The sequence below is a fragment of the Listeria sp. LM90SB2 genome (assembly GCF_028867355.1).
GTDB classification, from domain to species: domain Bacteria; phylum Bacillota; class Bacilli; order Lactobacillales; family Listeriaceae; genus Listeria; species Listeria monocytogenes_B.
This window is the reverse complement of record NZ_CP046449.1, coordinates 2698358-2756028: the sequence shown is the minus strand read 5'-3', so window position 1 is coordinate 2756028 and position 57671 is coordinate 2698358. Positions and strand designations below refer to the sequence as shown.

59 protein-coding genes and 1 riboswitch (2 of these 60 running past the window's edge) are annotated in these 57671 nt (G+C 40.0%); of the genes, 43 read left to right on the top strand and 16 right to left on the bottom strand.

Features of this window, described 5'->3' with window-relative positions:
• Positions 1-147: the 5' portion of a hypothetical protein gene (locus GL301_RS13715; RefSeq protein WP_003722069.1), read on the bottom strand. Its footprint begins 9 nt before the window's first position; only the first 147 of its 156 coding nucleotides appear in the window; its start codon is at positions 145-147; its stop codon lies beyond the left edge, outside the window.
• 440 nt (positions 148-587) lie between these two features.
• Between GL301_RS13715 and GL301_RS13710 the strand changes: the two genes are divergently transcribed.
• The 8 genes from GL301_RS13710 (at position 588) to GL301_RS13675 (ending at position 6272) form a co-directional block, all read left to right on the top strand.
• Complete coding sequence (locus GL301_RS13710) at positions 588-1952, top strand: PTS sugar transporter subunit IIC (RefSeq protein WP_003730755.1); 1365 nt, start codon at positions 588-590, stop codon at positions 1950-1952.
• 134 nt (positions 1953-2086) lie between these two features.
• On the top strand, positions 2087-2308 hold the full coding sequence (locus tag GL301_RS13705) for a hypothetical protein (protein WP_003722067.1): 222 nt from the start codon (positions 2087-2089) through the stop codon (positions 2306-2308).
• A 2-nt stretch (positions 2309-2310) separates the two neighbouring features.
• Positions 2311-2493 carry a DUF3188 domain-containing protein gene (locus GL301_RS13700; protein WP_003727657.1) on the top strand — a complete coding sequence of 61 codons (183 nt, stop codon included), beginning with the start codon at positions 2311-2313 and terminating at the stop codon, positions 2491-2493.
• A gap of 17 nt (positions 2494-2510) precedes the next feature.
• The gene (locus GL301_RS13695) at positions 2511-2975 is read left to right on the top strand and encodes a DUF3284 domain-containing protein (protein WP_003722065.1); all 465 of its coding nucleotides are present in this window, start codon (positions 2511-2513) and stop codon (positions 2973-2975) included.
• A gap of 245 nt (positions 2976-3220) precedes the next feature.
• On the top strand, positions 3221-4960 hold the full coding sequence (gene dnaX / locus GL301_RS13690; RefSeq protein WP_010959078.1) for a DNA polymerase III subunit gamma/tau: 1740 nt from the start codon (positions 3221-3223) through the stop codon (positions 4958-4960).
• A 29-nt stretch (positions 4961-4989) separates the two neighbouring features.
• Positions 4990-5307 carry a YbaB/EbfC family nucleoid-associated protein gene (locus GL301_RS13685; RefSeq protein ID WP_003722063.1) on the top strand — a complete coding sequence of 106 codons (318 nt, stop codon included), beginning with the start codon at positions 4990-4992 and terminating at the stop codon, positions 5305-5307.
• Between the two features lie 108 nt (positions 5308-5415).
• The gene (gene recR, locus GL301_RS13680; protein WP_003722062.1) at positions 5416-6012 is read left to right on the top strand and encodes a recombination mediator RecR; all 597 of its coding nucleotides are present in this window, start codon (positions 5416-5418) and stop codon (positions 6010-6012) included.
• A gap of 14 nt (positions 6013-6026) precedes the next feature.
• Positions 6027-6272, top strand: coding sequence for a YaaL family protein (locus GL301_RS13675; RefSeq protein WP_003725002.1), 246 nt, complete (start codon positions 6027-6029; stop codon positions 6270-6272).
• Between the two features lie 45 nt (positions 6273-6317).
• Here the strand turns inward: GL301_RS13675 and GL301_RS13670 are convergent, their stop codons facing one another.
• A complete protein-coding gene (locus GL301_RS13670) occupies positions 6318-7160 on the bottom strand; it encodes an aldo/keto reductase (RefSeq protein ID WP_003730756.1) in 843 nt (280 codons plus the stop codon).
• A 116-nt stretch (positions 7161-7276) separates the two neighbouring features.
• On the opposite strand from GL301_RS13670, the gene GL301_RS13665 reads away from it, so the two are divergent.
• Complete coding sequence (locus tag GL301_RS13665; RefSeq protein ID WP_010959077.1) at positions 7277-7723, top strand: NUDIX hydrolase; 447 nt, start codon at positions 7277-7279, stop codon at positions 7721-7723.
• A gap of 26 nt (positions 7724-7749) precedes the next feature.
• Here the strand turns inward: GL301_RS13665 and GL301_RS13660 are convergent, their stop codons facing one another.
• From GL301_RS13660 to dhaK1, 5 genes are all read right to left on the bottom strand, one after another.
• Complete coding sequence (locus GL301_RS13660; protein WP_003724999.1) at positions 7750-8589, bottom strand: Cof-type HAD-IIB family hydrolase; 840 nt, start codon at positions 8587-8589, stop codon at positions 7750-7752.
• A gap of 118 nt (positions 8590-8707) precedes the next feature.
• Entirely contained in the window at positions 8708-9559 is an 852-nt protein-coding gene (locus GL301_RS13655; protein WP_003724998.1) for a MurR/RpiR family transcriptional regulator, read from the bottom strand.
• Positions 9560-9664: 105 nt separating this feature from the next.
• Entirely contained in the window at positions 9665-10039 is a 375-nt protein-coding gene (gene dhaM1, locus GL301_RS13650) for a dihydroxyacetone kinase phosphoryl donor subunit DhaM1 (protein ID WP_003724997.1), read from the bottom strand.
• A gap of 3 nt (positions 10040-10042) precedes the next feature.
• Positions 10043-10639, bottom strand: coding sequence for a dihydroxyacetone kinase ADP-binding subunit DhaL1 (gene dhaL1, locus GL301_RS13645; protein WP_012681469.1), 597 nt, complete (start codon positions 10637-10639; stop codon positions 10043-10045).
• Between the two features lie 21 nt (positions 10640-10660).
• On the bottom strand, positions 10661-11650 hold the full coding sequence (gene dhaK1, locus GL301_RS13640; RefSeq protein WP_003730759.1) for a dihydroxyacetone kinase subunit DhaK1: 990 nt from the start codon (positions 11648-11650) through the stop codon (positions 10661-10663).
• A 183-nt stretch (positions 11651-11833) separates the two neighbouring features.
• On the opposite strand from dhaK1, the gene GL301_RS13635 reads away from it, so the two are divergent.
• The 3 genes from GL301_RS13635 (at position 11834) to GL301_RS13625 (ending at position 14330) form a co-directional block, all read left to right on the top strand.
• The gene (locus GL301_RS13635) at positions 11834-13213 is read left to right on the top strand and encodes an aminotransferase class I/II-fold pyridoxal phosphate-dependent enzyme (protein ID WP_021496882.1); all 1380 of its coding nucleotides are present in this window, start codon (positions 11834-11836) and stop codon (positions 13211-13213) included.
• A 52-nt stretch (positions 13214-13265) separates the two neighbouring features.
• A complete protein-coding gene (gene tmk, locus GL301_RS13630) occupies positions 13266-13892 on the top strand; it encodes a dTMP kinase (protein ID WP_070298308.1) in 627 nt (208 codons plus the stop codon).
• 108 nt (positions 13893-14000) lie between these two features.
• The gene (locus GL301_RS13625) at positions 14001-14330 is read left to right on the top strand and encodes a cyclic-di-AMP receptor (protein WP_003722052.1); all 330 of its coding nucleotides are present in this window, start codon (positions 14001-14003) and stop codon (positions 14328-14330) included.
• Between the two features lie 230 nt (positions 14331-14560).
• Here the strand turns inward: GL301_RS13625 and GL301_RS13620 are convergent, their stop codons facing one another.
• Complete coding sequence (locus GL301_RS13620) at positions 14561-16336, bottom strand: 1,4-beta-N-acetylmuramoylhydrolase (RefSeq protein WP_003734235.1); 1776 nt, start codon at positions 16334-16336, stop codon at positions 14561-14563.
• A 161-nt stretch (positions 16337-16497) separates the two neighbouring features.
• Between GL301_RS13620 and GL301_RS13615 the strand changes: the two genes are divergently transcribed.
• The 4 genes from GL301_RS13615 (at position 16498) to GL301_RS13600 (ending at position 22419) form a co-directional block, all read left to right on the top strand.
• The gene (locus GL301_RS13615) at positions 16498-17064 is read left to right on the top strand and encodes a TetR/AcrR family transcriptional regulator (protein WP_070008129.1); all 567 of its coding nucleotides are present in this window, start codon (positions 16498-16500) and stop codon (positions 17062-17064) included.
• A 102-nt stretch (positions 17065-17166) separates the two neighbouring features.
• A riboswitch (M-box (ykoK) riboswitch) is annotated at positions 17167-17333 on the top strand.
• A 284-nt stretch (positions 17334-17617) separates the two neighbouring features.
• Positions 17618-20188, top strand: a complete 2571-nt coding sequence (gene mgtA, locus GL301_RS13610) for a magnesium-translocating P-type ATPase (RefSeq protein ID WP_061108484.1) — start codon at positions 17618-17620, stop codon at positions 20186-20188.
• Complete coding sequence (locus tag GL301_RS13605) at positions 20189-21319, top strand: FtsW/RodA/SpoVE family cell cycle protein (protein ID WP_003734237.1); 1131 nt, start codon at positions 20189-20191, stop codon at positions 21317-21319.
• Positions 21316-22419 (top strand): FtsW/RodA/SpoVE family cell cycle protein, encoded by a 1104-nt coding sequence (locus GL301_RS13600; protein ID WP_003734238.1) that lies wholly within the window; start codon positions 21316-21318, stop codon positions 22417-22419. The genes GL301_RS13605 and GL301_RS13600 overlap by 4 nt, the downstream gene beginning before the upstream one ends.
• A 442-nt stretch (positions 22420-22861) precedes the next feature.
• Here the strand turns inward: GL301_RS13600 and GL301_RS13595 are convergent, their stop codons facing one another.
• From GL301_RS13595 to GL301_RS13585, 3 genes are all read right to left on the bottom strand, one after another.
• Positions 22862-23164 carry a PTS sugar transporter subunit IIA gene (locus tag GL301_RS13595; RefSeq protein WP_003722042.1) on the bottom strand — a complete coding sequence of 101 codons (303 nt, stop codon included), beginning with the start codon at positions 23162-23164 and terminating at the stop codon, positions 22862-22864.
• A 36-nt stretch (positions 23165-23200) separates the two neighbouring features.
• Positions 23201-24508: a PTS sugar transporter subunit IIC gene (locus tag GL301_RS13590; RefSeq protein WP_003724990.1), complete on the bottom strand. Its 1308-nt coding sequence runs from the start codon at positions 24506-24508 to the stop codon at positions 23201-23203.
• Between the two features lie 135 nt (positions 24509-24643).
• On the bottom strand, positions 24644-24949 hold the full coding sequence (locus GL301_RS13585) for a PTS sugar transporter subunit IIB (protein WP_003722040.1): 306 nt from the start codon (positions 24947-24949) through the stop codon (positions 24644-24646).
• Between the two features lie 253 nt (positions 24950-25202).
• On the opposite strand from GL301_RS13585, the gene GL301_RS13580 reads away from it, so the two are divergent.
• Genes GL301_RS13580 through GL301_RS13550 form a run of 7 tightly spaced genes read left to right on the top strand, consistent with a single transcriptional unit; the run spans position 25203 to position 33869 of the window.
• Entirely contained in the window at positions 25203-25292 is a 90-nt protein-coding gene (locus GL301_RS13580; protein WP_015085182.1) for a potassium-transporting ATPase subunit F, read from the top strand.
• The gene (gene kdpA, locus GL301_RS13575) at positions 25289-26974 is read left to right on the top strand and encodes a potassium-transporting ATPase subunit KdpA (protein WP_003730765.1); all 1686 of its coding nucleotides are present in this window, start codon (positions 25289-25291) and stop codon (positions 26972-26974) included. Before GL301_RS13580 ends, kdpA begins: the two co-directional genes overlap by 4 nt.
• A gap of 11 nt (positions 26975-26985) precedes the next feature.
• The gene (kdpB, locus tag GL301_RS13570; RefSeq protein WP_003727672.1) at positions 26986-29031 is read left to right on the top strand and encodes a potassium-transporting ATPase subunit KdpB; all 2046 of its coding nucleotides are present in this window, start codon (positions 26986-26988) and stop codon (positions 29029-29031) included.
• Between the two features lie 14 nt (positions 29032-29045).
• Positions 29046-29618 carry a K(+)-transporting ATPase subunit C gene (gene kdpC, locus GL301_RS13565; protein WP_003724987.1) on the top strand — a complete coding sequence of 191 codons (573 nt, stop codon included), beginning with the start codon at positions 29046-29048 and terminating at the stop codon, positions 29616-29618.
• 15 nt (positions 29619-29633) lie between these two features.
• Positions 29634-32324: a sensor histidine kinase gene (locus GL301_RS13560; protein WP_003730767.1), complete on the top strand. Its 2691-nt coding sequence runs from the start codon at positions 29634-29636 to the stop codon at positions 32322-32324.
• Positions 32321-33016 carry a response regulator gene (locus GL301_RS13555; RefSeq protein WP_003724985.1) on the top strand — a complete coding sequence of 232 codons (696 nt, stop codon included), beginning with the start codon at positions 32321-32323 and terminating at the stop codon, positions 33014-33016. Before GL301_RS13560 ends, GL301_RS13555 begins: the two co-directional genes overlap by 4 nt.
• A 40-nt stretch (positions 33017-33056) precedes the next feature.
• Positions 33057-33869, top strand: a complete 813-nt coding sequence (locus tag GL301_RS13550) for an alpha/beta fold hydrolase (protein WP_003724984.1) — start codon at positions 33057-33059, stop codon at positions 33867-33869.
• A gap of 1 nt (position 33870) precedes the next feature.
• On the opposite strand, the gene GL301_RS13545 is transcribed toward GL301_RS13550, so the two are convergent.
• From GL301_RS13545 to GL301_RS13530, 4 genes are all read right to left on the bottom strand, one after another.
• On the bottom strand, positions 33871-35127 hold the full coding sequence (locus GL301_RS13545; RefSeq protein ID WP_003724983.1) for a Y-family DNA polymerase: 1257 nt from the start codon (positions 35125-35127) through the stop codon (positions 33871-33873).
• Positions 35128-35139: 12 nt separating this feature from the next.
• The gene (locus GL301_RS13540) at positions 35140-35481 is read right to left on the bottom strand and encodes a hypothetical protein (protein WP_003724982.1); all 342 of its coding nucleotides are present in this window, start codon (positions 35479-35481) and stop codon (positions 35140-35142) included.
• Between the two features lie 198 nt (positions 35482-35679).
• Positions 35680-36135 (bottom strand): ribose 5-phosphate isomerase B, encoded by a 456-nt coding sequence (gene rpiB / locus GL301_RS13535; protein WP_003724981.1) that lies wholly within the window; start codon positions 36133-36135, stop codon positions 35680-35682.
• Positions 36136-36180: 45 nt separating this feature from the next.
• The gene (locus GL301_RS13530) at positions 36181-36651 is read right to left on the bottom strand and encodes a universal stress protein (RefSeq protein ID WP_003724980.1); all 471 of its coding nucleotides are present in this window, start codon (positions 36649-36651) and stop codon (positions 36181-36183) included.
• Positions 36652-36766: 115 nt separating this feature from the next.
• Here GL301_RS13530 and GL301_RS13525 point away from each other — a divergent pair, with 115 nt between their 5' ends.
• The 14 genes from GL301_RS13525 to rpe all read left to right on the top strand — a co-directional run bounded on the left by GL301_RS13525 (position 36767) and on the right by rpe (position 49970).
• Positions 36767-37573 (top strand): helix-turn-helix domain-containing protein, encoded by an 807-nt coding sequence (locus GL301_RS13525; RefSeq protein ID WP_003724979.1) that lies wholly within the window; start codon positions 36767-36769, stop codon positions 37571-37573.
• A 45-nt stretch (positions 37574-37618) separates the two neighbouring features.
• Positions 37619-37987 carry a VOC family protein gene (locus tag GL301_RS13520; RefSeq protein WP_003724978.1) on the top strand — a complete coding sequence of 123 codons (369 nt, stop codon included), beginning with the start codon at positions 37619-37621 and terminating at the stop codon, positions 37985-37987.
• Complete coding sequence (locus GL301_RS13515) at positions 37984-38346, top strand: MmcQ/YjbR family DNA-binding protein (protein ID WP_003724977.1); 363 nt, start codon at positions 37984-37986, stop codon at positions 38344-38346. The genes GL301_RS13520 and GL301_RS13515 overlap by 4 nt, the downstream gene beginning before the upstream one ends.
• A gap of 73 nt (positions 38347-38419) precedes the next feature.
• Positions 38420-39232 carry a putative ABC transporter permease gene (locus tag GL301_RS13510; RefSeq protein ID WP_003724976.1) on the top strand — a complete coding sequence of 271 codons (813 nt, stop codon included), beginning with the start codon at positions 38420-38422 and terminating at the stop codon, positions 39230-39232.
• 369 nt (positions 39233-39601) lie between these two features.
• Complete coding sequence (locus GL301_RS13505) at positions 39602-41671, top strand: BglG family transcription antiterminator (RefSeq protein WP_003724975.1); 2070 nt, start codon at positions 39602-39604, stop codon at positions 41669-41671.
• Positions 41672-41704: 33 nt separating this feature from the next.
• The gene (locus GL301_RS13500) at positions 41705-42169 is read left to right on the top strand and encodes a PTS sugar transporter subunit IIA (protein ID WP_003724974.1); all 465 of its coding nucleotides are present in this window, start codon (positions 41705-41707) and stop codon (positions 42167-42169) included.
• A gap of 57 nt (positions 42170-42226) precedes the next feature.
• A complete protein-coding gene (locus GL301_RS13495) occupies positions 42227-42508 on the top strand; it encodes a PTS sugar transporter subunit IIB (protein ID WP_003722023.1) in 282 nt (93 codons plus the stop codon).
• Positions 42509-42568: 60 nt separating this feature from the next.
• Positions 42569-43840, top strand: coding sequence for a PTS galactitol transporter subunit IIC (locus GL301_RS13490; RefSeq protein WP_003722022.1), 1272 nt, complete (start codon positions 42569-42571; stop codon positions 43838-43840).
• Between the two features lie 36 nt (positions 43841-43876).
• A complete protein-coding gene (locus GL301_RS13485) occupies positions 43877-44929 on the top strand; it encodes a galactitol-1-phosphate 5-dehydrogenase (RefSeq protein WP_003772891.1) in 1053 nt (350 codons plus the stop codon).
• Between the two features lies 1 nt (position 44930).
• Positions 44931-45962, top strand: coding sequence for a zinc-binding dehydrogenase (locus GL301_RS13480; RefSeq protein ID WP_003727677.1), 1032 nt, complete (start codon positions 44931-44933; stop codon positions 45960-45962).
• Positions 45963-46156: 194 nt separating this feature from the next.
• A complete protein-coding gene (rpiB, locus tag GL301_RS13475; protein WP_003728561.1) occupies positions 46157-46597 on the top strand; it encodes a ribose 5-phosphate isomerase B in 441 nt (146 codons plus the stop codon).
• 8 nt (positions 46598-46605) lie between these two features.
• Positions 46606-47280: a ribulose-phosphate 3-epimerase gene (locus GL301_RS13470; RefSeq protein ID WP_003724971.1), complete on the top strand. Its 675-nt coding sequence runs from the start codon at positions 46606-46608 to the stop codon at positions 47278-47280.
• A 33-nt stretch (positions 47281-47313) separates the two neighbouring features.
• Positions 47314-49329, top strand: coding sequence for a transketolase (gene tkt, locus GL301_RS13465; protein ID WP_003727679.1), 2016 nt, complete (start codon positions 47314-47316; stop codon positions 49327-49329).
• Positions 49326-49970: a ribulose-phosphate 3-epimerase gene (gene rpe / locus GL301_RS13460; RefSeq protein WP_003724969.1), complete on the top strand. Its 645-nt coding sequence runs from the start codon at positions 49326-49328 to the stop codon at positions 49968-49970. The genes tkt and rpe overlap by 4 nt, the downstream gene beginning before the upstream one ends.
• Positions 49971-50024: 54 nt before the next feature.
• Here rpe and GL301_RS13455 read toward each other — a convergent pair whose 3' ends face one another.
• On the bottom strand, positions 50025-51494 hold the full coding sequence (locus tag GL301_RS13455) for a MucBP domain-containing protein (RefSeq protein ID WP_012681463.1): 1470 nt from the start codon (positions 51492-51494) through the stop codon (positions 50025-50027).
• Between the two features lie 160 nt (positions 51495-51654).
• Here GL301_RS13455 and GL301_RS13450 point away from each other — a divergent pair, with 160 nt between their 5' ends.
• From GL301_RS13450 to tuf, 6 genes are all read left to right on the top strand, one after another.
• Positions 51655-52134, top strand: a complete 480-nt coding sequence (locus tag GL301_RS13450; protein ID WP_012681462.1) for a GNAT family N-acetyltransferase — start codon at positions 51655-51657, stop codon at positions 52132-52134.
• Between the two features lie 14 nt (positions 52135-52148).
• On the top strand, positions 52149-53546 hold the full coding sequence (locus tag GL301_RS13445; protein ID WP_003727683.1) for a deoxyguanosinetriphosphate triphosphohydrolase: 1398 nt from the start codon (positions 52149-52151) through the stop codon (positions 53544-53546).
• A 192-nt stretch (positions 53547-53738) separates the two neighbouring features.
• Positions 53739-54152: a 30S ribosomal protein S12 gene (rpsL, locus tag GL301_RS13440; protein ID WP_003720973.1), complete on the top strand. Its 414-nt coding sequence runs from the start codon at positions 53739-53741 to the stop codon at positions 54150-54152.
• A gap of 30 nt (positions 54153-54182) precedes the next feature.
• Positions 54183-54653 carry a 30S ribosomal protein S7 gene (rpsG, locus tag GL301_RS13435; protein WP_003722012.1) on the top strand — a complete coding sequence of 157 codons (471 nt, stop codon included), beginning with the start codon at positions 54183-54185 and terminating at the stop codon, positions 54651-54653.
• 65 nt (positions 54654-54718) lie between these two features.
• A complete protein-coding gene (fusA, locus tag GL301_RS13430; RefSeq protein WP_274758814.1) occupies positions 54719-56806 on the top strand; it encodes an elongation factor G in 2088 nt (695 codons plus the stop codon).
• 108 nt (positions 56807-56914) lie between these two features.
• Positions 56915-57671, top strand: the 5' portion of a protein-coding gene (tuf, locus tag GL301_RS13425) for an elongation factor Tu (RefSeq protein WP_003723640.1). 431 nt of this gene lie beyond the right edge of the window; 757 of the gene's 1188 nt are visible here — the first part of the coding sequence; it begins with the start codon at positions 56915-56917; its stop codon lies beyond the right edge, outside the window.

Below are 57671 nucleotides of genomic sequence, written 5' to 3'. Positions count from 1 at the left end.
ATCTGTTTTCTTTTCAACATCTTGCTTTTTTTGTTCACTCGCATTTTTTGGTTCTTTTATATCATCAGGAAACACAATCGAAAAATGCTCTTTTTTCACAACTTTACTATTTTTCGACTCTTCCGGCATATCTCGTTTGACTGCCATATTTATCACCTCGAATTGTTGGTATTACTTAGCTTATGCTCATTATAACACAGAAAGAAGAATGGATAAATTAGTAAACTGTGTAATGTTAACGCTTACTTACACAGTTTTTTTCTGTATGTGTGTAATACAAGTTTAAAGGCAAGAAAGACAAGGCTTTCAAGAGATTAAAGGATGTTTTTTCCAAATTTAGTACTTGGCACGGAAATTGCAATAGATTAAGGTGAATCTAAATGTAAGCCTTATCATGAAGCGGAGAGGAGGGCTCCCAAAATTTCACGAGGTCATGCAAAGATTCCATCTGGTTTGTTTTAGTAATGGGGATTACTAGGACAAAGTAAACAGATATAGCTGATCAACTTAAAGGGAGTTTATACATAGAAATTATATTTTGTTTAAAAGATGAGTGTTAAATAAAAAGGTTTACGGGAGGATAAAATATGAATGGATTAACAGCATTTTTGGAAAAGTATTTTGTGCCAGTAGCAGCGAAAATTGGTTCACAAAAACATCTAGTTGCATTACGTGATGCTTTTATTTCAACAATGCCAATCACTATGGCTGGGTCAATTGCAGTACTTTTAAATGCGTTTTTTAGGGATTTTCCAACTGACTGGGGATGGACAGGATTTGTGGAAGCGATGCAACCACTTATCGGGATTAATGGATATGTATACAATGGGACATTAGCAATTGTTTCAATTATTTTTGCCTTTTCACTAGGGTATAATTTATCAAAAGCATATGAAGTGGATCGATTAGCTGGGGGGCTAGTTTCTCTTGCTGCTTTTGTTATGAACTTAACTGTTACTGTAAGTTTAGATGCAGTAAAAGCTGCGATTGCGGCTTCTAATGCAAATTTCGATGTAAATACGTTACCAAAAGAATTTGCTGGAATTTACGGATTCTTTAGCCTAAGCCAAGTAAATGGTACCGGCTTGTTTACCGCAATGATTTTCGGTTTTATATCAACTATTATTTATGCGAAATTAATGCGCAGAAATATTATTATCAAAATGCCAGATTCTGTTCCACCGGCTGTAAGTAAAGCTTTCGCGGCGATTATTCCTGCGTTAGTTGCACTTTATGTTGTTGGTATTATTGACTGGGCATTCTTCAAAATCACAAATATGGACGTTATTACTTGGATTTCCAAAACAATTCAAGAGCCGTTATTATCACTTTCGCAAGGGTACGGAGCTGTTTTACTAGTTACTTTCTTAGTACAACTACTATGGTTCTTCGGGATTCATGGTCCGAACGTACTTGCTCCGGTTCTAGAATCACTTTGGGGTACAGCACAACTACAAAACATTAGTGCGGCACAAGAAGGCGCTAAATTACCATTCGAATGGGTACGTGGTTCTTTCGATGCGTATGTATGGATGGGTGGATCAGGCGGTACGCTTGTACTGATTATCGCATTACTAATGTTCTCGAAACGAGCGGATGCACGAACAGTTGCGAAATTGTCTCTTGCACCAGGTATATTTAATATTAACGAACCAATCATGTTTGGTTTACCGATCGTATTAAATACAATTTACTTAATACCATTCCTTATCGCGCCAATGGTAATGGTAACAATCGCTTACTTTGCAACAACACTTGGCATTGTCGGCCCAGTTAAAATTGCAGTAGTTTGGGTAATGCCGCCACTTCTGAATTCCTTCTTAGCAACCGGGGGAGATTGGATGGCACCAGTAATTTCACTCATAAATATGGTCGTCGCGTTCTTGATTTGGGTACCATTTGTTATTACCGCAAATCGCGTTGGTGTACCAGAAGAAGAGATGAAAGCTTAGAAAATAATAAGTTTCTGGCTAGGTGCAGCTAAATTGTGCCTAGCCAGTATATCATGTAGGAATTCCTGCACCATTTTTATTCATTGCAAGAAGCGAAAGATAACGTTAAACTATAGAAAAGGAGGTTTTTTTAAATGATTATTCTTAATTGTCCAATGAAGCGAGATTACATTACTGAATTACTTGAAACATATGATAAAGACGGTGTAACTTTTAAAAAAATAGACGAAAAAGGTATGAAACTTACTTTTGAAACAAATATTGAAGACGAAGAAAAGGCAGCAAAAATCGCCAAAGAAACTATAAAAGCAACTGAAATAGGTTCTGTACTCTATTTCCAAGTTAGTGTGGGTTGAAAATGAAAATTGTTAATGCACTATTTCTTATTAGTATAGGTCTTATTATTATTATGTTTAGTCCTTCTTATGGAAAAGATGGGATGGCTAGTGTACCTCTTCTAGTTACCGGACTTGCGGTTGTTTTAATTGGCTGTGTATTCATCGTGCTAAAAATCCGTAAAGATAAGAAAGAAAAGAATTAGAAGGAGTCGATTGAAAAGTGAATGTCACACAGAAATTATATATATCCCAAAAAGAATGCTTTGATACACTAGTTAGCTCAGCAATCTATGATGTAAAAAATGCCACTGGTAAGACGCTTCAAGTACGAAAGTTAGAAGGATATAAATATCAACGTACGATGTCTAATGGCGCACTTGCTACAACAAAAATTGTTAAAGTGCAACCTAACGAACTTTATCAATTCGAAACGAGCAGCCGTGTGAACACTCATACGACGACGTATACGATAAAATCCACTAGCGAAACTACATGCGAAGTGACCTATAACGAATTAATCGAAACGGAAAAAGCGTTAAATAAAATGAATAATATTATTGTTGGTTTTATGTTTGGCTTCTTCCGTAAAAAACGTGTAAAAAACTTGCTGAAATCGATTGAGCTTTCGGTTATTAATGAGAGTAAGCAGAAGCAGGAGAAATTGGCTGCTAAAAGTGAACAGTAAGAGTTTGGAATCGGGCTTTTTCGGGGGTCTGGTTCTTTTTTTGGGGTTTGATTTTTGATTTTTGGTGGTGGTTTTTGAAGCTAGCCCGGCTCAGGACGTTTTGAAACTTCTATTAAGGATTAAATCATCGCTGCGCTCAGATTTATATTGAAGAAGTAAATCAAAACAAACAACGTTTTGAAACTTCTTCAACAATACGTTATAATAAAACTACTAAAATGGTTTTAGGTGAAGGAGAGTGGCAGATGGCGTATCAGGCTTTGTATCGGGTTTTTCGGCCGCAGTCGTTTCAGGATGTTGTTGGGCAGGAACATGTGACGAAAACGCTTAAAAATGCCATTGTGCAAAATAAAACTTCGCATGCTTATTTATTTTCTGGGCCTAGGGGAACAGGGAAGACTAGTGCGGCGAAAATTTTTGCGAAGGCGATTAACTGTGAACACGGCCATGACGGGGAGCCTTGCAATGAATGTGAGATTTGTAAAGGTACGACGGACGGTTCTATACCAGATGTTCTTGAAATCGATGCTGCCAGTAATAACGGGGTTGAAGAAATTCGAGATATCCGGGAAAAAGTAAAATATGCGCCAACTGTGGCGAAATATAAAGTATATATTATCGATGAAGTGCATATGTTGTCGACGGGAGCGTTTAATGCGCTACTAAAAACGCTGGAAGAACCGCCGAAACATGTCATTTTTATTTTGGCAACAACAGAACCGCATAAGTTACCGCTAACGATTATTTCGCGGGTACAACGGTTTGATTTTAAACGAATCACGACACAAGATATTATTGGTCGTTTGAAATTTATTTTGGAAGAAGAAAAAATCCCTTATGACGAAAAAGCGTTGATGATTGTTGCGCGTGCGGCTGAAGGCGGGATGCGTGATGCGCTTAGCTTGCTCGATCAAGTTATTTCCTACGGATCAGAAGAAGTTACCGTGGATGATGCGCTCGAAATTACTGGATCTGTTGCGCAAAACTTGCTGACAAAACTAGTAAGTGCAGCGTTTGACGGCGATGCAGCAGAAGCGATTTCAACGCTGACAGCACTGCTAGCAGAAGGAAAAGACCCAGTTCGTTTAGTGGAAGACTTACTCGTATTCTTTAGAGATGTGCTGCTGTATCAAAAAGCGCCGAATCTGGAAGAAACACTGGAACGAGCTTTGATTGATGATGATTTTGTTGCTTTGGCAAAACGAGCAGATTCACTTAAAGTGTATGAGTTCGTGAAAATTTTAAATACAGCTCAGCAACAAATGCGTTTCTCGAATCATCCGGGTATTTATGTGGAAGTGGCGCTTATTCAGTTAACTCAGGCGGGTCAATCAGTTGCAGGTGGCGGGAATGTGCCAGCAGATGCAGCTTCTGGAAGCGACCTCTCTGACTTAAAACGTCAAATGGAGCAAATGCATCAAGAGATACAAACGCTGAAAAAACAAATTGCCAGCGGGGCTGGAGCAGCGCCAGCCGATAAACCAACCCAAAATCGCGGTGGTTCTAAAAAAGCAATCAACAACGGCAAGCAATTTAAAGCGCCTATTGGTAAAATCAACCATGTGCTAGGTGAGGCTAAGAAAGAGAATTTACAGTTAATCCGTGGTTGTTGGGGCGAGTTATTATCAATGTTGATGGCATCTCAAGCAGCACTTTTAAATGACGCAGAACCTGTGGCTGCATCTCAGGACACTTTTGTGTTAAAATTTAAGCATGAGATTCACTGTCAAATGGCGATGGATAATCCGAACTTTGTTGAAACCATCACATCGAGTATTGCCCGACTGACTCAAGTAAATTATACTTTTATTGGTATCCCAGAAGATCAATGGGCTGACGTAAGAGAGAATTTCCTGCATAGTCATGGTAGCGACGGCGATGCGGAGGACGGCGCAAATCCAGAAGCTAAAAAACCAGCGGAAGATCCTTTTGTTGCAGAAGCCGCAAAACTCGTTGGTGAAGATTTGCTTGAAATTAAAGATTAAAAAACAATAGAAGAAAGAGGAGATTATTCATGCGTGGAATGGGAAATATGCAAGGTATGATGAAACAAATGCAAAAAATGCAAAAGGAAATGGCGAAAGCTCAAGCTGATTTAGAAGCTCAAGAGTTCACTGGAACTGCTGGTGGTGGAATGGTTACAGTAAAAGCTACTGGTAAACGCGTCATTACAGATGTTGTTATAAATGAAGAAGTAGTTGATCCGGAAGATATCGAAATGCTACAAGATTTAGTACTTGCAGCAACAAATGATGTATTAAAACAAATTGAAGATACAACTTCACAAACAATGGGTAAATTCACACAAGGATTAAATATTCCTGGAATGTAATATTGTTTGGTTTGAGACTCTTGGCTTATTTACAAGAGTCTCAACTATTTTTCAATAGAATGTTCCACGTGAAACATTTGTATTTTGAAGGTGAGAGGAAGACGAATTATGCATTATCCTGAGCCGATAACGAAATTAATAGATAGTTTTATGAAATTACCAGGAATTGGACCAAAATCGGCAGCTCGACTAGCTTTTTATGTGTTAGATATGAAAGAAGACGATGTGCTAGATTTTGCAAAAGCCCTTGTTGATGCGAAGCGAAACCTAAGCTTTTGTTCCGTTTGTGGTCACATTACAGATAAGGATCCATGTTATATTTGCGCTGATACGTCACGCGATCGAAGTGTTATCTGTGTAGTACAAGAATCCAAAGATGTCATTGCAATGGAAAAAATGCGTGATTTTCATGGCTTATACCATGTACTTCATGGAACAATTTCGCCAATGGATGGAATTGGACCAGAAGATATTAACATTCCTGATTTGCTGAAACGTTTGCAAGATGACACGATTGAAGAAGTTATTTTAGCAACCAACCCTAATGTTGAAGGAGAAGCCACGGCGATGTATATTTCGCGCTTATTAAAACCTTCAGGCATAAAAGTAACTAGAATAGCGCATGGCCTTCCAGTTGGCGGAGACTTGGAATATGCGGATGAAGTGACGCTCTCAAAAGCAATGGAAGGACGAAGAGAAGTATAATCAGAGGTGATAAAATGGAATCCAGAAGCAATAAGTTTGGTCGGAAGAAAAACAAGAAGATTGGTAAACTACACAAATCCTATGATGCTTATCTGATGGAATTGATTGAAGTCACGCAAGAAAAGTGGCACAAACAAAAAGTTCTAATGCGTAAAAGTTTTGAATATGATCCTAATTTAGAATATGAGGAAAAGAAAGCAGAAGCTCGCTATTTTTACCTTTTCAAAGAAGCACGTACAAGACAATTAAAAAACAAATAAAAAAATCTACTAAGCCAAATTGGTTTAGTAGATTTTTATTTTAGGCTAAATTTCTGATCTTACATACATCACGTCTGGTGCGTGGCTCACACGTTCACCAGTATTTAAACGCTCGACTTGGCGCATATCTGCTTCTGATAATTCAAAATCATAAATAGCTGCATTTTCTCTAATTCTTGAAGGTGTTTCTGATTTTGGAATGATAGAGATATTATTTTGTAAGTGCCATCGAAGGACGATTTGAGCAGGTGATTTCCCGTATTTTTCCGCTAGGTCAATAAGGATTTGCTCTTGTAAAACCCCACCACGGCCAAGTGGGCTCCAAGCTTGGTGAACGATATGTAACTCTTCCAAATAGCGGTGTAAAAGATGATTCGGAAAGTGCGGATGCGTTTCAAGCTGATCAACTACTGGAAGAACATTTGCGCTTGTACGCAGGCGGTCCAGATGATGCGCTTCAAAGTTACTTACACCAATTGCGCGAACAAGTCCCTCGTCATATAATTTTTCCACAGCGCGCCAAGTGTCAAAAAAAGTATCTTGTTTTGGCCAATGGACTAAATATAAATCAATTTTGTCCAATTGTAGTTTTTTCTGCGATTTTTCAAAAGCTCGAAGCGTTTCATCGTAACCTTGTTCTGTATTCCACATTTTTGTTGTGACGAAAAATTCATCTCTTTTCAAGCCGCTTGACGCAAAAAAGTCTCCAAGCTCTTTTTCATTATGGTAAAATGAAGCCGTATCAAACAAGCGATACCCGACATCCACCGCGGTTTCCAGCGCAGTACGCATACGCGCTTCATCCGTTAGCTTGTAGACCCCAAAACCATGTCTAGGCATTTCAATTCCATTGTTCAGTCTGTATGTATCCGAGAAAGAAAGTGTCATTTCATTTACCTCCTACTTTAGTTTATTAACTTAAGCATACCAGAAAATGAAGAATTTCTGTAGAATGAAGGATAGAAATGTGATTTTTTTTATAAATTCCAAAAGGACGTGAGTGAATGAGACAACCTTTTCAAGTTTTAGTTATACCGTTTATTAAAACGGAAGCAAATTATCAGTTTGGTGTTTTACATAGAACGGATGCAGATGTTTGGCAGTTTGTAGCTGGTGGAGGAGAAGATGAAGAGGCTATTTCAGAGACTGCTAAACGTGAAAGTATAGAAGAGTTGAATTTGGATGTCGATGTTAAAATGTATAGCTTGGATTCACATGCATCCATCCCTAATTTTCATTTCTCATTTAACAAACCATATGTTGTTCCAGAATATTGTTTTGCCATTGATTTAACGAGTTGTTCATATCAGGTTACATTATCTTTAGAGCATAGCGAGTTGCGCTGGGTTTCTTATGAGTCTGCTGTTCAGTTATTGGAGTGGGATAGTAATAAAACGGCGCTTTATGAGCTAAATGAACGGTTGAAAAACAATGATATGAAGGCAATGTAAAAAAGGCTGAAACTCAGCCTTTTTTCTTAACTTGGGATTAAACTGTTTAGCACGTGCGCAATGCCGTCTTCATTATTGGATAATGTAACAGAGCTTGCTGCGGCTTTTAATTCAGGGACGGCATTTTGCATAGCGATTCCTGTTCCTGCATATTCGACCATGGTAATATCATTATGTCCATCTCCGAATGCGATAACATTTTCAGCGTGAATGCCCATCGGTGTTAAAACGGTATCAAGTGCTTTGGCTTTATCAATGCCCTGAGCTGTGAATTCAAAGTAAAAATCAGCTGTGAAGACACAATTAAGTGTATCTTTGAAAGGGGCCATCATTGCTTGATAATTTTCTTGCATATAGGCCGGGTCGCCAGCTGTGAGAATTTTATTTAGACGATAATCTAAAAATGCGGCTAAATCATCTTTTTCACAGAGTTTGAAATTCCCACCGCGAGATTCGTACTGAACAATATTTATTACTTCGCCGCGGTAAGGTACGTAGCAGTCGTATACATCATTCGTGTACATATAATCCTCTTTATCAATCATTACTTTCACTTCAAATTGTTTCATGTGTTCTAAAACGGCTTTTCCTTCTTCAACAGTAAGTGCTTGGTTGAATAATTCTTCACTTGTCGCGCAATCAACTACTTTAGCGCCATTGTATGAAACGAGCAAACCGTGATGCTTTTCCATTTCTAATTGTTCCGCATATACGTGCATTCCTGTGGTTGGTCTACCAGATGCGAGAATAAGTTTAACACCATTCTGTTGCGCGGTGATGAGTGCTTTTTTTGTTTCTGGTGAGATTTTTTTGTCGTCGTTCAATAAAGTGCCATCAATATCTAAAATAATCGCTTGGGTTGTCATGTAAGTTTAGCTCCTTTTTTTCTTTATTGTATCACTAGAAATTAAGAAAAAATCAGATGTGGCGCATATTGAGAGCTTTTTTTCAATTCGAAAGGAAAATGGCTGTGTGTTTGAAAAATCATTCCAATTCGGTGTTCATTTTTTGGTAATTAGTCGTTTTGTATTGAATGTTTTTTTCGTAATTTTGATTAAAATAAATGGAATAAAGCGTATCGAAAATGCTTAGTAAAGATTGGCGTGTTGAGAACGAAGAGACTTTGTTGTAATGGTTCTCAGCGGATGCCATGTAGATTTTGTGTGTGGCAAATTCGACTAAAGGATTGTCTTGCATAGATGTAATTAAAATAATATCGACATTGTTTTCGGACAAGATTTTGACGACTCTTTGAAGCGTCCGACTCCGACCGCCGTAAGAGACGACGATGGCAATATGATTTTCATCGCTGTTGGCGGCCGATAAGCTTTGGATATAATCTTCTTCAGGAACATTGACTAAAACACCGATTTCCTGCATTTGGAATTTGAAGTTTTGAGCAAAAAATAAATTGGCGGAAGCCGCATAAACATCAATGGTTTTCGCTTGAATTAATTTTTCACCAATTTTGACAAGTTCTTCTGGATCGGCGTTGTTTAATGTTTCATCAATGGTTCCTTTGTATATTTGGTTTAGGTTGGTCATTATTTGGTAGGGTGTATCGGATTCCAAAATAGGATAATCGTAATTTAAATCTTTTTCTTCATTTGTTTCACGGAGACTCGAGGCAATTTCGATTTTCAGTTCACCGATTCCGTTTAGTCCTAGTTTGTTAATTAAACGGTAGATAGTTGCAGCGGAGACAAAGGCAGCGGTAGCTAATTCTTTTGGTTTGCACTGTAATGTTTTTTTCGGGTTCGCTAAAATATAATTCGCAAGTTCTTTTTCACTATTGGTTAAATTGGTTAGTTCGCGTATTTTAATTAAAATATTCATCGTTTCAAATCCTAACTTTTTAGAATGGGAAATTGTTTTAAATAATTATACCATTAAATAAAAAAGTCCCTCTAGACAAAGTGCATCTAAAGGGATTTTTTTCAGTTATTTAATTTCAATTGTTTTAAGATTTGCTGCGATGACTTCTGGTTTTTCATCCATTTGAACTTGAGCAGCAGTAGCGTAAGCACCTTCTAAAATTGGTGCATTAAAGAGAATAATTTCTTTTTCGCTGATTTCTTCTACTGTTTCTATATTCATTTTGGCGCTTCCGAGGTCGTAGAAAGTGTAGACTTTATTAGCTTCGTTACTTTCAATCGCTTCATTTACGGCATCAAAACTTGTGCCAATGCGACCGTCTTCTGTTCCACCGGCATGCGTGATAGAGACGTCTGGGGCAATTTCTTTAATAATATCATGGACGCCTTTTGCCACATCTTTGGAATGAGAAATGATAACAACGCCATAAGGTTTAGCCATGGGTTAGCTCACCTCCGTTTGAAGCATTGCGTGAAATAGCAGGGCAGAAGAGTAAGCGCCAGGGTCAAGGTGACCAATTGACCGCTCACCAAGATAACTCGCGCGACCTTTAGTAGCTTTTAAATCTTTTGTTTTTTGTAAAGCGGCATCAACAACATCATCTGTTAAATCTTCCTGATGAATCGCATTTACAACCGGTTCCCAAACATCAATCATTGTTTTCTCGCCAGCATGGGATTTACCGCGTTTTTCAATCCCTTCAAGTCCTGCTTCAAGCACTTTGGTTAAGCCTTCCGCGTCAATTGTTTCTGAATCTACCGCTTTACTCATGTTTAAAAAGGCTGTTCCATAAAGTGGTCCAGATGCGCCGCCGACCTTGCTGACCATCGTCATCCCAGCGGTTTTAAATACATCTTTTAAATCAGCGGGTTCTTTTTCTGTGAAAGCTTTTTTGAGTTCGCCGAGTCCGCGAGCCATATTGATACCGTGGTCTCCGTCGCCAATCGCTTGGTCGAGATCACTTAATAATTGTTTGTTTTCTTGTACGCGTTCGCCGAAGTCATTTAACCAGCGTAACGCCCAATCTTTATCATAAGTCATGATTCATTCCTCCAAATTTTATTACCATGCAATTGTGTCCACTGGGAGTTTCAACATATCAACCCATTTTTCGTCCTCTAATTTCAAAATGGTTAAGGATAAACCAGCCATTTCAAGAGAAGTCATATAATCTCCAACGAGTGTTTTTTCAACTTGAACGCCGGCATTTTTTAGAAGTTCATGGACATCATTTGCGAAAACATATTGTTCCATAAGTGGTGTTGCGCCCATGCCGTTCACGAGCACAACCACTTTATCTCCAGGTAGGAATTTGCTTTCATTGCTAATCCGTTCGTACAGTTGCTTCGCTAAACTTGCAGATGGCATGATTTTTTCACGCGTAAAGCCAGGTTCACCGTGGATACCAATGCCTAATTCGATTTCGTCGTCACCAAGCTCAAAGCCGGGATGGCCAACCTCAGGAACAGTACACGGAGTAAGTGCGACACCAAGCGTTTTAACCGAAGCAATTACTTTTTCACCAAGGGCTTTCAGTTCTTCAAGAGATGCGCCTGCTTCTGCGGCTGCCCCGATAATTTTATGCACGAGAACAGTCCCGGCTACACCGCGGCGTCCCGTTGTAAAAGTACTATCCTCAACAGCAATATCATCATCTACTACAATTTGTTCTACTTTAATATCATCGGCATCTGCTAAATCTGCCGCCATTTCAAAATTCATTACATCACCGGTATAATTTTTTACGATTAAAAGTACACCAGCGCCTTGATCTGCGGCTTTTATACCTTCATAAATTTGGTCGGGAGTTGGGGAAGTGAAAACATCGCCGCACACAGCCGCAGATAGCATTCCGCGACCTACATAACCAGCATGAGCCGGCTCGTGACCAGAACCTCCACCGCTTACAAGTCCGACTTTTCCTGGACGTTTATCATTTCTTGCAATGACGCGAGTTCCTTCGACACGGTGAACAACATCAGCATGCGATTTCACTAAACCTTCCACCATCTGTTCTACTACTTGATCAGTACCGTTAAGAATCTTCTTCATCTGACAAAAAACCTCCTTTAAAATAGTCCTCTTACCTCAATTTCCCTTTACTAGAAAGTCAAAACGTAGTTGCTGTCTTTATTATACAACTTATAAAATGAAAACGCTTTAAAACTGCAAGAATGTGTCATAAACCCAGCAAAATGGTACAATGAAGGAGAGAATTTGAAAAGGGGAATTGTTATGAGGAATCAATCTAAAATGCCTTTAGTGGAACGGTTAGATGCTCATGCTAAGTCTTGCCCAATATCACTCCATGTGCCAGGACACAAAAGCGGAGCCATTTATCCAGATGCATGGCAAAAATTTTTGAAATGGGACGTAACAGAAATTACTGGAATGGATGATTTGCATCACCCAGAAGATGTGATTTTGGAAGCAGAGGAGTTACTTGCGGAATGTTATGGAAGCAAAAAAAGCTACTTTTTAGTCAATGGGACAAGCGGAGGAAGCTTGGCAGTTATTATGGCGACGTTGAAGCACGGGGAGAAAGTTTTAGTGCCAAGAGATGCGCATAAATCAATCTTGCATGGAATCGAACTGGCAGGCGGAGAACCGATTTTCTTAACCCCAGCAACAAACAAAGAAGTTGGCGTCGCGAGTGGTGTGACAACCGAACTTCTCGAAGAAACATTACATAATCATCCAGATGTAAAACTATGTATTTTTACTTATCCGAGCTATTATGGAACGATTTTTAATTTGCATAAATGTATTCAAATTGCGCATGATTTTGGTGCGGTTGTGTTTGTTGATGAAGCGCACGGAGCACATTTTTTAACAAGTTCTGAATTTCCGAAAAGTGCAGTGGAGCTTGGTGCGGATGTGGTTGTTCAGTCGGCGCATAAGACGTTGCCGGCGCTAACGATGGGTTCCTATTTACATGTGGTGAATGATTTACCGATTTTTGAAAAACTACCTTATTACCTGCAAGTATTCCAAACGAGCAGCCCATCTTATTTAATTATGGCGTCACTTGATGCGGCGAGGAAATATGCGGCAACTTACACAGCGGCGGACGTCGAAGCTTTTTGGAAAATGCGTGCCAGATGGATTAAATGGCTGACGAAGAATAAATTTGACGTTATTTTGCCAGATGATCCGCTTAAAATCATCGTGCGCAAAACAGGCTACACGGGCTACGAACTGCAAGCAATTTTTGAAGAAAGTTCTTATTTCCCAGAGCTTGCCGATGAGTCACAGGTATTACTGATTTTACCATTAATTAAAAAAGGGATTGATTTCACGCCGATTAGCCGGATTCATTCTCCGGTGAAAAAAGAAATCGCGAAAGAACCATATGAAATGTCAGCGCCTTTTGCGTCAGGTCTTGCGCTAACTTACGAAGAAATGCACGCACGCGCGACCGAATTCGTATTACTAGATGAAGCTACGACACGCGTTTCGGCTGAAACAATCTCGCTCTATCCGCCGGGAATTCCAGCAATCATCCGCGGAGAAAGCATCACAGAAAAGCATATCCGCGAACTAAAAAACATTCGCACACGCCACTACCAAGGCGGCGAAAAACTAGCCGAGAATTACATCCGTGTATTCCGCTAATTTATGCTATAATCAAACAGAAAGCGACGCGAAAGGGAAAGGAAATTACTAAATGAAAGCAATTTTTATTACACTCGAAGGCCCAGATGGCTCTGGTAAAACAACAGTAGGAACACTACTTAATCAAAAAATGACGGAAGCTGGCATTGATTTTATTAAAACGCGCGAACCAGGTGGCAGCCCGATTTCAGAAAAAGTAAGAAATATCGTGCTCGGAATTGGCAATGAAGAAATGGACCCAAAAACAGAAGTACTACTTATTGCGGGAGCGCGCCGTCAACATGTCGTTGAAACAATCCGTCCAGCTCTAGCGGCAGGGAAAACAGTACTGTGTGACCGTTTCATGGATAGCTCTCTTGCGTATCAAGGTGCCGGACGTGACATGAATATGGAACAAGTTTTACAAGTGAATTTATATGCGATTGAGGATACATTGCCTGACCGGACGTACTATCTCGATGTGCCTGCCGAAGTCGGTTTAGCTAGAATCGCCGCTAATAAGGGCCGTGAAGTCAATCGCTTGGATAAAGAAGATATTACCTACCACGAAAAAGTCGAAGCTGGCTACGAAAAAGTCATCAACATGTTCCCGGAACGTTTTATGCGAGTGGACGCTACAAAGACACCAGAAGAAATCACAGAAACTATTTTAGCCGACATTTTACGACAATTAGCCTAACATCTAGTGGGACTTCAACACCTTGCCACAAGTGCATATCGCTCTTTAAAATGGCGTTTGTTTGCTATAATAGAAAAAAAGATAGATTTTTAGGAAGGGTTGATTTCTTTGAAACTGATATTTGCAATCGTCCAAGACCAAGATAGCAACCGTTTGTCTGACGCACTTACAAAAGGCAATTTCGGTGCGACCAAGTTAGCTACAACTGGTGGATTTTTAAAAGCAGGCAACACCACATTTATCATCGGTACAGAAGATGAACGTGTAGAAGATGCCCTAGCGATAATCAAGGAAAACTGTAAAGCACGCGAACAAATGATGACACCATCCGCTTCCTTAGGTGTGACGGTAGATACGTATGTGCCTTACCCAATCGAAGTACAAGTTGGCGGCGCAACCGTGTTTGTAATGCCGGTGGAAAGTTTCCATCATTTTTAAAACAGAGAAAAAGCAGGTATGCGATAAGGGCTACCTGCTTTTTTTATCTATAATGGGAATTAGATGCTTTAAACTATCAATGCGAGATAAATGAATTATAACCAATAGACTCTGCTATTCAGATTGTCATTAGAATCTGTTTAATTTAATAAAAAAACCGCAGATAAAGCAATTTCTCGCTTTATCCGCAGTTTCTGACCTATCTCGCTCATGAGGTAGGCTTTTTACATTCACTTAATCGTCAATTTCTGTCCAACATGAATCATGTTGCTTGTTAACTTGTTCCAAGCTTTAATATTATCTACAGTTGTTTTATATTGTCTAGAAATGGCCCATAAAGAGTCGCCTTTTTTGACGGTGTATGTTTTTACTGTGGAATTACTTGGTTTATTTGTGCTTGGTTTTGCGGTATTTGTGTTTGTAGTAGTTCCGGCGCTAACTTTAAGTTTTTGTCCTGGGTAAATGAAATCGGATTTTAAGTTGTTCCAGGATTTTAGGTTAGCAATAGTTACTTTGTGGTTGTTAGCGATTCTCCAAAGTGAGTCACCTTTTGCTACCGTATAAACTTTAGCGTTCGTGTTCGTATTTGTGCTTGGTTTGGATGTATTCGTGTTTGTGCTCGGTTTAGAAGTATTTGTGTTAGAAGTAGAACCGGCACTTACTTTAAGTTTTTGACCTGGATAAATGAAATCGGATTTCAGATTGTTCCAGGATTTTAGGTTAGCAATAGTTACTTTATGGTTGTTAGCGATTCTCCAAAGCGAGTCACCTTTTACAACTGTGTATACTTTAGCGTTTGTGCTAGTGCCTGTACTTGGTTTGGATGTACTTGTTCCTGTGCTCGGTTTCGATGTATTCGTATCCGATGTAGTGGAACCAGCACTTACTTTAAGTTTTTGCCCTGGGTAAATGAAATCAGATTTAAGATTATTCCAAGCTTTTAGGTTCGCAACGGTTACTTTATGGTTATTAGCGATTCTCCAAAGTGAGTCCCCTTTTACAACTGTGTAAATTTTTGCATTGGAGGTGTTTCCGGTGTTGCTAGAATTTCCAGTGTTACCAGTACTTCCGGAGTTTCCGCCAGTTGTTTTGCCACTGTCATATTGGGTTAAATTATATCGGCTAATCAAGTCATTTAATTTCGTTGCATAGGCTGTGTCTGTTGCGTACGTTCCAGTTAAGGCTTTCGTTGCGTCTTTGTAGGAAGTAGTGTTGCTTTTCCAAACTTTGGAGTAGTAATTTGGGTTCCAGCTTGGGCCATTTCGAATGACTTGTGCGTAATCTTCTAAGGATTGGTGATAAGACGGATATTTTCTAAATTTAGCTGTGATTGTGTAGTAGTTTCCTTTACCATCATCTTCTAGTGTTTGTTTTGTATAAGATTGGCCGTTGTAAGCTCCTTTGATTCCAAAAAGGTTATAGTTTGGAGCAGAGCCTAATTCGCTCGTTCCATAGGCGCTTTCTAAAATGGCTTGGGCGATCATGACAGATGCGTACAGGTCATTTTCTGCTGCAATTTGGGAAGAAGAGGCTTGGATTGTTTGGATAAAGCTTTGAACAGTTGCTCCCGAACGGAGTGCTGATTTTTGTAATAGGTTGTATGTAGCTGGTGTAGAAGAGCTTGTTGCATTGTCAGGATTGCTAACTGTTGCGGGTTCAGCTGGAGCTTTTTCTACTTGCTTCGCTGCAGCTTGATTTTCTTCTGCTGTCTTTGTTTGTTCTTTTGTTTCAGTTTGCTTAGCTTCAACGGTTGGTTCTGTTGTGTTTTCAGGAGTGGCCGTTGCTGGTGTTTCTTTAGTTGTGTTAGCTTCAGCGCTTTTAGATGCTTCGTCAGCAGGCGCTGTTTCGTCTGCGCTAACGATTACTTCGATGCCGGGAACAGTGATAGAGGTTGCGATGGCAGTAACCCCAGCAATCGTTGCACCCGTTTTAAATTTTTTACTTTTTTTGTTTTTCTTTTCTTCTTGTAAGGCTTCAAGAATTCGTTCTTTTCTCGTCTTTTGCATGGTAAGTCACTTCCGATTCTTTAAATATTCTACATCCATTATTACATACTTCACATTACTTATGATTGATATCGACAAATTGTAATTAAATTGTCAAAAAGGCTCGTCTTTGTTATACTGAATATAAGCAAGTGCTTACTTAGTTGAACGGGGGTAAAATAATGATTACAAACGAATCCATCATGGATGCAACGCTTTGTATGATGGCGAAACACGGCATTAAAGGCTCCACAACAAGACAATTAGCAGAAGCCGCTGGAATAAATGAAGCAACAATTTTTAAAAAATTTAAGAACAAAGATAATTTAATTCATATGACTCTTGAAGTGCAATTTGAAAGTATGAAAGCTGAAATCAATCAATTTTTTGATAAAGATTTTGAGAGTGCCAAAGTATTTTTACGTCAAGCAAGTCAGTTTATTTCGGATATTTATGAAAAATATCGTGATTTCATGGTGATTTCTGTTCGGGAAATGGGCAGTAAAGATATGGAGTTTATTGATCCGTCAATTGTTGAATATCTTTACGAGCGGGTTAATCAAAAAGTACAAGAAATGATTCCAAGTAAGAACTCATCACAAGAAGCAGATGCGATTTCTTTGATTTTAAATAGTGTTATTTTGCTTATTATGGTGGAAAAAGTACGCGATGATATTTATAAGCGCCCGCCAACGATTACAACAACCGCAGATTCATTAGCAGATGTTTTGTTAAAATTATTGAAATAAATCACGAAAAGTTAAATAAAAGTTAAGTATTTTACATTTTGTCTTGCGGGCTTAGATTTTCTATGTTAAACTCGTAGACGATTAGAGCGATAATAAATATGTAGTTTTGCCTGTTAGGTGAGGCTCCTATGCAAACACAGGCCACTGCCCAAAAATGTCCAAAGACGCCAATGGGTAGAACAGGGATTGTCGGATTAAGGCTTTCCATAATGTGGCTAAGAGTATTCTTTACGTTGCATAGTGCCAAAACTTTAGCGAGGGGAGTCTGTTTTAGTATGCGTATAAACTCAGAAGTCCTTGCCAAGGTTTTGGTAAGGACTTTTTTCATGTTTATTATGAAAATAATTATCTGGGAATTAAAATCTTTTTTTCAGATAATTAAGCTTAGATAAAATTCGAAAGGAGATGAAGGCAATGGACCACCATCAGGGAGAGGAAGTAGAAGAACCGGACTCGTATTATAGTAATCAAGCTGCAAGAGTGACTAACCTTCATCTCTGGCGCACATAAACGTTATTCTCAGCTTGCCTAGAAAGAATTGGAGGCAAGGAAAATGAAAAAACTACATGTAAAAAAGCAAGGTAACAATTTGCTCAAAGAGTCACAATTGGATAGAAATAAGATTTTAGAAAAATTAGGTGTAATGGAAACAGGACTAACGAACGTCGAAGTTACAGAAAGACTAGCAGAATTTGGTCCTAATCAAACAGTGGAAGAAAAGAAAGTGTCCAATTTACGGTTATTTATCCGAGCGTTTAATGATCCTTTTATCTATATTTTAATCATGTTAATGGTGATTTCATATTTAACAGATGATATGGAAGCGACAATAATTATGGCCTTAATGATCTTAGCTAGTGGAATTCTTGGATTTGTTCAAACGAGTAGAGCAGAGCGGGCTAGCTACGCGCTAAAAAATATAGTGAAAAATAAAGTGAACGTTATTCGAAACGATGAAATGATTGTAGTAGCACAAGATGAAATTGTGCCCGGAGATTTAATCGAAGTTTCAGCGGGGGATATTATTCCAGCAGATGCACGCGTTATTTCGGCAACGGATTTATTAATTAATCAGTCAGCACTTACAGGCGAATCAATTCCTTCTGAAAAATTTGTGGAAGACAAACGCGCTAATCCGGACCTTTTTGAACGGGAAAACTTATTATTTATGGGGACAGATGTGTTAAGTGGGCACGGCAAGGCGGTTGTTTTACGAACAGGAAGCGCGACATTTTTCGGCTCGTTGTCAATCGCAGCTACAGAACGTCGTGGCGACACTAGCTTTGATAAAGGCGTTAAGTCAATCTCGAAATTACTCTTTTATTTTATGGTCGTAATGGTTCCGATTGTATTTATGATTAACGGTCTTATGAAAGGCGAGTGGTTAGAAGCATTTCTTTATGCGGTAGCAATTGCGGTTGGGCTCACTCCTGAGATGCTACCGATGATTGTCAGCACGAACTTGGCAAAAGGCGCCATCAATATGTCGTCGAAAAAAGTAATTATGAAAGAACTTAGTGCAATTCAAAATATCGGCGCGATGGATATTTTATGTACGGATAAAACAGGCACGCTCACAGAAGATAAACTAGAACTTGTAAAATACATTGATAGTGCTGGTGAAACTTCTGAAAGTGTTCTAAATATGGCTTATTTAAACAGCTACTTCCAAACGGGCTGGAAAAACGTTTTAGATCATGCTGTTATTGCCAAATTGGATGAAAGTACTGCATCAGGATGGACAAAAGTTGGCGAAATTCCGTTTAATTTTGATCGGCGTCGTCTGAGTGTGGTAGTGGAAAATAATACAGAGACAAAGATGATTACAAAAGGCGCGGTAGAAGAAATGCTCACAGTATGCACTCATAAGGAATTTGGTGGCACAATTTCTACACTAACTGAATTAGAAAAGAGCGAACTTCAAGAAATGTGTGCAGAAATGAATCGCTCAGGAATTCGAGTAATTGCAGTAGCGTATAAAACTGGAAAGGCTGGTGAATCATTTACTAAAAAAGATGAAGAACAGATGATTATTGCGGGACTCCTAGGTTTCCGTGATCCAGTAAAAGCATCGACGAAAGAAGCCATTACACAGTTATTTAAAAACCAAATTAACGTGAAGGTTTTGACTGGAGATAACGAAATTGTTACGAAACGGATTTGTGAGGAAGTAGGTATACCAGCGAATGGATTTTTACTTGGCGGAGATATTGAAGACTTATCTGATGAAGAACTCACGCGCGAATTACGGAAATACCACATTTTTGCTAAATTAACCCCAATGCAAAAATCGCGTATCATTGATTTGCTGAAAAAAGCAGGACATACTGTTGGCTTCCTTGGAGACGGAATTAATGACGCGCCAGCACTTAGGAAAGCGGATGTTGGTATCTCTGTTGATACAGCAGCAGACATTACAAAAGATGCAAGCTCAGTAATTTTGCTGGAGAAAAGCTTAACAGTTTTAAATGATGCGGTTATGGAAGGGCGTAACGTATTTGGTAATATTTTAAAATACTTGAAAATGACAGCTAGTTCCAATTTTGGTAATGTGTTTAGTGTTTTGGTCGCAAGTGCATTTATTCCCTTTTTACCAATGCTATCTTTACATCTTTTGCTACAAAACTTGCTTTATGATTTCTCACAATTAACTCTCCCTTGGGATAAAATGGATCGGTCGTTTTTGAAAAAACCGCATCAATGGGAACAAAAAGGAATGTTGCGCTTTATTCTATGTATTGGCCCAGTAAGTTCGATCTTTGATATTGCGACGTTTCTAATTATGTGGTTTGTATTTAGTGCAAACACGGTAGCAGAGCAAGCTTTATTCCACAGTGGTTGGTTTGTTGTCGGCTTACTCACTCAAACTCTAGTTGTGCACATGATTCGGACAGAGAAAATACCTTTCATTCAAAGTCGGGCAGCTGCTCCGGTAATGATTGCGACACTTATTGTGATGGCATTAGGTATTGTGATTCCGTTTACCGGATTTGGTCACAGTATAGGTTTTGTGAGCTTGCCAGGTAGTTATTTCCCATGGTTAATCCTTATTCTTGTTGGTTATATGGCTACGATGCAACTAGTGAAAACTCTTTACATTCGGAAATTCCGGGAGTGGATTTAAATGCGTGCGGGTCGATTGCTCTTTGTAACGTATTTGCTTCTGGCAGTATGGAGTTTGCTACTTGTTTATAGTACGAGTTATGGGGTTGCAATCATGCGTTACAAAGTGGATCCTAGTTATTTCTTTAATAGGCAGCTACTCTTCTATGGTCTTGGTCTTTTAGGCTTACTAGTGTGCTCGCGTATAAATGTGAAATTATTTTATCAGCGGGTGACGTTGCGTATTCTTTCTTTGGGTCTTCTAGCTTTATTAGTGTTAGTGCTTATAACTGGTAATGCGGCTAATAATGCCCAAAGATGGCTGTCTATTTTCGGAGTGACATTCCAGCCTACTGAAACTGTCAAATTGCTATTAATACTTGTGATTGCGACTGTTTTCTTGCGGAAAGGTTGCGGGGTGCGAGTACAACATTGGGTGCTAGGCTTTTTGTTTCTTACTATAGCATTAGTCTTCTTACAGCCGGATCTCGGTACGGCTGTAATTTTAGGTGTTATTGGGGTCGCTTTGTTTTTAACGAGCGGAGTTGGCCTCTCACGCCTCGTCCGGGTATTTATCTGGGCTTTTGGTCTGTTAATCCTTGTAGCAACACTGATTTATTTCTTTCATCCTGATTTTTTTAGCACTGCAAAATTGGGCAGATTTGCTTTTTTAGATCCTTTTAACCTTGAAAACTTAGATGCTTCTTATCAACTTAGAAATGGCTACTATGCGATTGGAAGTGGAGGGATATTTGGGACTGGATTAGGAGGTAGCATCCAGAAATTAGGTTATTTGCCGGAGCCGCATACGGATTTTATTATGACGGTTATTGCGGAAGAGCTTGGTGTTTTTGGTGTTATTTGGACGATTTTTTTGTTAATGTTACTCAGTTTTACCGCACTTTATATTGCTGTTTGTAGTCATTTTATTTTCGATTCGATGGTATGTATTGGAGTTGCCGCTTGGATTTCGGTGCAGATGTTTTTGAATCTTGGAGGAGTGAGTGGGATTATTCCGCTTACTGGAGTTCCACTGCCGTTTATTAGTTACGGGGGTAGTTCGGTAGTCATGCTTTCGTGCGCAGTTGGGTTTGTAATGGCTGCTGCAAGGCGGAATTTACTAGCTAAATCTAGAGAGGTCGTGTATTTATGAAGCGGGATATTCAATATAATCGAATTATTTTATCGGTGTTCTTATTGTCGTTAGTGAGTTGTGTAGCGATTTATTTTGCTCAGAAGACAAACCAATATGATACCAATTTTTTAGGAATGCAGTTGGTGTTTTTGGTAATTGGGGCACTTACATGTTTTGGTGTTTCGCGCCTGCCGGTAGAGTTTTTGCGACATCATGCGATTTGGCTTTACGTCATTATGGTGATTACACTACTTGGAATACTCATACCAAACCCTCTAGTCCAAAATATAAACGGGGCAACGCGGTGGTATCGCTTCGCTGGATTGTCTTTCCAACCATCTGAAGTTGTCAAATCGATTTTTATTTTTGTATTGGCACATTTTGCTGTAAAATATCAAGCGCAGAAATGGAAACAGTTAGGCATTTTAGCGGCGCTTACTGGGGTTGTTTTGCTATTAATTATGAAACAGCCAGATCTTGGTACGACAATTGTTTACGGAGTTACGGCACTTGCGATTATTTTGCTCGCTATAAAATCAACTAAATTGATGGTGGGTATTATAACTCTAATTTTAACTACAGTGACGGTTGGAATGTATGTAGTCGTTTATCATATTAGTTTACTGGAAAAAATCGGCTTTCATGCGTATCAATTTGCGCGGATTCAGACGTGGCTTGACCCTACTACTGATCCAGATGCGGTCTATCAACTTAATTTATCGATGAAGGCTGTTGGTTCGGGGATGATGACTGGTAGTTCTGGTACAAACGCTTATATTCCTGAAAGTCATACGGATATGATCTTTAGTACGATTGGTCATCAATTTGGCTTTGTTGGTGTCAGTTTGTTGTTAATTTTATTTATGTTACTTATTCATCAATTAATTATGGCAGCTCTTTTGATGAAGAATACTTTTTCTTCGCTAGTTTTAGCGGGTTTTGCTGTAAGTTTTGCGTTTAATATTTTTGAAAATATTGGTATGACAGTCGGACTTATGCCACTTACTGGGATTCCACTTCCTTTTATTAGTTATGGTGGGAGCGCGGTGCTTGGTAATTTCATTGCAATAGGCGTTGTATTAGCGATTATTCGGTCAGACGCCGATTTAGTAGAATAAAAAAACAGCTGTTTGAACTATCCCCTAAAAACATTAATTTTAGGGGAGGTCCAGACAATGTTGACGAAGGACTTTTTGCTTGGATAGAGAATACTGTAATTATATGATACAATTCTTGTGAAATAGAAAACAAACTCAGTGAGTGGAAATTAAATAATGGGAGGCAGAAGTATGTCTTGGATAACGCCGTACGTTCCAATTATAATAGAAGCTGTTTTAGTTATTGGTATTGTTTTTATAGGATTTAAGCTTTATAAAAAGTTTGGATTATCAAAGAAATAACATGAATAAAAAAGACCCCTAAAATTAGTTCTGAAAATCTAATTCTAGGGATCTTTTTTCATATTATTAAATAAAAAGCCACATAAAAATAGAGTGGAAAAAATCCACTCTATTAATAGTTTAACTTTAGGGGGTCAATACATATATGACAACCCTGTTTTTATTTATTCTTATAAAGGTCTACAATTTCTTTCGCTAAATCTTTGAAAGTGATTGCATTCATTAAGTGGTCTTGTGCGTGAACGAGTAGAAGGGAAACTTCTGTTTTTTCGCCACGTGCTTCACCTTGTATAAGTTTTGTTTGAGAATGATGCGCTTCAAGTAGTGCTTGTTCTGCTTGGGCGATTTGTTCGTCTGCTTGAGCGAAATCCCCTTTTTTAGCGGAATCAATGGCTAACATAGCATCGCTTTTAGCGTTACCACCGAACACGATCAAGCTCATAATAGTTTGCTCTAAATCCATCTGTAAACACGTCCTTAAAGTTTTGGTTTTTAAAAATTATTCAGCAGTAACGCCTTCAGCAGCAAGTGCTTCTTTTTCACGACGTAGCTCTTGAATTTGAGCAATTTTCGCGAATGGAAGGAAGATTAGGATAGATAGACCTAAGTTTACAGCTGCAAGTACGCCACCTGCGATACTTTGTGTTGCAAGTGCTCCACCGATAATTGGTGGTGTAGTCCAAGGAGTTACGATAGTACAAGCTGGTACCCAACCAATAGCTGTTGCAAAGTAAGCTACAGTTACAAGTACAAGTGGTGCCAAGATGTACGGAATGAACATAATTGGATTCAAGACGATTGGAAGACCAAACATCATTGGTTCGTTAATGTTGAAAATACCTGGCGCTGCAGACAATTTAGAAACTGTCATGTACGCTTTATGTTTACGAGCTACGATAAAGATAGCAATGATTAAACCGATAGTTGCCCCAGTTCCGCCTAAGTTAACGAAAGAGTCAAAGAAAGGTTTGTTAACGATGTAAGGAAGTTCTTTACCAGCTTCTAGTGCTTTTACGTTAGCTTCGATAGCTGGGATGTTGATTGTTTGCATGAACGGGTCGATAATGTTCGCACCGTGTAAACCAAAGAACCAAAGGAAAGCAGAAACAAATGCCAATAATAAAGCTGCTGGCAAGGAGTTTGCAAGACCCATGAACGGTTCTTGTACTAATTCGTAGAAAGAAATTACTAAGTTAGTCACACCAGCTGCTTGGAAGAACGCAGTGATAAGACCAAAGATAGAAACAGTGATCATTGCAGGGAATAAAGCTGCGAATGAACGAGAAACTGCCGGTGGAACACCATCAGGCATGTTGATAATTAATTTCGGGCTACCACTTAAACGAGTGAAGATTTCAGTGGAAAGAATTGCAATAATTAATGCTAAGAAAAGACCAGTTGATCCAAGACCACCAGTGTTTGCAACGCCGTCTGCACCTGGAGCAATTGCGCCAATTGTGAAGAAAGTTGCTACAGAAACTACTGCGGAAGAAAGTGGATCTTTGTCATAAGATTTAGCTAAGTTGTAAGCTACAGTGAAAGCGATAAGTAGTGCTAAGATAGCAAAAGTACCGTTCCAAACGTTTCCGCCGAATGCTTGCCAAGTTCCTTCACCAAATAAGTTATTCATGAACTTTTGGTAAGCTGGAATTGGGAAGTTGTTAATTAAAACGGCGAAAGACCCTAGAATCATAAGTGGCATAGTTGTAATGAAACCATCACGAATTGCTACTAAATGACGTTGTCCACCAATTTTGGCAGCGTAGGGAATGAAATATTTCTCCATAAATGCGATAAAACCATTCATTTTTTATTCTCCTTTTTTGAGGGATAAAGTAATAGCCGAGTTAAGACGAATACATAATTTCTAAAACATGGCGTTATTACTATACCTCTTTAGTTTTTTATAATTTTCAGCTAGCTAGCTGTAATTACCCTCTTTTTACTTCATTAACTCTAATGCTTGTTCTAAAACTTTGTCGCCTTTCATCATTCCGTAATCAACACTGTTAATAACAGCTAATGGAATACCTTTTGGCTCTAATTTTTTCTTCATGTTTCCTTCTAAGAAACGTACTTGTGGTCCAAGTAATAAAACATCGATTTCGTCTAAATGGTTAGCTGCTTCTGCTTCTGCAACGGCGAAGATTTTTGCTTCAAGGCCTTTTTCTGCAGCTGCTTTTTCCATTTTTGTAACTAGTAAGCTGGTAGACATACCTGCTGAACATACTAACATGATTGTTTTCATGATTATTTCCTCCTCTAGATAATTCTCTTAACACTTATTATATATGCAAGTACCGTGCCAACTTTAAATGTGGCTATAAAAGGGTTTTCATTTTGTTTTTTGCTTACACATTGGCTTTTTTTGTGTGTAAATTTTACACACATAGAGATATTAACGGAATCTTTATGCGGAGCTTTAGAATCTTAACACTGTCTTTATGCGTTTGTTGGTAGGATTAGTGGTGGAAAGAGTACGGTGAAGGGGTGAACGGAAAATGGGTGTTGTTCTAGTAATTGCTGGAATAATCGGTTTAGGTTTGTTGGTATATTTATTTTATGTGTTATTTAGAGGTGAGGACTTATGAAGTATATCGTGATGCAAGATGCGTTTTTTGTTGTATTGTTATTAGTTTTGGCGGTGCCTCTTGGAATTTATATGTATAAGGTGATGATTGGGGAAAAGGTATTTTTGTCACGAGTGCTTGAGCCGGTTGAGCGGTTTGGTTATCGATTGATGGGTGTGAGTGAGGTTGGCATGTCGGCGAAGCGTTATGCAGTATCCGTACTTGCTTTTAGTGCAGTTGGCTTTGTATTTGTAATGGCGGTGTTGATGCTACAAGGCTTTTTACCGCTCAACCCGGAAGGTATGAAAGGACTTAGTTTTAGTCTTGCATTTAATACGGCGGCGAGTTTTGTGTCGAATACGAACTGGCAAGCTTATTCTGGTGAGGCGGCGTTATCTTATTTTTCGCAGTCGATTGGTTTAACGGTGCAGAACTTTGTTTCGGCAGCGACAGGGATTGCAGTATTATTTGCGGTAATTCGTGGCTTTATATGGAAGAAACAGAAAACGATAGGAAATTTTTGGCAAGATTTATTTCGAGTGACGCTATATATTCTATTACCACTTTCGCTTATTTTGGCGCTTCTTTTAGTATCGCAAGGAGTGGTGCAGTCATTTGCTGATTATTCGGTTGTGGAGACGCTTGAAAATGGAGCAAAACAATTGATTCCGCTTGGTCCAGCTGCAAGTCAAATTGCGATTAAACAACTGGGAACGAATGGTGGAGGCTTTTTCGGGGCAAATTCGGCGTTTCCGTTTGAAAACCCATCTAGTTTTACTAATTTAATAGAAATGTTGGCGATTTTACTTATCCCAGTGGCGCTTGTTGTGATGTTTGGGCGTGCGGTGAAGGATAGTAAGCAAGGACGCGCGATTATGACAGCGATGATGATTGTTTTTGTTATTGGTGTTGTTGCGATAACTATCTCCGAACAATTTGCAGGTCCACATTATCAAGGTGTTGCGACTTCTGGCAGTATGGAAGGAAAAGAGGTTCGTTTTGGTGTTGGCGGTTCGTCGCTTTTTGCAGCTTCCACGACGGCAGCCTCGAATGGAGCGGTGAACGCAATGCACGACAGTTTGACTCCGCTCGGTGGGCTGGTCCCAATGTTCTTTATGCAACTCGGGGAGGTTATTTTTGGCGGTGTTGGTAGCGGGCTTTATGGCATGATTGGTTTTATTATTTTGACGGTGTTTATTGCGGGGCTTTTGGTTGGGCGGACGCCGGAATATTTAGGGAAGAAAATTGAACCTTATGATATGAAAATGGTTTGTTTGCTTATTTTGGTTCCGCCGCTGTTGACTTTGTTTGGAACTGCGGTTGCGGTGATGATGCCAAGTGTGCAAGCTTCTGTTTCGGCGAGTGGGGCGCACGGTTTTTCCGAGGTCCTCTATGCATTTACTTCGATGGGAAATAATAATGGTAGTGCTTTTGCTGGATTTGCGGCGGACACGACGTTTACAAATATGGTTGGCGCAGTAATGATGTTACTTGCTCGTTTTATTCCACTTGTTGCGGCGCTTTATTTAGCGCAAAATATGGCTGGAAAGAGTTCGGTTGCAGCGAGCAGCGGGACGTTATCGACGAAAAATGGCATGTTTATTGGTCTTTTAATTGGTGTTGTGGTACTTGTTGGCGCACTTAGTTTCTTGCCAGCACTTGCGCTTGGACCGATTGCGGACTTCTTTACAACTTTCAAATGAGGTGAATGGAAATGATGGAAAAAGGTATTTGGAAAGATGCGCTGATTCAGTCGACGAAAAAACTGTCTCCAAAACTGCAAGTGAAAAATCCGGTGATGTTGCTTGTTTATGTTGGTGCGATTTTGGCAACGAGCCTTTATTTTCTCGGTTTCTTCGGGATTTCAGATGAGAAGTCTGGTTATACGCTAGCAATTGCGCTGATTTTATGGTTTACAGTGTTATTTGCGAATTTTGCAGAGGCGATTGCGGAAGGTCGCGGTCGAGCACAGGCGGATAGTTTGAAAATGGCTCGAAAAGACGTTTTAGCTCGAAAATTGAAGAATATTGATGATAAAACTGATGTGATCGAAATTGCTTCGAATGACTTGAAAAAAGGCGACATTGTGTATGTCCTTGCGAATGAACAAATCCCGATGGATGGCGAGGTTATTGAAGGTGCGGCTTCAGTTGATGAAAGTGCGATAACTGGGGAGTCTGCACCCGTAATTCGAGAGTCTGGCGGGGATAGAAGTGCTGTGACGGGTGGAACTACGCTTGTTTCTGACTGGCTTGTTGTTCGTGTGACGGCGGTCTCTGGAGAAAGTTTCTTAGATAAAATGATTGCAATGGTGGAAGGAGCTTCACGGAAAAAGACGCCGAATGAGATTGCGCTACAAATTTTGCTTGTAACGCTTTCGATTATTTTTTTGGCAGTTTCAGCGACGCTTTTACCATTTACTGAATTTGCGAGTAAGCAGGCGGGTGCTGGATCGGCAATTTCGATTACGAATGTGATTGCTTTGCTTGTTTGTTTGGCGCCAACTACGATTGGTGCACTACTTTCGTCGATTGGAATTGCAGGGATGAGTCGGTTAAATCAAGCGAATGTTTTAGCGATGAGTGGTCGTGCGATTGAGGCAGCTGGTGATGTGGATGTGCTTTTGCTCGATAAAACTGGGACGATTACACTGGGAAACCGCAAAGCAAGCGAATTTTTGCCAGTGGATGGTGTGACGGAACAAGAGCTGGCAGATGCGGCGCAACTTTCTTCGATTGCGGACGAAACAGCGGAGGGCAGGAGTATTGTTGTATTAGCGAAAGAACGGTTCGACATTCGCGGCCGAGATTTTGCTGAAATGCACGCAGAATTTGTTCCCTTCACTGCAACAACCCGAATGAGCGGAATTGACTATCAAGAAAATACGATTCGAAAAGGTGCGGCGGATGCGGTTCGTGCTTACGTAACGGCGAATGGCGGGACGTACCCAAAAGAGTGTGATGCAATTGTGAGCAAAGTTGCTGGTGCTGGTGGTACACCGCTTGTAGTAGTCCGAAATAACAAAGTGCTAGGCGTTATTTATTTAAAAGACATCGTGAAAAATGGAGTGAAAGAACGTTTCCTTGATTTACGAAAAATGGGTATTAAAACCATTATGATTACCGGTGATAACCCAATGACTGCGGCAGCCATTGCGGCGGAAGCAGGGGTCGATGATTTTCTAGCAGAAGCAACTCCAGAAGCAAAATTGGAATTAATTCGTGAATATCAACGGGAAGGTCATTTGGTTGCAATGACAGGTGATGGCACGAATGACGCACCAGCTCTTGCACAAGCGGATGTTGCTGTTGCGATGAATACAGGAACACAAGCGGCAAAAGAAGCTGGGAATATGGTTGATCTGGATTCTAGTCCTACTAAATTAATTGATATTGTGCGGATTGGCAAACAACTTTTAATGACGCGTGGTGCACTGACAACATTTAGTGTTGCTAATGATTTAGCGAAATACTTTGCGATTATTCCAGTGCTGTTTTACGGTATTTTCCCACAACTTGAAGCACTTAATTTAATGGGATTAACCAGCCCGACGAGCGCTATTTTATCCGCGATTATTTACAATGCGGTGATTATCATTATTTTAATTCCGCTTTCTTTAAAAGGCGTGAAGTATCGTGAAATGCCGGCCGGGAAATTACTGAGCAGAAATATGTTGATTTATGGTCTGGGTGGTTTGATTGCTCCATTTATCGCGATTAAATTGATTGATATGCTGTTAACTGTTTTAGGAATCGTTTAAGAGGGGGAGAAAACATGAAAAGATTTATGCAAATTTGGAAGCCGGCAGTAGTTGGATTTCTACTTTTGACATTGATGTGTGGTGTGGTTTATCCGGGTATTGTCACTATTTTTGCAAGTGCAGCTTTCCACGACAAAGCAAATGGCAGTATAATAGAAGAAAAACGAGCAGATGGTACGACCGGAAAAGTTGGTTCTGCTGAAATTGGCCAAACGTTTACTAAGCCTGAGTACTTGATTGGACGGGCAGCAAGTGACGGGGTGGCGACAAACTTAAACCCTACTAGCGAAGAACAAAAACAATTAGTAGAAAAACGAATTGCTTGGTGGCATAAACTAGATCCGACGAACAATCGAGTTATTCCAATGGATCTAGTAACAGCATCAGCAAGTGGCGTGGATCCGGATATTTCAGAGGCTGCTGCGGCATATCAAGTAGACCGAATTTCTAGAGAGCGAGGCATTTCCACCAAACAAGTCAAAGAAATTATCGCAGAACATACAAGTGACCGATTGTTAGGCTTTTGGGGTGAGCCAACTGTGAACGTCTTACAAGTGAATTTGGCATTAGATAGATTGAAAATGTAAGTTGGAGGCGAGTATATGGAAACGAATCGTCCAAGTCCGGATGCGCTGCTGGTGAATTTGCAAGAAGAGGCAGATTCATCCGTGGGTAAATTAAAAATATATTTTGGCTTTGCGGCAGGTGTTGGGAAAACATATGCCATGTTAAGTGACGCCAAAGATCAATTAGCAGCAGGTGTGGATGTCGTGGCGGGTTATATTGAACCTCATGCTCGCGAGGAAACGCTGAGAATGTTAGAAGGAATCCCGATTATTCCACCAAAAGCAATTACTCACAAAAATATTGCGCTCAAAGAATTCGATTTGGACGAAGCGTTGAAACGGAAGCCGGAACTTATTTTGGTAGACGAACTCGCACATACGAACGCATCAGGTGTACGCAATAAGAAACGTTTCCAAGATGTGGAAGAATTGCTTCAAGCGGGAATTGATGTGTATACGACTGTCAATGTGCAACATATTGAAAGTTTAAACGATATTGTAGAAGGCATCACCAAAGTAGCTGTTCGCGAAACGATTCCTGACTATGTTTTTGATGAGGCGGACCGAGTTAAATTAATTGATATTGAACCCGATGAACTTCTAAAACGGTTAGAACAGGGTAAAATTTATCAACCGGCGCGCGCAAAAACAGCTATGCAGAACTTCTTCACTAGAGAAAACTTAAAACTCTTGCGTGAAATTGCGATGCGAAAAGCGGCCGACCGAATTAGTCACGAATACGATCAAACAGGTGTTTATCCAGAGAAACGGGCGAGTAGTAAATGGTTAGTCTGTATTGGAACGTCGCCTTCATCTGCAAAACTCATTCGCTGGACAGCGCGCACTGCCGAGGCTTTCCGCGCACCATGGACGGCCCTTTATATTGAAAATGAAGAAAATGATTATATGACCAAAGCAGAGAAAAAATGTTTACGGGAAACGATGGAACTCGCTGAACGGCTTGGCGCTGAAATTGTCACCCTCGCCGGACATGACATTGCAGAAACAGTAGCTGAGTATGCCCGGTTGACTGGTGTGACAAATATCGTTGTCGGGAAATCGCGTCGCCGCATGGGTTTAAGGTCTTTATTTGAAGATGATTTTGAGGATCGTCTCATTACGCACCTTGATAACGTTGATATGCATATTATCCCCTCGAGCCAACCAAAAACGAAAAAGCGTCGAATGAAAATGCGTTTTAAAAGTTTTTTAACCTGGCATGACATGGCGAAAATGATTTTACTTCTAACATTGGCAACGGCGATTTGTGTCGGTTTAAGTGAATTTGGCATCGGTGATCAAAATGTTATTATGGTATATATTTTATCCGTGTTAATTATTTCTCGCGTAACAAGCGGCTATGTTTATGGCGTTATGGGTTCTATCATTGGTGTTATGTTATTTAATTTCTTTTTCACGACACCACTTTATACGTTTAATACAATTCAAGCGGGCTATCCGGTGACGTTCGGAATTATGCTTTTAGTCGCTCTTATTACGAGTGCGCTAACTGTCCGAATTAAAACCCAAGCTAGCCTGGCCGTTGAGCGAGAACGTCGAACCGAAGTGCTTTATGAAATCAATAAACGGCTATTAGTCACCCGTAATTTAAAAGGAATTATCGATTTAACCAACGAATATATTTTGCATTTATTTAGCCGTTCCGTTATTTTTTATTCTGCGGATCCTGCCAAAAGTAATAAAGGGATTTTCGTGCAAGCAGAAGGAAAAGAAGATGCGAGTGCGCTTCTTAGTGCGGATGAAGAAGCGGTTGCCCACTGGGTATTTAAAAATAAAAAGCGGGCGGGTGCTGGGACGGATACGTTAATGGGGGCATTTGGTTATTATATGCCAGTGATGTCACAGGGGAAAGTGCTTGGTGTTATTGGTGTTTCTTGCTCCCCAGAAGATGGTCCACTTACACAAGATAATCGGATCTTTTTACGAATGATTAGCTCTCAAGTGGCACTAGCTTTAGAACGGCAATATTTATCTGAAGAACAACGCCAAATCGTCATCGAATCAGCAAAAGAAAAAATGAGAAGCAATTTACTTCGGGCAATTTCGCATGATTTAAGAACACCGCTCACTGGCATTGTTGGAGCAAGTTCTGCCTTACTTGAAAAAGAAACTGAGCTAGATAAAGAAACGGAACATAATTTAATTAAAGGTATTAAAGATGACTCTGGCTGGCTCATTCGGATGGTTGAGAATTTGCTTTCTGTGACGAGAATTAGTGAAGGGTTAGTGAGTTTGGAACGAGCTCCAGAAGCCGTAGAAGAAATTGTAGGTGAGGCTGTCGGTCGAATCAAAAAACGTTTCGCGGACCGAACAATCCATGTCAAAGTACCGCGCGACCTTCTTATGGTTCCGATGGATGGCACGTTAATTGAGCAAGTCCTTATTAATTTAATGGAAAATGCGCTACGTCATGGTGGAACTGGTGCAGAAGTTTGGGTAGACGTGACGAAAACGAAGCAAAGTGCGATTTTTAGTGTTCGTGATAATGGAAAAGGGATTCCGGAAAAACGCTTGCCAGATTTATTTGATACTTTTGCTGTGGAAGCGAGAGAGCGTTCTGATATGTCACGCGGATTAGGACTTGGTTTATCGATTTGTATGTCGATTATTCGAGCGCATGACGGGACTTTAGAAGCGAAAAATAACAAACATGGCGGGGCGACATTCTGGTTCACTTTGCCACTAGACGGAGGAGATGGAAAATGAACAGCAAACGACTTGTGCTAATTGTGGAAGATGAAGAGGGTATCAGTAATTTTATTTCAGCTGTTTTGACTGCGAGTGATTACTCGGTGATTAAAGCAGTGAATGGAAAAGAAGCGCTAGAGCAGACAGCAAGCCATTCGCCAGATGTTGTGCTACTCGACCTAGGTTTGCCCGATGTAGAAGGACTAGACGTGCTCCGTGATATTCGTGTTTGGTCAAAAGTGCCGATTATTGTTGTATCCGCGCGCGATCACGAACGAGAGAAAGTGACGGCACTTGACCTTGGTGCAGATGATTATATTACGAAACCATTCGGCACATCGGAACTACTGGCGCGGATTCGAACTGCCCTAAGACACATTCAACCAAGCAGCAAAGAAGCGCCAAATGATCATATTATTCGCATTCAAGACCTGTATATTGATGACGACCGCCGACTTGTCAAAATGGGCGATAAGGAAATTCATTTTACGCCAATTGAATATAAAATTTTGCTTCTATTAGCTCGCCACGCCGGAAAAGTCCTTACGCATGATTTTATTATTCGCGAAATTTGGGGACCTTATCCAAGTGAAAACCAAGCACTTCGGGTCAATATGAGTAATATCCGACGTAAAATTGAACAAAATCCGGCAGAACCTGCATACATTTTGACAGAAGTTGGGGTTGGATACCGGATGGCAGAAGAATAATAATATGTTATGATAAAAATAAACGCCAGGAGGAATTAATATGCATAAAACAATCCGTAGCGTAGACGTTTATTATGAAAAATATGGTGAAGGAATACCGATAATAATGATTCATGGTTTTGGTCCTGATTCGCAGCTGATGATTGGTTGCATGGAGCCGGTCTTTGATAAGGAAAGTCCATTTTCACGCATTTATGTGGATTTGCCTGGAATGGGAAAAACCGAGAATTACGATTCAATCCAAAATGCTGACCATGTACTCACCCTTTTACTAGAATTTATTGAAGCGGTAATTCCGGGAGAGCAATTCGTACTCGCCGGAGAATCGTATGGTGGTTATTTAGCCCGCGGAATCGCAGCGAAAATGCCAGATAGAGTACTTGGAGTCTTACTTATTTGCCCAGTCATCTATCCTGAAAAAGAAAGAAGAACGCTACCCGAACAAAAAGTCATGTACCAAGATGATACGTTTGTACGGTCGCTATCAAAAGAAGACCGAGCGTACTTTTCAAAAAGTGGCGTTATTTTAACAGCAAGAAACTGGAATCGTTTCTTGGCGGAAGTGATGGCGGGAATGATTAATGCAGATGGAGAATTTTTAGACCGATTATCTGCGAACTATGCGCTGAGCTTTGATCCAGACGAAAAAGCGCAATTCGATGTGCCGGCATTATTCTTATTTGGGCGTCAAGATGATCATGTGGGATACGCAGACGGGCTTACATTGCTTGAAAAATATCCACATGCGTCGATTGCTATCCTTGATTTTGCAGGACATAATTTACAAATCGAACAACCAAAAATATTTACAACAATGGTAGAGGATTTCTTGTTCCGCGTGAAACCAGAATAAGTTAACCTTTGTGACCACCAACCATTTCAGAACGTTTTAAGCCAGTCGCTCCATTTAATAAACTGCTTGCGTGCATGAGGGATTTAAACCCATAACGCGAACGGATTTTGTCGACCGTTATTTCTAATTGCTCATGATTTAAAGTTCGAGTAGCATCCTCAAATAAATTGAGCTGCAACCCTGTTTTCAAAGTAATCTTACCGCATGAAATAGCAATGGAGCGCACAGGTTCGCGTTCATCGTAACGTCTAAATAGTTGCAGGAAATAAGGAATAAGCGCATGACTACTACTAGTAGGAGGGATTTTAGCTTGATGGCTGAATCCTTTTTTTATGCTGTATTTACTGTAGCCGATACTTAGATGAATAACAGCAGTATCCACATGATTTTGGCGTAAACGCATTGCTACTTCCTCAACCATTTCGCGGATGACAATCTCTACTTCGGCCGGCACATGATAGTCTTTTTCAAGAATTTGGCTTTTTCCGTAGCTTTTACTAACTGGAACATATTTTTCATTTAAAAGACTATAATCGATGCCGTGAGCATGATAATAAAGTTGCTCTCCGACTACACCCATTGCGTTTTTTAACACTTGTGGCGGCGTTTGGCTTAGTTGATACATATTAAAGATTCCCATTTTTTGCAGGCGAACAGCAGTCCGACGCCCAATTCCGCACACATCATCCAAATGTCTGATTTTCCAAATGGTCTCGGGAACGTCTTCATAGCGCCATTCAGCAATGCCGTCATCCCGGTTTTTAGCCACATTATCGAGCGCGAGTTTGGCAAGAAGAGGGTTGTCGCCGATTCCAACTGTAACGTATAGCCGCAATTCTTCTAAAATATCACACTGGATTTTGCGAACAATTTCTTCCGTGCTACCGAATAACAAATGCGATCCGGTGATATCTAAAAAACATTCATCAATACTATAAACATGAATAAACTCAGCGGGAACATAACGTCTAAAAATGGCTTGAATCATCGCATTTACTTTTAGATAAAGTTTCATTCGTGGGGGTGCGATAATAATTCGTTTATCCCAGGTGGGCAGTTCATACATTCTTGAGCCGGTTTTGATGTGATGTTCTTGTTTCATTTTTGGAGTGGCAGCTAAAACAAGCCCGCCAGCCCGGTCGGCGTTACTCATTACTACTAAATATGCTTCAAGTGGATTCAGCCGACGTTTGACACATTCAACTGAGGCGAAAAAACGATTTAATATCGATGCACAAAATATCACGGCGCGGTGCACGGCTATAATCTTCTATTTGTACCATTTTTCGACACTCCTTTCTTCTACGTTTCGAATTGCAGAGAAGGAAAGCGGGACAGTCCCCTCAGAGTTTTTAATGTAAATGGTGTTGTTCTCCACGCCTGAAATACGACCAATAATATCATTTTCAGGAGCAGATTCTGGGTTTAATGGCTTTTTCTGGATAACAAGCGTAGACTGATGTGTCATCGCGCTAGCTAGCACACTTTCGATAAATTCTGTAGTCATAGCTTCTTTCCATACTAAAGTTGGTTCAGCGTCTTGCATTGCTTCTGTATGCTCGCTTAATAAAAAACCGCCCCATTTCTTCATGCCGCGATCTTGGTAGCTCATATGATGACACCTCCAATATTTTTAAATAATTAGCTGTTGCTTAAATATATTATACGAACAAACGTTCTTATTTACAATGTGTAAATATCCTCATTTATGCTAGCAAAACGGGAATAAATTACTATTTGTGAACTATTAATAAAGTGGACATAAAAAAAGACCAAGCCTGTAAAATTAGACTTGGTCGTTATTATTTTTTTAAGCCTGGCTATCTTCGTAAGCGGTGATTTGTCCTACACGATTTGCGTGTCGGCCACCTTCATACGCTGTTTCTAGCCAAATTTTGACAATGTCTTCTGCTAGCCCTGGGCCTATGACTCTCGCTCCAAGCGCAAGGACATTTGTATCATTATGTTCGCGCGTGGCGTGAGCGCTAAATGTATCGCCAACAAGCGCGCAACGAATGCCTTTTACTTTATTAGCTGCAATACTCATACCAATACCCGTACCACAAACTAAAATGCCGCGGTCAACTTCTTGGTTAACAACTTTTTCACTAACGGTAATCGCTAGTCCCGGATAATCCACTGATTCTGGCGCTTCGGGGCCAAATTCTTCATAACTAATTCCAACACTTTCAAGATAAGAAATAATACTTTTTCGTAATTCAATTCCGCCATGGTCTGAAGCAATGGCAACTTTACTAACTGTCATTTTTTCTCCTCCTGCCGTATAATCAATACCTTCATTATACATGAATTAGAGTTTTTCGACAGTCTTTCTGTTGCGCCAAGGTTTTGCGTGAACAATAATAACGTCGCAAGGTGCATGAGCGGCCGTATATTCAGACACACTACCAAGAATAAATTGCTCTGTTGCTGAAAGTCCAGTTGCGCCAACTAAAATTAAATCAGGCTCGAAATTCCGCGTTATTTTTTTATTGAAGGTAGTTTTTGGCGTACCAAAGTGAACAAAAGTTTCTACATGCGAGACACCAGCTTTTTCAGCTTCTTTTTTGTACATTTCAACTAATTCTTCTCCGTAAGCTTTGGCTTTTTTGGCATAGGTTTGTTCATAATCGATTAATGGTGCAATCCGGCGCACATCCGCGACAAAGCCAATACCAAGCGTAGCGCCATCCATTTTGGCAAATTGAACAGCTCGTCTTAGCGCGGCTTCCGCTTCATTTGATCCATCTACACCAACAAGAATCCGTTTGTAAGCAGACATTTTGTATCACCCTCTCAAAAGTTTTCCCCTTATTTACTTAATACCCATAAATAAAAGAAAGAAGCATGATTAAAGAGAAAATTTTGTGGTACTATGAGGAAAAGGAGGGCTCTTTATGGCAAAGCTAGAAACGTTTTATCCCATTGTAGCTACACCAAAGCGTGCAGGCTATAAAGAATATCTACCGAGTGCGGTTCTTACAGGCTATATTCGCTGTTTTTGGGAGGCGGATGATAAGAATTTCCCGGGAAATAATTTAGTGGTTCCTGATTTATGTGCGGATATTATTTTTACAATTGATAGTAAAACAGGGCTAGTGACGGATGCTATATTTGTTGGCGTTAGTGATGCACCGTTTGAGTCTGACGATGAAAGTAATACCGAGCTTTTTGCTGTGCGATTTTATGCGTGGTCGTTATTTTTATTTGTCGAACAGGACTTGACTGGTAGCATGAATCGGGTAAAAGAGCCGGAAGAGATGTTTGCTGGATTTGTTTCGTTTTTTCAAGAGAGGTTTGCTGAAATGACGACGAACATGGAAAGAATAGCTTTATTAGAAGAATTTTTACTGCGAAAATTAATGATGCTTGGCAAGCAAGTCCATCCTGATTTTTTAAACGGTATTGATAAGTTACTACAAAATCCCAATCAACTTGCGTTAGGAGCTGTATCTGTTCGGCAGTTAGAACGGCTATTTCAAAAACATATGGGACTTGCACCAAAACAGACAGCAAAACTTATTCGTTTCCAAAAAGTATTACAGGCATTATATGAGAATCCAAGTGTGCCGGGCGCTGAGCTTGCTTATCTTCATGGTTTTACGGACCAGGCTCACTTAATTAAACAATTTAAACGATATAGTAATCACACCCCAGAAGAAATGAAGCAAATTTTTCTGCAAAATGTCGCAAATATACAATGAAAAACGTAAATGCTTTGTTAAACTAACGATATGGAGGTGCTTAAAATGATTAATGAATTTGTTTGTACAAATATTTCCACGCAAGATCCGGCGGCGTTGGTTGCGTTTTATCACGAAAAATTGGGAATTCCGATAGTATTCGAAGGGTACGACAATTATGACGGAGCGAAATTAGGTTTTTCTGAAAAGGCTCCCGGGATTATTGTTTGGAATAATAGCAAATGGGGCGAAGCAAGCGAATCTAAAGTGGAGTTTGTTTTCTCGTGTGATACTAATTTGGATGAGATGTACCGGGAACTTCAAACAGCGGGAGTGGAGACACCAGAACCTCGTGTGGCTGAGTGGGGCGGACGTGAACTGAATTTACTTGACCCAGATGGCAATAAGATTATGATTTTGGAGCCCGCACAATGAGCGATGAATTTGCTTGGATACAGAAGGAAATCAGTGGTCTTAAAGGAGTCCAGTATTCGTTTAAAGAAGAATGGGGAGCGGAGCGCTATCACGTTTTGGATCAGCTAATGGCAATGCGCGGAACGAATAAAGAAGGGCAGCCGATTTTAACCTTGAAGTGCGATGCCGAAAAAAGTGAGCAACTTCGCGCAGAAAATCGAGCCATCGTTCCCGGTTATTACATGAATAAACGAGTTTGGATTTCTGTTTTATTGGAAGAAGAACGAGATAAAGACTTGATTCGCGCATTAATTCAGCATGCGTACTCAGAAGCGAAGAATAAGTTGCCAAAATATAAACAAGCGGAACTTTTTGACTAATTTAGTTAAGAAGTTCTTATTTCTGTTATAATGAAATTGATTGTGAAAAAGAAAACAAAAAGGAGATGAAAAGATGGATATTAATATGTTTATCCTATACTTCTTCATTTATTCTGTTCTTGGATGGGCTTGGGAGGAAATTTTTTGCTCGATTTCAGAGAAGAAGTTAGTGTATCGTGGTTTTCTTTATGGACCATATTGTCCCATTTACGGGTTTGGGGTAACGACAGTTTTAATGATGATTTTACCGTTTCAAAATAACTTATGGGCCTTATTTATTTTTTCGATGATTATTTGTACGGTGATTGAATATGTTACCGCAACGATTTTAGAAGCATTATTCCATACAACATGGTGGGATTATCACAATTGGCCACTCAATGTAAAAGGACGAATTTGCTTGCCGATTTCGATTTTTTGGGGATTTGCTTGTATTATCGTTGTACGCTTCTTGCACCCACTTGTCACCGAATTTGCAGATTGGATTTTAAGCTGGGGTGGCTGGATTATTCCTGCACTCATCGTGGTTCTGATGCTTATTGATACGATTAAATCTGTCACAAGTATGCTATCATTCCAAAAAGCACTTGCCGAATTTAATGAAAAACTAACTGCCCAAGCAAATGAACTAAAAGCAAGCGTAAAAGAACGGGCGAAAGAATTTGAAGAAGGACTTTTGAAGAAACAAGAAAATGTTGATATGAAAATTGCTGAAATAGAAGCAAAACGTAAGCAAGACAAAGAACTTGCTGCCAGCATGCGCAAACTTAAATTTAATGAACGACGAATGTTAAAATCGTTCCCGAAAATGAAAGTGAAACGCGCGGCGCCATTTAAGAATTTCAACAAAAGTTTACTTCGGGTCGATAAACAGAAAAGAAAATAGAGAAACTGATTATGGCGCGAATGGTATTTTTTATCATTTGCGCCTTTTTTTGCGTTATTTTTTACAAAACGTGTAGAAAGAACAGCCTATCTTTTGTATGATTAAGAAGAAACATCGCCCCGCAAAGCTCCGTTACTTCATTCTCATTTTTGTTTCAAAGTAGATTTTACCTACCTTCAAGAAGTTTCATAATCTCGCTATATATCAAGCTTTACAAGCAACTTTCACATATTTGCAAATAATAGGATTGTTAAAAAAGTCACAAGTAAAGCCCAATGATGTACATTCTTTCCGCAAGTTATTGGGATGAAAGCGTGTACATTTTTATTAGATTTAGATTTATAATTAAAACGAACAGGAGGGAACGACATGTATTTGGATGAGAGAAGTAATTCACTTTTAAAAGAACTCTTACGACATCCTGACACATCGAGTACGAACTTACAAGCAAAATTCGGTTTAACTCGAAGACAAGTCGACTATAGTTTCCAAAAAATTAATAATTGGCTAGAAGAACAGACTTACCCGAAGATTCATCGTGCCGCAAATGGTCGATTTATCGTAGAACCTGACCTGTTTCAAATCATTGGTGAGGAAGATGGCGAAAAAACAGATTGGTACATCCCGTCAGAAAAGGAACGCGCTAGTCTAATCATCCTCATGTTAACAACAGGAAGTGAAGAGTTATCCCTTAATCACTTTATAAGCGAGCTGGAGGTGAGCAAGAACACCGTATTACGAGACTTGAAGCTGGTACAAAAGACACTTGAAAAATTCAACCTTGAAGTTAAATATTCGCGGATGCGTGGCTATTTAATTGACGGAGACGAGTGGAATCAGCGGACGGCACTCATTTATGCGGCAGAACACATCATAGAAAGTTTTGGCGGCGAAGAGTATTTACAGGATTTCATGCAAGTGGACGAAGCGAGAATTAAAGAGCTTCGGGAAAAATTGGAACAAGTTGAGCATCATCTGAATTTGCATTTTATTGACAATAAAATGCAAATACTGCCTTACATTTTAGAAGCTGTTTTTCGGCGGATGAAGAAGGGGCAAACAATTACGACATCTTTCCTGATTGACTACAATGAATTGTCAGATACTCGGGAATACGGAGCAGCAGAGATTTTTATTGAAGAAGAGCCGAATATGCCAGAAGCAGAGCGAATGTACATCACATTACAACTTTTAACTTCCAATGTACTTCCGAAACAATATTTGAAATCGGAGGAAACGCACAAGTTAAGACTGGCGCTGGAACAAGTTCTAAGCGAATTTGAGAAAAAGGCTTGTATTCAACTAGTAGACAAAGAATCGTTACTTGAAAAATTATTTGCACACATTAAACCTGCGTATTATCGAATTAAGTATCATCTTACAACAGATTACAGCATTTTAGACAAGATTGATCAAGAATTCCAAGCCGTGCATTACATCGTGAAAGAGTCGTTAGCACCATTAGAACGTTTTATTGGTAGCAAAGTTCCTGAAAATGAAAGTATATTTATTACCCTTTTCATTGGAGGGCATTTAATCGAATCCACAGAGAAATTACAAACGAGACTAAAAGCAGTTGTGGTTTGTCCGAACGGATTGTCGATTTCGAGATTGATGGAAAAAACATTACGAAGCCTTTTTCCGGAAATATTTTTCTATCAAGCGATGTCGATTCGAGAATTTGAACAAACAAAGTTAGGTTATGACATTGTATTTTCCGCAGTGCCACTTTCGACCGACAAGAAATTTTTCCTTATCAACCAACTGATGGATGGGAAAGAACGCCTGGAGCTTAGACGCCGGGTGATGCGAGCGGTTTACTTAGTGGATGAGGTGAATATCAGCGTCGATCAATTAATGAAAACTATTTCCAAATTTGCTGATATTAAAGATGCTGCCCGTCTTGAAAAAGTGCTAGCAGATTATTTAATGCCAGTTCCAGAAGAAAACACATCCAAACACGAAGGCAAAAGCACACTCGCAGATCTACTCGAAGTAACGCGAATCACACGTAAGAAATCAGTGAAAGATTGGCATGAGGCAATTTATCATGCGGCTTTACCGTTACTTTCGGCGGGAGTGGTGGAACCAGCCTACGTGGAAGAAATGAAACGGCAATATCCGGCACCGATTATGAACATCATTCTCCGTAATACAATAGCTATCCCTCATGCTGAAACGGAAAAAGGAGTAAATAGCCTCGGAATGAGCTTGCTTTATCTAGAAGAAGGCCTGCCACTTGAAGGCGGTAAAGAGCTACATTTTATCGTTGTCATTGCAGCCATAGATAAAAACGCTCACTTCACAGCTTTACTACAATTGATGGAATTATCGGAGAACAAAAAAGAACTGAAAAAACTTGCGGATGCTGCGAACACAGAAGAAATGCACCAAATAATTAAAAACTTCACGGACTTGGAAACAAAAAAGACAATGTAGAGAAGTCAGAAAGAATTACAGGAGGATTTCGTAATGGATTTAGTACAATTTTTGAAAAAAGGAATGGTTTGGGTTCAATCGGATATCGAGAAACAAGAGGACCTATTCCAAATGGTCGCAGAAAGTGGAAAGTCTGAAGGATATGTAACGGATGACTTTTTAACAAGACTAACAGACCGTGAACAAACCTTTCCAACGGGGCTAAAATTAGATGGATACGGCGTGGCATTACCGCACACGGATCCAGAATGCGTTACGGAACAATTTATCGCCGTAATCACTGTGAAAGATGGCATTCCATTTAAATTAATGGAAGATGCTGGTCAAACGGTTGAAGCGAATTTGATTTTCGTACTCGGACTAAATGAACCTCACAGCCAGCTCGCGGTACTTCAGCAATTGATGGGGACGATTCAGGATAAAGACAATGTAGCCGCATTACTCAGAGCGAAAGATGAAGACGAAGTAAAACAAATTTTAGAAACTATTACCGTTTAAAAAAAACAGGAAAATTAGCCGCGGGAAATCGCAGCAATTAATTAGGAGGAATTTATCATGGGACAATTTAAAATTTTGGTAGCTTGTGGAGCAGGAATTGCAACATCAACAGTAGTAACGGACAGAGTAGAACGTTTGGTAAAAGAAAACAACGTGGACGCAGAAGTAAAACAAATTAAAATTTCAGAAGCAGCATCTATGCAAGACGGAGCGGATTTAATCGTATCAACAACTATTTTACCAACAACTTACAAAATCCCAGCGATTATTGCAACTTCTTACATCACTGGTATGGGTATGGAAGAATTAGACGAAGAAATACTTGCGCACCTTAAATAAAGGCTGCGCAAGGGAGTTTAGAAATCATCATTAAACAGAGAAAAAAGGAGGAAATATTAAATGGATACACTTCTGTCAGGAGTACAGTATGTTTTAAACTTGGGGCCTACAGTTATTTTGCCTATTATGATTTTCTTTATTGCATTAATTTTCCGAGTACCAGCAAAGAAAGCGCTTCGTTCAGCGATTACGATTGGTATCGGGTTTGTAGGTATTAACCTTGTTATTAGTTTACTATCTAGTAACTTAGGTCCGGCAGCGCAACAAATGGTTGAGCGTTTTGGACTGAATTTAACAATTATTGATGCAGGTTGGCCAGCAGCAGCCGCGGCTTCATGGGCTTCTCCAGTTGCAGCAATTTTAATTCCAATCTGTTTGGTAGTTAACTTAGCACTTATTTTCTTCAAAGTTACGAAAACACTCGATATTGATATTTGGAACTACTGGCACTTCATCGCAGCAGGTGCAACTGGTTATATCGTAACTGGTGGTAACTGGTGGTTCGCGATTCTTTGTGCGATCATCTATGAAGTTGCTGTTCTTTGGATGGCAGACAGAACACAACCTATGGTAGAAGAATTTTACGGATTAAAAGGGATCTCCTTACCAACAGGTTCTACAGCAGCATTCGGTTTCATCGGTATTCCGGTTGGTTGGCTAATCGCTAAAATCCCTGGTATTAAAAACATCCATGTTGACCCAGAAACTATTCAAAAACGTTTTGGTATTTTCGGGGAACCAATGATGATGGGTCTTATTCTAGGTATTGCAATCGGTATTCTTGCAGGCTATGACGTTGGCGCAGTTGCACAACTTGGTATGTCCATGGGTGCGGTAATGTTCTTAATGCCTCGTATGGTTAAAATTTTAATGGAAGGTTTAATTCCAATTTCAGAATCCGCTCGTGAATTCATGAAATCTCGTTTCAAAGGCCGCGAACTTTATATCGGGCTTGATGCAGCACTTTCAATCGGTCACCCAGCGAATATTTCTACTGGTTTAATCCTTGTTCCAATCACTCTTTTCTTAGCTGTTATCATTCCTGGTAACAAAGTACTTCCTTTTGGTGACTTGGCAACTATTCCATTCTACGTATCATTCGTAGTAGCATCTCGTAAAGGTAACATTCTTCACTCTGTTTTAGCTGGAACTGTAGTTATTGCACTAGCGCTTCTTATGGCAACTGACTTCGGTCTTGTTCATACAGAAATGATGAAAGGTGTTTACGAATTCCCTAAAGGAGCAACACAAGTTAGTACACTTGATATGGGTGGTAACTTCTTTAACTGGGTTATTCTTAAATTCTCTCAAGCTTGGGCAGCTATTTTCTAAGTTTTGTCTTAATGATATAGAAGAGGTGATAGTAACATGAGAGCAGCTGTGTTATACGAGAATAATGTAATAAAAGCAGAACAAATTGATGAAGCGACTTGTGGGAAAGATCAAGTTCGTGTCGAAGTAAAAGCAGTCGGAATATGCGGATCAGATATTCATAAAATGCAGACTCGCTGGAAATACCCATTGCCTGCTGTAATGGGACATGAATTTGCAGGTGTAGTTACAGAAATTGGTAGCGAAGTAACAAACGTAGCTATTGGTGACCGTGTTGCAGGGATTCCGCTTGAGCCTTGTATGGAATGTAATTATTGTAAAGCGGGCGACTTTGCATTATGTGACAACTACCGGATGGTGGGATCACACTTCCACGGCGGATTTGCTGAAAATGTCGTCATGAAAGCCGACAATGTCATTTCTATCGGCGACCTTGATTTTGAAGAAGGTGCGATGATTGAACCACTTGCTGTATCAATGCACGGAGTACTTGGTATTCAGCCGAGACTTGGCGATACGGTGATTGTCTTCGGAATTGGAACCATCGGAATCTTGGTTGTACAATGCTTACTTCTTGCGGGAGTAAAAGATATTATCGCGGTTGATATCAGTGATAAAAAATTAGCAGACGCGCGGGAATTCGGTTGTAAATACACCATTAATCCAAAAAACGAAGACTTAAAAGAACGCGTTTTTGCTTATACAAATGGTCTTGGGGCAGATATTGCACTCGAGTGTGCTGGTTCCAAAATAACGCAAGAACAATGCCTTCTTGTAACGAAGAAAAAAGGTAAAGTTGGTTACTTAGGAATCGCCTACGCAGATGTGCTTTTACACGAGGAAGCTTTTGAAAATATTTTTAGACGTGAACTTACGCTGAAAGGTTTTTGGAATTCTTACTCGGCACCATTTCCAGGTGAGGAGTGGCGTACGTCGATTGAATTCGTGAAACAAGGTCGAATTAAACTGAAACCACTAATTTCGCATCGTTATAAGCTAGAAGAAACGAAAGAAGCGTTTGATATGATTCTTTCCAGAGAGCATGATTATAACAAAGTGATGATATTGCCGCAGAAAGGTGACGATTAATTTGAAAGCAGTAGTAAAAACAAACCCCGGATATGATCAAATGGAGCTAAGAGATGTAGAAGAACCACAAGTCTATGGCGACAAAGTAAAAATCAAAGTAGCATTCACTGGTATTTGCGGATCAGACATCCATACGTTTAAAGGTGAATACAAAAATCCAACAACTCCCGTCACACTGGGACATGAATTTTCTGGTGTCGTTGTAGAAGTTGGGCCAGATGTAACAAGTATCAAAGTGGGAGACCGTGTCACAAGTGAAACAACTTTTGAAACTTGTGGAGAATGTATTTATTGTAAGGAACGTGATTACAATTTATGTAGCAATCGTCGCGGCATTGGTACGCAAGCAAATGGTAGTTTTGCAGAATTTGTTTTATCTCGCGAAGAAAGTTGTCACGTGCTTGATGAACGTATTTCGCTCGAAGCAGCAGCACTAACAGAACCGCTTGCATGTTGTGTGCATTCGGCGCTTGAAAAAACAACGATTCGTCCAGATGACACAGTACTTGTTTTCGGACCAGGTCCAATTGGTTTGTTACTAGCTCAAGTTGTGAAAGCGCAAGGGGCAACGGTGATTATGGCAGGAATTACCAAAGATAGTGACCGCTTACGTCTAGCAAAAGAGCTTGGAATGGACCGGATTGTCGATACTTTAAAAGAAGACTTGGCTGAAGTTGTGCTTGGCATGACAGATGGTTACGGAGCGGAACGCGTATTTGATTGTTCTGGCGCAGTACCCGCTGTAAATCAAGGATTACCTCTAACGAAGAAAAAAGGCGATTTTGTTCAAGTAGGACTTTTTGCCGAAAAGAAAAATGCGATTGATGAAGAATCCATTATCCAACGTGAAATTGCTTATATCGGCAGCCGTTCGCAAAAACCATCTTCTTGGATTTTAGCGCTCGACTTACTAGCAAATGGCAAAATCAATACGGATAAAATGATTACTAAAGTATACGGTTTGGATGACTGGCGCGAGGCTTTCGAGGCAGTTATGGCAGGAAATGAAATTAAAGTATTAGTGAAATCTTAATAATGGAGGATGGGCTGTATGAAAAAACATCAAAAAAAGGATAACCGTGCAAACGAATCCAAAGCTTCTCGGGCTCAGATGTTTTACAGTAGTCATCCTTAGAAATGAGCCGAGAACATATTCGCGTATGTTCTCGGTTCCATTTCATTATAAGACGTTAAAAGAAAAAAATCTATTAATGAAGGTGAAATTAAATGAAATTAACAATTGGTTGCGACCACGGCGGACGTAGACTAAAAGATGCCATTGTGAAACATTTACGTGAAAAAGATATTGAAGTTGTTGATATTGGAACATATACAGATGAAAGTGTCGATTTTCCATCTTATGCAGAAGAAGTTGCCAATCAAGTAGTAAGCGGGCAATCTGAACTCGGTATTTTGTGCTGTGGAACTGGAATAGGTATGAGTATTGCTGCTAACAAAGTGGACGGAATCCGTGCTGCGGTTGTTTCGGATACTTTCTCAGCGCGTGCCACCCGTGAACATAACAATAGCAATGTTCTCTGTCTAGGCGAACGCGTTATCGGTGAAGGATTAGCGCTTTTACTTGTTGATACTTGGCTTGAGGCATCATTTGCAGGAGATCGCCATAAACGCCGCTTGGATAAAATTACTGAACTCGAAAGAAAGTGAGGATGAACATGAGGAAAATAGCCGCTTCAATTATGTGTGCAGACCAACTACATTTAGGTGAAGAGCTCCGTCGCCTTGAATCTGCTGGTGTGGAACTACTACACTGCGATGTGATGGACGGTGTATATGTGAATAATCTTGCGCTCGGTCCAGAATATTTGGAAATAGTGCGAAACAATACAGAAATCCCTCTAGACATACATTTGGCTACGATTACCCCACTTAAATATATTGACATGTTTGGTCCTGTGAAACCGGAATATATTTCTTTTCATGTAGAAGTAGCGGAAGACGTGTCAGAAGTCATCCGGAAAATCCGCTCTTACAACGTTAAACCATCGATTGCGATAAATCCAGAAACACCTATCGAAGCCATTTATCCTTATTTAGATGATGTCGAAATGGTGTTAATGATGACTGTAAACCCGGGTTTTGCGGGACAAAAATTTCAAACAGATGTATTACAAAAGCTACATGATTTAAAAGCAAAACTAGCTGGAAAAGTCCATGCGCCGCTCATTGAAGTGGATGGCAATATTAATAAAGAAACAGTAGGCTTAATGCGAGATTGCTTACCAGACATTTATGTACTAGGCACATCCGCGTTATTTCATGACCGAGATAAAACGAGTTATGCAGAAAGACTAGTACACATTTGGTCAGATGTAGAAAAACATGTGTAATAAAGCACAAACAATTTAAGGGAGATGACAGTTTTGAAAAAAACATTAGATAGACAAGCCGTGGACACGATTCGTTCGTTATCCATTGATATGATTGAGAAAGCAAATTCAGGACACCCAGGAATGCCGATGGGAGCAGCTCCAATGGCGTATATGCTATTTGCGAAACATTTAGTATTCAACCCAGCCAACCCAGAATGGTTTAACCGCGATCGCTTTGTTTTATCAGCAGGACACGGGTCTGCGCTACTTTATAGCATGCTTCATTTATTTGGTTATGATGTAAAAATGGAAGACTTAAAACAGTTCCGTCAATTAGATAGTTTGACACCAGGACACCCTGAATTTGGATGGACTGCTGGAGTCGATGCAACGAGTGGCCCGCTTGGACAAGGGATTGGTATGGCGGCTGGAATGGCGCTTGCAGAGTCTCATTTAGCGGCGGAGTATAACCAACCAAATTATCCAATTGTCGACCATTATACGTATGCGATTTGTGGTGACGGAGACTTGATGGAAGGCGTGGCATCAGAAACAGCCTCACTTGCAGGACATTTAGGACTTGGGAAATTAATCGTATTGTACGATTCCAATGATATTTGTTTAGATGGAGATTTAAGCGCAACGTTCAGTGAAAATGCAGCAGACCGTTTCCGCGCATACGGCTGGCAAGTTTTACGTGTAGAAGATGGCAACAATTTAGCGGCAATTCAAGAAAAAATTGTTCAAGCAAAATTAGAAACATCGAAACCAACGCTAATCGAAGTGAAAACAGTCATCGGTTACGGCGCGCCAACAAAAGCAGGCAGCTCCGCAAGTCACGGTGCTCCGCTCGGTGAAAAAGAAGCAAATGGTGCAAAAGAGCATTACGAATGGGCAGAAGAGCCTTTCACAGTACCAGCCGAAGTTCGTGATTACTTAAGAAATTACAAAGCTCGCGGGGAAAAACTAGAGGGTGCTTGGAACACAATGCTCGCTAATTACAAAAAAGAATTCCCAGAACTTGCAAGTCAATTAGACCGCGTGTTAGCGGGAGAAGTAGCTGCCGATTGGAACGCTAATTTGCCAACTTTTGAAGCAGGCACAAATGTTGCAACGCGCTCTGCTTCTGGGAAAATGATTAACGCAATTGCAGCCGAATTACCGGAACTTTTCGGGGGATCCGCTGACTTAGGTTGCTCGAACAAAACATTTATTGATGCGAGCCCAGCATACAGCATTCAAGACCCAGCTGGTAAAAATATCTGGTTCGGTGTGCGCGAATTTGCGATGGGAGCAATGTTAAACGGAATGGCACTTCATAGCGGTTTGCGAGTGTTTGGCTCGACTTTCTTCGTCTTCTCAGACTATGTCCGCCCAGCAATGCGGATGGCTGCTTTAATGCAACTTCCAGTAACGTATGTATTCACGCATGACAGTATCGCTGTAGGTGAAGACGGCCCGACACATGAACCAATCGAACAACTAGCCTCGCTTCGTGCTATGCCAGGCCTAACAGTTATTCGCCCAGCCGATGCCAAAGAAACCCGCGCTGCTTGGGAAATTGCCGCAACTAACACAAATGGTCCAATCGCACTTGTATTATCACGCCAAGACTTACCAGTGCTTGAAAATGCACAAGAAGAAGTGGATGCAGGTGTAGATAAAGGTGCTTATATCGTAGCACCAGCAAATAGTTCCAAACCAGACGCTATCATTATCGCAACAGGATCAGAAGTGTCCCTTGCAATTGAAGCGAAAGCCGAACTTGCGAAAAAAGATATCGACGTTTCCGTTGTTAGTTTATCCAGCTGGGAACGCTTTGAAAAAACAACCGATGCTTATAAAGAAAGCATTTTACCAAAAGAAGTCACAGCGAGATTTGCGATTGAAGCAGGAGCAACATTCGGTTGGAAAGAATTTATTGGGTCAGAAGGCGATATGTTAGGAATCGATCACTTCGGCGCATCTGCCCCTGCGAAAGATTTGTTTAACGCTTATGGATTTACACCAGAAAATGTGGCGGATCGTGTCGAAACTGTGATTGCGAAAGCCGGTGTGCGCGTATGACATTCGTAGCGCCATCGTTACTCGCAGCTGATTATATGAACATGGCAAACTCCATTAAAGAAGCAGAACATGCCGGAGCTGACTACCTTCATATCGATGTCATGGACGGACATTTTGTGCCGAATCTGACGTTTGGAATTGATATGGTCGAGCAAATCAAGAAAACAGCGACTATTCCACTGGATGTCCACTTAATGCTCTCGAACCCAGAAAACTATATTGAAAAATTTGCAGCAGCTGGGGCGCACATTATTTCCGTGCATATCGAAGCGGCGCCGCACATCCACCGCGTCATTCAACAAATTAAGGCAGCGGGCTGTAAAGCGGGAGTCGTGCTTAATCCAGGAACACCGGCGAGCGTGCTGGATGCCGTTTTAGCAGATGTAGATTTAGTTTTACAAATGACCGTAAATCCAGGGTTTGGTGGACAAGCTTTCATTGATTCTACCATCAAAAACATGCGCTATCTGGATCATTGGCGCCGAGAAAATAACGGCAGCTATGTGATCGAAGTCGACGGTGGTGTAAATGCCGAAACCGCAGAAAAATGTAAGCAAGCGGGCGTAGACGTTCTTGTAGCAGGCTCTTACTTCTTTAGAGCAGATGATAAAATTGCTTGTATCAAAGAATTAAAAGCGTAACAAAAAAGTGCTACAAACCAACTAGCGGTTTGTAGCACTTTTTTATGGAGTGGTTTAACTTCTTTTAAAGAAAAAGAAGCTAGTAGATAACAACGTCAATAAACTTCCTAGTGCAAAAAAGAGAGCATCTTTTGAATCACCAGTAGTTGGGAGGATATTAGAGGTGTTTTTATCAACTTTTTTTGTTGCTTCGGATGAAATCACAGTATCATTAGTACTCAGTGTAGTATTGTCGGTCATTTCTCCATTGGTATTTGTATTATCACTGTTTGCTATTTTTTCATAAATATAGGTAACAGTTGCAGGGGTTGTGCTAAAAGTACCCGATTCATTTCCTTCCACTTTTTGAAGTTTATAGCCTGCTATGTCTTTGCTTTTAGTTTGGTAGGTATTATTTACTTCACCGGTTAAAACAGTATCTTTTGCTAGTGTTTTACCCGATTCATCTTGATATTTTACAGTGACTGTCCCATTTTGGACAGCAGTTTTTTCATAAATATACGTTACATTTTGCAGTGTTTCAGAAAATTGTCCTGTCGCATTTCCGGGTGTTTCTTTTAAAGTATAGCCATCTATTATTTTAGGAGTAGTGACGTAATTTTCACCAATACTACCATCTAATCTAGTAGAAGTAGCTAATTCATTCCCAGACGCATCTTTATAGGAAACTAGGACTGGTTTAGTATACTTGAAGTAGATAAATGGCTTTCCAGAAGGACCATATTCAGAAATATCATAGTAAGAATCAAATCGATTTGTCCCAGTGAAAAGTGAAAAAGTAGATTCGAGTGGCTCTGCTGAAAAGTTTAATGCTTTTTCGGCTTGATTATACGTAATACCATTCGCTAAATCAGTTATGAATAAATTATCTGTAGTCAAATGAGCCGAAGCATCTTGAAACTGAATGTAATTTTCTATAGGTAGGATGTGGTTGCTTGGTACAATGAGTGTACTTAAAACTGTTTGAGCGGCAAAAGCTTGATAAGCCATTTGAAGATTTGGGTTTTGAATTGTAATATTAGTAATAAAATTATTTTCAAAGGCAGAAGCATCAATACTTTCAACAGTGGCTGGTGTAGTCACTGTTTTTAAATTATTAGCTAAAAATGCTTGGGAAGGAATATTTTTTAAAGCAGTAGAATAAGTTATTTTTTCTAATTTATTGACACTAAAAGAGTTCCTCCCTATAGTCTGCACTGAGTTGGGTAAGACTAGTTGTTCAAGTGAATTGATGGTAAAAGCACCATCGCCAATAGTTATAACTGTATTAGGAATCGTTACATTAGTTAATCTCTTGGATTTGAATGCGCCATTCCCGATAGCAGTAACGGTATATTCATTATTAGTACCAAGTGTTGTAGGAATGGTAATATCAGTAGACTGTCCTGTATAATCAGTAATGGTAGCTTCATTTCCATTTATTGTATATTCATAGTCACCAGATGTTTCGGCAGAACCAATAGTTGGAAATAAAAACAAGAATATGGCAAAACAAAAAATACCCCAAAATCTTCTTTGTAACACAGAAAAGCCCCCTTACTTGAGTTTTTTTATATTTTCCCTTACACAAAACATCTAAACTTTTCTATATTCATATCTGTGTGGAATAAGTTTTTTTTAATTGATACATGTCTAGCTCTAGCTTATACTTAAATTAATACGACAACAAAAAGGAAGAGATATTATGACACAACTAGCATTTCGAAACGGGACAGAACAAGACACGACGTTAATTCTTCGTTTTATTACCGAACTTGCAATTCATGAAGGCATTGAAAAAGATGTAGTAGCAACCGAATCCGGCCTACACAAAGCCCTTTTTCAAGAAAAATCTGCCGAAGTAATTATCGCTGAATACGAAGGGGAGCCAGTTGGTTTCGCACTCTTTTTCCATAACTTTTCCACATTACTTGGCAAAAAAGGCTTATACCTAGAAGACCTTTACATCATTCCAGAAATGCGCGGAAAAGGCTTTGGAACAAAATTTTTCAGCTATTTATCCAAACTCGCTTTATCTCGCGATTGCGGCAGATTTGAATGGTGGTGCCTAAACGAAAATAAATCAGGCATGGATTTTTACGAAAAAATTGGCGCAGAGAAAATGTCAGAATGGACCGTACATAGGCTCACTAAAGCCGAAATGGAAAAACTAAGCAACCTATAAAGGATGGGATTTAAATGAAATGGGATAAACTATTAAATGATAAACGCCGCCGCGAATCCGGTGTCACTCGTTCGAAAAACACCGACGTACGTAGCGCTTTCGAAAATGATTTTCAGCGTATCGTTATGAGTGCATCGTTTCGCCGTTTACAAGATAAAACCCAAGTATTCCCGCTAGAAAAAAGTGATTTTGTGCGTACACGACTAACCCATTCAATGGAAGTAAGTACAATCGCAAAATCAATGGGGAACATGGTTACACACACGATTCAAGAAGAAAACTTAGACAAAGATTTTACAAAAGATCATGCGGATAAAATTCCGGAAATCCTTGCTTGTGCAGGACTGTTACATGATATGGGGAATCCGCCGTTCGGTCACTTTGGTGAAGAAAGTATCCGTGAGTGGTTCCGCGACAATTTAGCAACCATCACTTACAAAAATAAAAGCCTAGCTGAAATCCTAACACCACAAATGAAAGAAGACTTTTATTACTTTGAAGGTAACGCGCAAGTGCTTCGTGTAGTTTCCAAACTGCATTATCTTTTCGACCAATACGGCTTAAACCTAACATTTGCCACTTTAAATGCGGTCATCAAATACCCAGTTTCTTCCTTAAAAGTAAATAAAAAACAAATCAAAAGCAAAAAACTAGGCTATTTTTATGCCGATGAATCACTTTTTAATGAAATAACAACTGCAACAGAAGCGCTTGATAACCGTCATCCGCTCACTTATTTACTAGAAGTGGCAGACGACATCGCGTACCTAAATGCCGACCTAGAAGACGGCGTGAAAAAAGGTATCGTCAACATCACGCAAATCTTAAAAGGTTTTGAAGAAGTAGAAGAGCATAATAAAGTAACTGCCGCGTGCTACAACGAACTTAAGAAAAAAAGCGAGCGCTACGAAGGGCAAGAAGAAAGTTTCATTGTACAACAATGGCTCGCATCGAACGTCCGCGGCCAATTAATCAATCGCTCACTCGAAGTATTTTACGAGAACTACGACGCCATCATGGCAGGCACATTCAACGACTCACTTATCGATGCTTCAAGCGCCGAACAACTCGTACAAATTTTACAAAGCCTATCATTCACGTACATTTACCAAGATAAAGGCATTGTTGAATCCGAAATCGCCGGCAACGAAATCATCTCCAAATTGCTCGAAACGTTCATCCCAGCTGTGATTTACTACGACAGCGAAACACCAGAACGCCAAACAGCCAAAGATAAACGCCTACTAACCTTGATTTCCGACAACTACCTAGGCTGTTACCGCAAAAACGCAGAAGGCGAAAGCGAAACAATGAAACTGTACTTGCGATTACTTCTCGTAACAGACTTCATTTGCGGCATGACCGACAGCTACGCGAAAGATTTATATCAACGTTTGAATGGACTTAGCTAATTAACTAAATTTCAAGTAACACCTTGACATCCGAACGTCAAGGTGTTACTATATTCAAGGTGCCTCTACTATAAACAGAGGTCTGAAAATAAAACAGCGTTGTAGGTTGAACTTACAGCCATTTTATTTTACCGAAAAAATGAACCACCTGGATGTGTGGAACTACTAAACAAGGAAGGAGGAATTTATCCCATGCCTACAATTAACCAATTAGTACGCAAACCTCGTCAATCTAAAATTAAAAAATCTACATCACCTGCTTTGAACAAGGGCCTAAACAGTTTTAAAAGAGAACTAACAGACGTTAACTCTCCGCAAAAACGTGGCGTATGTACTCGTGTTGGTACCATGACTCCTAAAAAACCTAACTCGGCGCTTCGTAAATATGCCCGTGTACGTTTGAGTAATGGTATTGAAGTAACAGCTTACATTCCTGGTATTGGTCACAACTTACAAGAACATAGTGTTGTTCTTATTCGTGGTGGACGTGTAAAAGATTTACCAGGGGTACGTTATCATATCGTTCGTGGAGCGCTTGATACAGCTGGTGTTGAAAATAGAGGACAAAGCCGTTCTAAATACGGTACGAAAAAACCTAAAAAATAATACTTATAAAATATGAAAGGAGGATATCCGATGCCTCGTAAAGGTCCTGTTGCTAAACGTGACGTGTTACCAGATCCGATTTATAATTCGAAACTAGTAACTCGTTTAATTAATAAAATGATGGTTGACGGAAAACGTGGAAAGTCTCAAGCTATCCTATATTCCGCATTCGATATCATTGCACAAGAAACTGGTAAAGATCCGATGGAAGTATTTGAACAAGCTATGAAGAACATTATGCCTCTTCTTGAAGTTAAAGCTCGCCGTGTAGGTGGTGCTAACTATCAAGTACCTATCGAAGTACGTGCTGACCGTCGTTCTACTCTTGGTCTTCGTTGGTTAGTAAATTATGCTCGCCTTCGTGGAGAGAAAACAATGGAAGTACGTGTTGCTCGCGAAATCATGGATGCTGCCAATAATACTGGTGCTTCTGTTAAGAAACGCGAAGATACACACAAAATGGCTGATGCTAACAGAGCGTTCGCTCACTATCGTTGGTAAAAAAATCACTGACAAATTCCAGGCGTATTGCCTGAAAAATTGTTTTATGGAAGGAGAAATACAACATGGCTAGAGAGTTCTCCTTAGAAAAGACTCGTAATATTGGTATCATGGCCCACATTGATGCGGGTAAAACTACCACTACTGAACGTATCCTTTTCTATACAGGGCGTATTCACAAAATTGGTGAAACCCATGAAGGTGCTTCTCAAATGGACTGGATGGAGCAAGAGCAAGAACGTGGTATTACTATCACTTCTGCTGCGACAACAGCTCAATGGAAAGGCTACCGAGTAAACATTATCGATACACCAGGACACGTAGACTTCACAGTTGAAGTTGAACGTTCGCTTCGTGTACTTGATGGTGCTGTTGCGGTTCTAGATGCACAATCTGGTGTAGAACCACAAACAGAAACAGTTTGGCGTCAAGCTACTACTTACGGGGTTCCTCGTGTAGTATTCGTCAACAAAATGGACAAAATCGGCGCAGACTTCCTATATTCTGTAGGTACTTTGCATGAACGTTTGGCTGCCAACGCGCACCCAATCCAACTCCCAATCGGGGCCGAAGATACATTTGAAGGTATCATTGACTTAATCGAAATGAACGCGTTGTATTACGAAGATGATTTAGGAAATGACCCTCATATTAAAGAAATTCCAGCTGATCTGAAAGACTTAGCAGACGAATACCGCGGTAAATTAGTGGAAGCAGTTGCTGAACTTGACGAAGAGCTAATGATGAAATACCTAGAAGGCGAAGAAATTACAAAAGAAGAACTTAAAGCTGGTATCCGTAAAGGAACACTTAACGTTGAGTTCTATCCTGTAGTTTGTGGTACAGCATTCAAAAACAAAGGTGTTCAACCAATGTTAGATGCAGTACTTGATTACCTTCCAGCACCAACAGATGTTCCAGCTATTAACGGCGTATTGCCTGATGGAGAAGAAGCTGCTCGTCACGCTGATGATTCAGAACCATTCTCTTCCCTAGCATTCAAAGTTATGACTGACCCTTATGTTGGACGCTTAACTTTCTTCCGTGTTTATTCCGGTACTTTGAATTCCGGTTCATATGTACAAAACTCGACTAAAGGTAAACGTGAACGTGTTGGACGTATCCTTCAAATGCACGCTAATCACCGTGAAGAGATTTCGATCGTATACGCTGGTGACATCGCTGCTGCCGTAGGACTTAAAGATACAACTACTGGGGACACTTTATGTGATGAAAAAGAACAAATTATCTTAGAATCCATGGAATTCCCAGAACCAGTTATCCAAGTCGCTATCGAACCTAAATCGAAAGCTGACCAAGATAAAATGGGGCAAGCTCTTGCGAAACTAGCGGAAGAAGATCCAACTTTCCGTGCTGAAACTGACCAAGAAACTGGCCAAACTCTTATCTCCGGTATGGGTGAACTTCACCTTGACATCCTTGTTGACCGTATGAGACGTGAATTCCGCGTTGAAGCTAACGTTGGTGATCCACAAGTTTCTTATCGTGAAACATTCCGTAAATCTGCTCAAGTTGAAGGTAAATTCGTACGTCAATCCGGTGGACGTGGACAATATGGTCACGTTTGGATTGAATTCGGACCAAACGAAGAAGGTAAAGGATTTGAATTTGAAAATGCAATCGTTGGTGGGGTTGTTCCACGTGAATACATCCCAGCTGTACAAGCAGGTCTTGAAGGCGCACTAGATAATGGTGTACTTGCAGGCTACCCACTGATTGACATCAAAGCAAAACTTTACGACGGATCTTACCATGACGTCGATTCCAATGAAATGGCCTTCAAAGTGGCTGCTTCAATGGCATTACGTAATGCTGCTAAGAAATGTGATCCTGTAATCCTTGAGCCTATGATGGCTGTAGAGGTTGTTATCCCAGAAGAATACCTTGGTGATATCATGGGTAACATTACTTCCCGTCGTGGTCGTGTAGATGGTATGGAAGCTCGCGGTAACGCTCAAGTTGTTCGCGCATTTGTACCACTTGCAAACATGTTTGGTTATGCAACTCACCTTCGTTCAGGTGCGCAAGGTCGTGGTGTATACACTATGCAATTTGACCACTATGAAGAAGTTCCTAAATCTATTGCTGAAGAAATCATTAAAGCTAATGGTGGAAACAACAAAGAAGATTAATTGATTTTTTTCGCAACATCAAGTATAACTTTAGTTAGAAGTATTACTTAGTTTAAATTTAAGCTAAGTAAAAAATAATTATCGAATTATCGAGGAGGATATTTTAAAATGGCAAAAGAAAAATTTGACCGCTCTAAACCCCATGTTAACATTGGTACTATTGGACACGTTGACCATGGTAAAACAACTTTAACTGCTGCAATTACAACTGTACTTGCTAAAAAAGGCTATGCTGATGCACAAGCTTATGACCAAATTGATGGTGCTCCGGAAGAAAGAGAACGTGGTATCACAATCTCTACTGCTCACGTTGAGTACCAAACTGACAGCCGTCACTATGCACACGTTGACTGCCCAGGACATGCCGATTACGTTAAAAACATGATCACTGGTGCTGCACAAATGGACGGAGCTATCTTAGTAGTATCTGCTGCTGATGGCCCAATGCCACAAACTCGTGAACATATCTTACTTTCACGTCAAGTTGGTGTTCCATACATCGTTGTATTCATGAACAAATGTGACATGGTTGACGATGAAGAATTACTAGAATTAGTTGAAATGGAAATTCGTGATCTATTAACTGAATATGAATTCCCTGGCGATGACATTCCTGTAATCAAAGGTTCAGCTCTTAAAGCACTTCAAGGTGAAGCTGACTGGGAAGCTAAAATTGACGAGTTAATGGAAGCTGTAGATTCTTACATTCCAACTCCAGAACGTGATACTGACAAACCATTCATGATGCCAGTTGAGGATGTATTCTCAATCACTGGTCGTGGAACAGTTGCAACTGGACGTGTTGAACGTGGACAAGTTAAAGTTGGTGACGAAGTAGAAGTTATCGGTATTGAAGAAGAAAGCA

Excerpts from the sequence above, each read along its gene's own strand:
- GL301_RS13590 (WP_003724990.1), bottom strand. The coding sequence starts at position 24,508 with ATGAATGGTTTTATCGCATTTATGGAGAAATATTTCATTCCCTACGCT.
- GL301_RS13665 (WP_010959077.1), top strand. The coding sequence starts at position 7,277 with ATGAGACAACCTTTTCAAGTTTTAGTTATACCGTTTATTAAAACGGAA.
- GL301_RS13600 (WP_003734238.1), top strand. The coding sequence starts at position 21,316 with ATGAAGCGGGATATTCAATATAATCGAATTATTTTATCGGTGTTCTTA.
- GL301_RS13660 (WP_003724999.1), bottom strand. The coding sequence starts at position 8,589 with ATGACAACCCAAGCGATTATTTTAGATATTGATGGCACTTTATTGAAC.
- GL301_RS13675 (WP_003725002.1), top strand. The coding sequence starts at position 6,027 with ATGGAATCCAGAAGCAATAAGTTTGGTCGGAAGAAAAACAAGAAGATT.
- GL301_RS13595 (WP_003722042.1), bottom strand. The coding sequence starts at position 23,164 with ATGGATTTAGAGCAAACTATTATGAGCTTGATCGTGTTCGGTGGTAAC.
- GL301_RS13620 (WP_003734235.1), bottom strand. The coding sequence starts at position 16,336 with ATGCAAAAGACGAGAAAAGAACGAATTCTTGAAGCCTTACAAGAAGAA.
- kdpC (WP_003724987.1), top strand. The coding sequence starts at position 29,046 with ATGAAAAGATTTATGCAAATTTGGAAGCCGGCAGTAGTTGGATTTCTA.
- GL301_RS13525 (WP_003724979.1), top strand. The coding sequence starts at position 36,767 with ATGGCAAAGCTAGAAACGTTTTATCCCATTGTAGCTACACCAAAGCGT.
- GL301_RS13585 (WP_003722040.1), bottom strand. The coding sequence starts at position 24,949 with ATGAAAACAATCATGTTAGTATGTTCAGCAGGTATGTCTACCAGCTTA.
- dnaX (WP_010959078.1), top strand. The coding sequence starts at position 3,221 with ATGGCGTATCAGGCTTTGTATCGGGTTTTTCGGCCGCAGTCGTTTCAG.
- GL301_RS13635 (WP_021496882.1), top strand. The coding sequence starts at position 11,834 with ATGAGGAATCAATCTAAAATGCCTTTAGTGGAACGGTTAGATGCTCAT.
- GL301_RS13530 (WP_003724980.1), bottom strand. The coding sequence starts at position 36,651 with ATGTCTGCTTACAAACGGATTCTTGTTGGTGTAGATGGATCAAATGAA.
- GL301_RS13670 (WP_003730756.1), bottom strand. The coding sequence starts at position 7,160 with ATGACACTTTCTTTCTCGGATACATACAGACTGAACAATGGAATTGAA.
- GL301_RS13500 (WP_003724974.1), top strand. The coding sequence starts at position 41,705 with ATGGATTTAGTACAATTTTTGAAAAAAGGAATGGTTTGGGTTCAATCG.
- GL301_RS13485 (WP_003772891.1), top strand. The coding sequence starts at position 43,877 with ATGAGAGCAGCTGTGTTATACGAGAATAATGTAATAAAAGCAGAACAA.
- mgtA (WP_061108484.1), top strand. The coding sequence starts at position 17,618 with ATGAAAAAACTACATGTAAAAAAGCAAGGTAACAATTTGCTCAAAGAG.
- GL301_RS13555 (WP_003724985.1), top strand. The coding sequence starts at position 32,321 with ATGAACAGCAAACGACTTGTGCTAATTGTGGAAGATGAAGAGGGTATC.
- GL301_RS13495 (WP_003722023.1), top strand. The coding sequence starts at position 42,227 with ATGGGACAATTTAAAATTTTGGTAGCTTGTGGAGCAGGAATTGCAACA.
- rpiB (WP_003724981.1), bottom strand. The coding sequence starts at position 36,135 with ATGACAGTTAGTAAAGTTGCCATTGCTTCAGACCATGGCGGAATTGAA.
- GL301_RS13445 (WP_003727683.1), top strand. The coding sequence starts at position 52,149 with ATGAAATGGGATAAACTATTAAATGATAAACGCCGCCGCGAATCCGGT.
- GL301_RS13540 (WP_003724982.1), bottom strand. The coding sequence starts at position 35,481 with ATGAGCTACCAAGATCGCGGCATGAAGAAATGGGGCGGTTTTTTATTA.
- GL301_RS13615 (WP_070008129.1), top strand. The coding sequence starts at position 16,498 with ATGATTACAAACGAATCCATCATGGATGCAACGCTTTGTATGATGGCG.
- GL301_RS13515 (WP_003724977.1), top strand. The coding sequence starts at position 37,984 with ATGAGCGATGAATTTGCTTGGATACAGAAGGAAATCAGTGGTCTTAAA.
- GL301_RS13685 (WP_003722063.1), top strand. The coding sequence starts at position 4,990 with ATGCGTGGAATGGGAAATATGCAAGGTATGATGAAACAAATGCAAAAA.
- rpe (WP_003724969.1), top strand. The coding sequence starts at position 49,326 with ATGACATTCGTAGCGCCATCGTTACTCGCAGCTGATTATATGAACATG.
- rpiB (WP_003728561.1), top strand. The coding sequence starts at position 46,157 with ATGAAATTAACAATTGGTTGCGACCACGGCGGACGTAGACTAAAAGAT.
- fusA (WP_274758814.1), top strand. The coding sequence starts at position 54,719 with ATGGCTAGAGAGTTCTCCTTAGAAAAGACTCGTAATATTGGTATCATG.
- recR (WP_003722062.1), top strand. The coding sequence starts at position 5,416 with ATGCATTATCCTGAGCCGATAACGAAATTAATAGATAGTTTTATGAAA.
- kdpA (WP_003730765.1), top strand. The coding sequence starts at position 25,289 with ATGAAGTATATCGTGATGCAAGATGCGTTTTTTGTTGTATTGTTATTA.
- GL301_RS13605 (WP_003734237.1), top strand. The coding sequence starts at position 20,189 with ATGCGTGCGGGTCGATTGCTCTTTGTAACGTATTTGCTTCTGGCAGTA.
- dhaL1 (WP_012681469.1), bottom strand. The coding sequence starts at position 10,639 with ATGACTTATGATAAAGATTGGGCGTTACGCTGGTTAAATGACTTCGGC.
- GL301_RS13700 (WP_003727657.1), top strand. The coding sequence starts at position 2,311 with ATGAAAATTGTTAATGCACTATTTCTTATTAGTATAGGTCTTATTATT.
- GL301_RS13550 (WP_003724984.1), top strand. The coding sequence starts at position 33,057 with ATGCATAAAACAATCCGTAGCGTAGACGTTTATTATGAAAAATATGGT.
- GL301_RS13580 (WP_015085182.1), top strand. The coding sequence starts at position 25,203 with ATGGGTGTTGTTCTAGTAATTGCTGGAATAATCGGTTTAGGTTTGTTG.
- kdpB (WP_003727672.1), top strand. The coding sequence starts at position 26,986 with ATGATGGAAAAAGGTATTTGGAAAGATGCGCTGATTCAGTCGACGAAA.
- GL301_RS13705 (WP_003722067.1), top strand. The coding sequence starts at position 2,087 with ATGATTATTCTTAATTGTCCAATGAAGCGAGATTACATTACTGAATTA.
- GL301_RS13505 (WP_003724975.1), top strand. The coding sequence starts at position 39,602 with ATGTATTTGGATGAGAGAAGTAATTCACTTTTAAAAGAACTCTTACGA.
- tmk (WP_070298308.1), top strand. The coding sequence starts at position 13,266 with ATGAAAGCAATTTTTATTACACTCGAAGGCCCAGATGGCTCTGGTAAA.
- GL301_RS13710 (WP_003730755.1), top strand. The coding sequence starts at position 588 with ATGAATGGATTAACAGCATTTTTGGAAAAGTATTTTGTGCCAGTAGCA.
- GL301_RS13450 (WP_012681462.1), top strand. The coding sequence starts at position 51,655 with ATGACACAACTAGCATTTCGAAACGGGACAGAACAAGACACGACGTTA.
- GL301_RS13470 (WP_003724971.1), top strand. The coding sequence starts at position 46,606 with ATGAGGAAAATAGCCGCTTCAATTATGTGTGCAGACCAACTACATTTA.
- rpsG (WP_003722012.1), top strand. The coding sequence starts at position 54,183 with ATGCCTCGTAAAGGTCCTGTTGCTAAACGTGACGTGTTACCAGATCCG.
- dhaM1 (WP_003724997.1), bottom strand. The coding sequence starts at position 10,039 with ATGGCTAAACCTTATGGCGTTGTTATCATTTCTCATTCCAAAGATGTG.
- dhaK1 (WP_003730759.1), bottom strand. The coding sequence starts at position 11,650 with ATGAAGAAGATTCTTAACGGTACTGATCAAGTAGTAGAACAGATGGTG.
- GL301_RS13560 (WP_003730767.1), top strand. The coding sequence starts at position 29,634 with ATGGAAACGAATCGTCCAAGTCCGGATGCGCTGCTGGTGAATTTGCAA.
- GL301_RS13655 (WP_003724998.1), bottom strand. The coding sequence starts at position 9,559 with ATGAATATTTTAATTAAAATACGCGAACTAACCAATTTAACCAATAGT.
- rpsL (WP_003720973.1), top strand. The coding sequence starts at position 53,739 with ATGCCTACAATTAACCAATTAGTACGCAAACCTCGTCAATCTAAAATT.
- GL301_RS13520 (WP_003724978.1), top strand. The coding sequence starts at position 37,619 with ATGATTAATGAATTTGTTTGTACAAATATTTCCACGCAAGATCCGGCG.
- GL301_RS13490 (WP_003722022.1), top strand. The coding sequence starts at position 42,569 with ATGGATACACTTCTGTCAGGAGTACAGTATGTTTTAAACTTGGGGCCT.
- GL301_RS13510 (WP_003724976.1), top strand. The coding sequence starts at position 38,420 with ATGGATATTAATATGTTTATCCTATACTTCTTCATTTATTCTGTTCTT.